Origin of the sequence: Vibrio sp. 10N.261.51.F12, from assembly GCF_041471725.1 — a bacterium.
Lineage (GTDB): Bacteria > Pseudomonadota > Gammaproteobacteria > Enterobacterales > Vibrionaceae > Vibrio.
In genome coordinates, this window is the sequence record NZ_JBFROV010000014.1 from 626039 (window position 1) to 668112 (window position 42074).

At 45.6% G+C, this 42074-nt stretch carries 31 protein-coding genes (1 of these 31 cut by a window edge); 22 read left to right on the top strand and 9 right to left on the bottom strand.

Annotated features, from left to right (window positions below):
- The 4 genes from AB4405_RS10105 to AB4405_RS10120 form a co-directional block, all read left to right on the top strand.
- Positions 1-898: the final stretch of an efflux RND transporter permease subunit gene (locus AB4405_RS10105; RefSeq protein WP_372060652.1), read on the top strand. 2258 nt of this gene lie to the left of the window's left edge; only the last 898 of its 3156 coding nucleotides appear in the window; its start codon lies off the left edge, out of view; it ends in the stop codon at positions 896-898.
- Between the two features lie 89 nt (positions 899-987).
- Positions 988-1677: a response regulator transcription factor gene (locus tag AB4405_RS10110; RefSeq protein ID WP_372060653.1), complete on the top strand. Its 690-nt coding sequence runs from the start codon at positions 988-990 to the stop codon at positions 1675-1677.
- On the top strand, positions 1674-2966 hold the full coding sequence (locus tag AB4405_RS10115) for a sensor histidine kinase (protein ID WP_372060654.1): 1293 nt from the start codon (positions 1674-1676) through the stop codon (positions 2964-2966). The genes AB4405_RS10110 and AB4405_RS10115 overlap by 4 nt, the downstream gene beginning before the upstream one ends.
- 61 nt (positions 2967-3027) lie before the next feature.
- A complete protein-coding gene (locus AB4405_RS10120; protein WP_372060655.1) occupies positions 3028-3501 on the top strand; it encodes an SRPBCC domain-containing protein in 474 nt (157 codons plus the stop codon).
- A gap of 38 nt (positions 3502-3539) precedes the next feature.
- Here AB4405_RS10120 and AB4405_RS10125 read toward each other — a convergent pair whose 3' ends face one another.
- Positions 3540-4145 carry a response regulator transcription factor gene (locus AB4405_RS10125; RefSeq protein WP_372060656.1) on the bottom strand — a complete coding sequence of 202 codons (606 nt, stop codon included), beginning with the start codon at positions 4143-4145 and terminating at the stop codon, positions 3540-3542.
- A gap of 14 nt (positions 4146-4159) precedes the next feature.
- Positions 4160-5926 (bottom strand): PhnD/SsuA/transferrin family substrate-binding protein, encoded by a 1767-nt coding sequence (locus tag AB4405_RS10130; protein WP_372060703.1) that lies wholly within the window; start codon positions 5924-5926, stop codon positions 4160-4162.
- A 246-nt stretch (positions 5927-6172) separates the two neighbouring features.
- Here AB4405_RS10130 and dsrO point away from each other — a divergent pair, with 246 nt between their 5' ends.
- The 3 genes from dsrO to AB4405_RS10145 are packed head-to-tail and all read left to right on the top strand — an operon-like array spanning position 6173 to position 11168.
- Positions 6173-6958: a sulfate reduction electron transfer complex DsrMKJOP subunit DsrO gene (gene dsrO, locus AB4405_RS10135; protein ID WP_372060657.1), complete on the top strand. Its 786-nt coding sequence runs from the start codon at positions 6173-6175 to the stop codon at positions 6956-6958.
- Entirely contained in the window at positions 6955-8058 is a 1104-nt protein-coding gene (gene nrfD, locus AB4405_RS10140) for an NrfD/PsrC family molybdoenzyme membrane anchor subunit (protein WP_372060658.1), read from the top strand. The genes dsrO and nrfD overlap by 4 nt, the downstream gene beginning before the upstream one ends.
- 17 nt (positions 8059-8075) lie before the next feature.
- A complete protein-coding gene (locus AB4405_RS10145) occupies positions 8076-11168 on the top strand; it encodes a tetrathionate reductase subunit A (RefSeq protein ID WP_372060659.1) in 3093 nt (1030 codons plus the stop codon).
- An 85-nt stretch (positions 11169-11253) separates the two neighbouring features.
- Here the strand turns inward: AB4405_RS10145 and AB4405_RS10150 are convergent, their stop codons facing one another.
- The gene (locus AB4405_RS10150; RefSeq protein WP_372060660.1) at positions 11254-13599 is read right to left on the bottom strand and encodes a glycerophosphodiester phosphodiesterase family protein; all 2346 of its coding nucleotides are present in this window, start codon (positions 13597-13599) and stop codon (positions 11254-11256) included.
- A 221-nt stretch (positions 13600-13820) separates the two neighbouring features.
- On the opposite strand from AB4405_RS10150, the gene AB4405_RS10155 reads away from it, so the two are divergent.
- The 4 genes from AB4405_RS10155 to AB4405_RS10170 all read left to right on the top strand — a co-directional run bounded on the left by AB4405_RS10155 (position 13821) and on the right by AB4405_RS10170 (position 20907).
- Complete coding sequence (locus tag AB4405_RS10155) at positions 13821-14570, top strand: DeoR/GlpR family DNA-binding transcription regulator (RefSeq protein ID WP_372060661.1); 750 nt, start codon at positions 13821-13823, stop codon at positions 14568-14570.
- 291 nt (positions 14571-14861) lie between these two features.
- Positions 14862-19430 carry a phosphodiester glycosidase family protein gene (locus AB4405_RS10160; protein ID WP_372060662.1) on the top strand — a complete coding sequence of 1523 codons (4569 nt, stop codon included), beginning with the start codon at positions 14862-14864 and terminating at the stop codon, positions 19428-19430.
- Positions 19431-19441: 11 nt separating this feature from the next.
- A complete protein-coding gene (locus AB4405_RS10165) occupies positions 19442-20218 on the top strand; it encodes a hypothetical protein (protein WP_372060663.1) in 777 nt (258 codons plus the stop codon).
- A 230-nt stretch (positions 20219-20448) separates the two neighbouring features.
- Complete coding sequence (locus tag AB4405_RS10170) at positions 20449-20907, top strand: ROK family protein (protein WP_102471796.1); 459 nt, start codon at positions 20449-20451, stop codon at positions 20905-20907.
- 146 nt (positions 20908-21053) lie between these two features.
- Here AB4405_RS10170 and AB4405_RS10175 read toward each other — a convergent pair whose 3' ends face one another.
- Genes AB4405_RS10175 through AB4405_RS10185 form a run of 3 tightly spaced genes read right to left on the bottom strand, consistent with a single transcriptional unit; the run spans position 21054 to position 24455 of the window.
- Positions 21054-22823 (bottom strand): FAD-binding protein, encoded by a 1770-nt coding sequence (locus AB4405_RS10175; protein WP_372060664.1) that lies wholly within the window; start codon positions 22821-22823, stop codon positions 21054-21056.
- Between the two features lie 5 nt (positions 22824-22828).
- Positions 22829-23044 carry a ferredoxin family protein gene (locus AB4405_RS10180; protein WP_102471798.1) on the bottom strand — a complete coding sequence of 72 codons (216 nt, stop codon included), beginning with the start codon at positions 23042-23044 and terminating at the stop codon, positions 22829-22831.
- Between the two features lie 22 nt (positions 23045-23066).
- A complete protein-coding gene (locus AB4405_RS10185; RefSeq protein ID WP_372060665.1) occupies positions 23067-24455 on the bottom strand; it encodes a ferric reductase-like transmembrane domain-containing protein in 1389 nt (462 codons plus the stop codon).
- A gap of 307 nt (positions 24456-24762) precedes the next feature.
- Between AB4405_RS10185 and AB4405_RS10190 the strand changes: the two genes are divergently transcribed.
- Positions 24763-25737 (top strand): acetylxylan esterase, encoded by a 975-nt coding sequence (locus tag AB4405_RS10190; protein ID WP_372060666.1) that lies wholly within the window; start codon positions 24763-24765, stop codon positions 25735-25737.
- Positions 25727-26455, top strand: a complete 729-nt coding sequence (locus tag AB4405_RS10195; protein ID WP_372060667.1) for an esterase family protein — start codon at positions 25727-25729, stop codon at positions 26453-26455. The genes AB4405_RS10190 and AB4405_RS10195 overlap by 11 nt, the downstream gene beginning before the upstream one ends.
- Before the next feature lie 532 nt (positions 26456-26987).
- Here AB4405_RS10195 and AB4405_RS10200 read toward each other — a convergent pair.
- A complete protein-coding gene (locus tag AB4405_RS10200; protein ID WP_372060668.1) occupies positions 26988-27503 on the bottom strand; it encodes a DUF3087 domain-containing protein in 516 nt (171 codons plus the stop codon).
- Between the two features lie 205 nt (positions 27504-27708).
- On the opposite strand from AB4405_RS10200, the gene AB4405_RS10205 reads away from it, so the two are divergent.
- The 7 genes from AB4405_RS10205 (at position 27709) to AB4405_RS10235 (ending at position 32628) form a co-directional block, all read left to right on the top strand.
- Complete coding sequence (locus AB4405_RS10205; RefSeq protein ID WP_372060669.1) at positions 27709-28629, top strand: permease; 921 nt, start codon at positions 27709-27711, stop codon at positions 28627-28629.
- Positions 28630-28684: 55 nt separating this feature from the next.
- Positions 28685-29080, top strand: a complete 396-nt coding sequence (locus AB4405_RS10210; protein WP_372060670.1) for an ArsR/SmtB family transcription factor — start codon at positions 28685-28687, stop codon at positions 29078-29080.
- Between the two features lie 8 nt (positions 29081-29088).
- The gene (locus AB4405_RS10215; RefSeq protein ID WP_372060671.1) at positions 29089-29538 is read left to right on the top strand and encodes a pentapeptide repeat-containing protein; all 450 of its coding nucleotides are present in this window, start codon (positions 29089-29091) and stop codon (positions 29536-29538) included.
- Between the two features lie 390 nt (positions 29539-29928).
- Entirely contained in the window at positions 29929-30399 is a 471-nt protein-coding gene (locus AB4405_RS10220) for a hypothetical protein (protein ID WP_372060704.1), read from the top strand.
- Positions 30400-30648: 249 nt separating this feature from the next.
- Positions 30649-30918 carry a PTS sugar transporter subunit IIB gene (locus AB4405_RS10225; protein ID WP_102471807.1) on the top strand — a complete coding sequence of 90 codons (270 nt, stop codon included), beginning with the start codon at positions 30649-30651 and terminating at the stop codon, positions 30916-30918.
- Between the two features lie 10 nt (positions 30919-30928).
- Positions 30929-32185, top strand: coding sequence for a PTS ascorbate transporter subunit IIC (locus tag AB4405_RS10230; protein WP_372060672.1), 1257 nt, complete (start codon positions 30929-30931; stop codon positions 32183-32185).
- Complete coding sequence (locus tag AB4405_RS10235; protein ID WP_372060673.1) at positions 32182-32628, top strand: PTS sugar transporter subunit IIA; 447 nt, start codon at positions 32182-32184, stop codon at positions 32626-32628. Before AB4405_RS10230 ends, AB4405_RS10235 begins: the two co-directional genes overlap by 4 nt.
- A 698-nt stretch (positions 32629-33326) precedes the next feature.
- Here the strand turns inward: AB4405_RS10235 and melB are convergent.
- Complete coding sequence (gene melB, locus AB4405_RS10240; RefSeq protein ID WP_372060674.1) at positions 33327-34700, bottom strand: melibiose:sodium transporter MelB; 1374 nt, start codon at positions 34698-34700, stop codon at positions 33327-33329.
- A gap of 361 nt (positions 34701-35061) precedes the next feature.
- Positions 35062-37179: an alpha-galactosidase gene (locus AB4405_RS10245; RefSeq protein WP_372060675.1), complete on the bottom strand. Its 2118-nt coding sequence runs from the start codon at positions 37177-37179 to the stop codon at positions 35062-35064.
- Between the two features lie 551 nt (positions 37180-37730).
- Here AB4405_RS10245 and AB4405_RS10250 point away from each other — a divergent pair.
- Positions 37731-40820 carry a beta-galactosidase gene (locus AB4405_RS10250; RefSeq protein ID WP_372060676.1) on the top strand — a complete coding sequence of 1030 codons (3090 nt, stop codon included), beginning with the start codon at positions 37731-37733 and terminating at the stop codon, positions 40818-40820.
- A gap of 198 nt (positions 40821-41018) precedes the next feature.
- Entirely contained in the window at positions 41019-42032 is a 1014-nt protein-coding gene (locus tag AB4405_RS10255; RefSeq protein WP_372060677.1) for a substrate-binding domain-containing protein, read from the top strand.
- The last annotated feature ends 42 nt before the right edge of the window (positions 42033-42074 follow it).

The window sequence follows — 42074 nt, forward strand, 5'->3', positions numbered from 1 at the left end:
TGTCAACGATTTCATTGATAGAGGTCGTTCGAAAAAAGTCTACTTACAAGCTGACGCGGAATACCGTATGACGCCAGAAGATCTAGAACTGTGGTATGTGCGAAACAACAACAATGAGATGGTGCCGTTGTCGGCATTCAGTTCATCTCATTGGGGAAAAGGCTCACCACAACTGATGCGCTATAACGGCAACTCAGCCGTAGAGATAATTGGCGAGGCAGGCGTTGGCTACAGCACTGGCGATGCAATGGACGAGGTCAATCGCCTCGCAGCAGAGCTTTCAAACGACATTCAGGTAAGCTGGACGGGAATGTCTTACCAAGAACTAGAATCTGGTGGGCAAGCTCCCATCCTGTATGCCGTATCACTATTAATGGTGTTTTTATGTTTAGCGGCATTGTACGAGAGTTGGAGTCTTCCCGTCGCCATTATTCTTGTCGTGCCACTTGGGATACTAGGCGCGCTTGCGGCGACTACGCTTCGCGGGATGGAAAATGATGTTTATTTCCAAGTTGGGTTATTAACCACCATCGGACTGTCGGCAAAAAATGCTATCTTAATTGTTGAGTTTGCGAAGGAATTGTATGAAAAAGGCATGAGCTTGGTCGACGCTACCGTCAAAGCATGTGAGATGCGTCTTCGCCCAATCATCATGACCTCATTAGCATTTGTTCTTGGTGTCTTGCCGTTGGTGATCAGCACAGGTGCAGGGGCAAATGCACGTAATGCACTCGGCACATCCGTCATGGGAGGCATGATAGCCGCCACTATCCTGGTGGTTTACTTTGCGCCCCTATTTTTTGTTTTAATTGTTAAGATGTTTGGTGGCAACAAAGATACGGTGAACACTGCCTCTACGAGCAGATCTGAAGCAGATACAGATACAGATACAGCGTAATGAATTAGCCTCACGGCTCCAGTACCGATGAACAAGTCCTATACCATCGCGCCTTACTGCAAGGCGCTCAACCTCTTCAAGGAGCAACAATGAAGTCCGACAATCTTTGTTTTTTGTTGGTCGAAGACGACCTTGACCTCGCCTCTGCGGTCATTGACTATCTCGATTTAGAAGACATTTCATGTGACCATGCAGCCAATGGTGTCGCAGGACTAGAGCTAATTAAAACCAACGCTTACGATGTCATTATTCTTGATTTAAATTTGCCTAAAATGAATGGGCTACAAGTCTGCGAGCATATAAGAGGTCAAGGCATTGACGTGCCAGTACTCATGCTCACCGCTCGCGATACGCTCGACGACAAATTAATAGGGTTCTCTAAAGGCGCCGACGACTACCTCATAAAACCCTTTGCCATGGAGGAGTTGATTGTTCGATGCCAAGTATTGGCAAAGCGCCGCAGCGGTCAAATATCTCGCTTGTCGGTATCGAATCTCGTGTTAGATCTTAGACTCAAACAAAGCTTTCGAAATGAGACATCATTAAAGCTGTCGCCAACGGCACTAAAGATACTTGAGTTGCTAATGCGAGAAAGCCCAAATCCTGTTTCAAGAGAAAAGATCATGCAGACGGTATGGGGAGACGACCAGCCCGATAGCAATAGCCTAAAGGTTCACATTTTCAATCTGAGAAAGCAGGTTGACGGTGACTACAACAACAAACTTATTCATACCATCGCTGGCAGCGGTTTTGCCGTAAAGGATAGCGAACACTTATGAAAATTAAACCAAGCCTTCGCGTCTATGTCTTGCTTTCTATGCTCATCAGCGGGGTAGGTTTAATTTGGACGCTATCTGCCCTAAGTAATGGGTATTTCATTACCGGCATGGACATGGCAATGCGCCACGGAATGCTCGCCTATTCTCAACAACAGACCACGGATAACGAACTGGTTTATGTTGAATCACCAGAAAATCCGACGCAGCCTCATCGTCGAACCTTGCAATATAATTTTGTTCAGCACTGGCAAGATTTGCCACCTATATTCACCTCAACTTACCAAGCCGATGATATTGAGCTCAACGAACTCTATAAAAACATGCAAGATGCCACGTTGTTAATGCCTCCCAAGACAGGCTTTTTTTTGATGAAAATAATGAAAGATGGTACGCCGTATTATGTGTCCGTCATTATTTCTCATGATGGGCCGCTATCTAATGAGATCTCTGATCTTCCTCATGTCGCCATCATCGCTTTTACGGCCTTAGGGGGCACGTTTGCCTTCACACTCATCTTGTTATTTGTCATGAGAAGAGTCACGACTCCCGTCGAAAAACTAAAAGATTGGGCTAAACAGCTCGATGATAAACAACTTAAAAAACCCATTCCTGATTTTCACTACAGTGAACTCAACACGCTCGCGACGTTGATACGGGATAGTCTTAGCTCGGTACAAAATAGCTTGGATAGGGAACGACAGTTTTTGGGTTATGCCAGCCATGAGTTACGTACGCCAATCGCCGTAACAAGAACGAACGGTGAACTATTAAAAAAGCTCATCGAGAACAATAAACCCCCAGAAAAGCAACTCGACGTTGTCGCTCGAATTTTGCGAGCAAGCTTTACCATGACCGACCTGACCGAGACGCTACTTTGGCTTAATCGACGAGACGGAAAAGCACTAGACACCCAAGACGTTCAGTTGGGCTCACTGACGACTCAACTGGTCACTGACTTAACGTATTTGACCCAAGAAAAAGCGATTAACATCGAGATAAAAACCGATGAATTCATAACAAAACTGCCTGAAAGCGTTTGTCGGATTGTCATTTCAAACCTTATTCGGAACGCCTTTCAACATACCGTCAGCGGGCATGTGAGTATTATTCAATCAGGGCTTACGTTCTCTATCACCAATCAAAGTAACAATAATGAATCATTAGGTGATAGCCTAGGTTTTGGTCTGGGTTTAGAGCTAACCGAGCGTTTGATTACCCAACATCAATGGCAATACACGAGCTCTGAAATCGCGGGAGGTAAACACGTCACCGTCACCTTTCAATCCTAGGTCACTAAAATTAAAATAACGGACTATATTTAGGAAGGTTTAATTATTCTAGAGAAGACTAATGAGTGACGTTCATCGTATCCAGTGGCCAGACTACTTTCACCCTAAGAATTCACAAATCCATGTCCAAAATGACATTATTATCCCAGCAGAATGCGGGAAAATATGGCAGTGCATTGTTCGTGCGCCCTGTTGGCCACACTGGCCTCATCGACGTACAGCGATCCAAATCATTAGAGGAAATAGCCAAGAGCTGCAAAAAGGAACCGTCTTCAACTGGATAACAAAAACTAAGCAGTTCAATTGTACGGTGGTTGAATACACCCCATTCGAACGAATTGCATGGCGCGGAAAAACAGGGGATGTCGACATGTATCATGCATGGCTTCTCAGCCCTTGCTCCAAAGGATGTCGAGTGCTCACCGAATCAACACAACGTGGTGGCATGACCTGGCTGACCAAACGCTTTGTGTCAAAACAAGTGAATGCATACCACCAGCATTGGTTAGAGACACTCAATAAACAACTTAACTAAAGCCTGCCAATGACCATGTCATAAACCACGGCGATCTTCTACTGTTGATACTTACCATAAATATAAGAAAGCTCAGCAACCGTCTTGGCCGACAGTTTTTTCAACAAACTTGAGCGATGGACTTCAACTGTACGCATGGCAATGCATAGTTCGTCAGCAATACGTTGATTGCGTTTGCCCTCAATGATCAAGCGCAGAATGTCTCGCTCTCTGGCCGTCAAGGTATCGAATGCCGCGCGTGCTGATTGTGACTCCATTGCACACGAAGAATGAAGCAAACCATCTCGAATGGCTTGCGCCAACTCGCTTCCTTTGACTGGTTTTTGGAAAAAATTCACCGCGCCAGCTTGCAGCGCATCGACCGCCATTGGTACATCACCATGGCCAGTAAGAAAAATCACCGCTAAAGGACTTTTCGCATCATTTAGGTATTGATGAACTTGCTGCCCTCGTAGTCTCGGCATTCGACTATCTAATACCACGCAGCCAGGTTCTGTAATATCGACCGAGTCCAGAAATTGTTGTCCATCGCTAAATGTCGCCACCCTAAAACCATATTCTTCCAACATAAACTCTAACGAATCACACACTGACTCATCGTCATCGACGACGTAAACAGGGAGTAACATATCGATTTCTGTCATTGATATTCCTTTCACTATTTTGTTGGCTGTTCATAAGGGAAAAACATCTCAACGACGCAGCCATGCGGTTGCAATGAAGAAATGGAAAACTCACCGTTATGCATCTCAATCACGTCACTGCAAATGGCCAATCCGAGCCCCAACCCGCCTTCTTTCGTGCTAACAAAGGCGCTCGTCGGATCATCATGAATCAAACCGGTTCCATTGTCACAGATACGAATACTCACCCCACGGAGCGTATACTCAGTATGCACATCAATCTTGGCATGAAAGTGATCACCGCCTTGTTCTTGATAAGACACGCACGCATCAAGTGCATTACTAATGACATTCACCAGCACCTGTTGTAGCCCTACCATATCCGCCACAATATTTTTGGGTACCCCTTCATAAGTATGATGAAGGTTAACGCTCGACTTTTGTACACGAAAGTTCAGCAACTCAATCGTGTCTTCGATGATGTCCTGTACATCGCAATCTTGTTTGTCGACGCTGCGTTTTTTAATTAACGTGCGCAGGCGACTAACAATCGCATCAATTCTCTCCACCTGCCCCTGTATTTTTTCAAATATTGGTCCAATGTCTTCCACTGGCCGCTGTTTCGCTACTCGTAATAACCCTCCCTCACTGTAATTACGAATAGCAGCAAGCGGTTGATTAATCTCATGTGCGACGCTGCTACCCATCTCACCAACAATGGCAACCCGTTGTGAATGTTCCAGCATCTCACTTTTTTCTTTCAACCGATGAACGGTGAGCTCCAGCGCTTTTTTACTTTTACTGAATCGATACTCTAGCCAAAAATGATAGCCATTAAGAACGATAATAAAAATGAATAACGCCCACGCCCATTCTTGATGAAACCGCAACCAACGAAATGCTTCTTTCCACCAAGGTTGTTGTAAGGGGTGAAGATCTAATGCTTGATAAAGCTTGTCGATAGACAATAAGCTCACCGGTGGGGTCCAGCCAGATACACCAGCGGATACCGCGGCAGGGGCATCGGAAGGCATATCCAATAGCACTTGCGCTATTTTTTTAGCCAACACCGCCGAACCACGCTCGGTTTTGGCCATCGACCAATTGGGATAAAGCGGTGTCGACACCTGACAATTAAAATGCTCGATGGGTTGAGCGTTAACCACTCGAAACTTTCCAGCATCGAGTAACCCTTCTTTAACCATCGTTTCAAGAAGGCAGGCAGGAACAACGGCTGCCTCAACATTTCTATCACGAAGCTGATAGAGGTTGGCATCAATGGGAAAGCCCAAATAGCGCACATCGGCAAAAAAGTCATTGGGGTTTATGCCTTGCTGAACCAGTTCGTAGCGCAGTGTAAGGTACCCTCCAAATGCCTTGTCAGATACCGCGGCCAATGGCAAGCCTTGTACATCTTGTAACGTCTCATAAGATGAATCCGCGCGTACAACCAATGCAGAACCAATACCGTCGTTCGTTTTATTGGGCGCTCGGTTGGTCACTGTCGCTATCCATGATAACTCGTACTGACGACCTAGCCGAACGGCTTGACCTGGGTTGGTCAACACAAAATCGATGCTCTGCTCTTGCACCGCTTTCGTCATGCCATCGAGATCCAATGGCTTGAAAACAAAATGGGCTTCTGGAATCTTCTGATTCAGCCAATCAATCGTCGGCTGCCAACGTTGGGTGGCATAAAGATGGCCACGAATCGCGAGCACACTCACCATGACTTCGGGCTTCTCTCTTTGAGGATGAGTGAATTGAACGTCGGCGGCACCGTCGCGGCTGGAAGCTTGCATCGCGTTAGCCTGACCAAACCACCCGGCCATTATCACCGCGATAAAAACACACACAAAGCCCTGCCGATTTATCATGCTAAAGCCACTCTGAAATAAAAAATTCGACAACAGAATAACAGCCTCCTCTAGCGAACCGTATTTGTTTTGGATCAAGTTTGATTCGAGTATGTGGAAATCCACAATATCACGCAAGATCCACTTTTATCACAATAGAAACAAGCCCCCATTAATCTTAGCAGGTAAGTTATGGACTCTTCTAAACGACGCTTTCTCAGCGCCGTCACCGCAGGCGCTGCGCTCATCCCGGTCGCAGGGATTAACACCGCTACGGCGGGCACCGTGATTCGCAATAACAATGAACCAGACCGAAAGGGACAGGTAGGTAAACGCTACGCGATGGTCGTCGACCTTAGAAAATGTGTCGGCTGTCAGGCATGCACGGTCGGGTGCAGTATCGAAAACCAAGCCCCTATCGGCCAGTTTCGTACCACGGTTAAGCAGTATGAAGTCACGCTAGACGACGGCTCCAAAAGCTCTAAAGAAGTCAAATCGTTCATGCTACCTAGGCTGTGTAACCATTGCGAGAACCCGCCATGTGTGGCCGTTTGCCCCGTTCAAGCCACATTCCAGCGCGAAGATGGCATCGTCATGGTAGACAATAGCCGCTGTGTCGCCTGTGCCTATTGCGTCCAAGCTTGCCCTTATGACGCTCGCTTCATCAATGAAGAGACACTCACCGCCGATAAATGCACCTTTTGTGCCCATCGCCTTGAGCAAGGCTTGCTTCCTGCTTGCGTCGAAACCTGTGTCGGTGGCGCTCGTGTGATCGGTGACATCAATGACCCGTCCAGTGAAATTCGCCGCTTACTTACCGAACATCAAGACGATATTAAGGTCCTCAAACCGGAAGAAAACACCAAGCCTCATGTGTTTTATATCGGCATGAATGAGCGTTTCACAAGCCACGTGCAAGGTCAGCCTGCTATTTATGACCCACAAGACAGCAGCCACAATAAAGGAGAAAAGGTATGAACATCACCGAAATCCTAGTCCCCGCTCAAGCGTCTGCTTGGCTTCCGTGGGCAGTACAATACTTTTTCTACATCGGTTCGGCTTATGCTGCCGCGATTCTCTTTTTGATCGCCCTAGTTTTTCACGGTCAAACCACCCATCGCCTGCGTGCCGCTCTCGTACTGACATTAGCGATTGGCGCGATTGTCGGCCCACTAGCATTAACCGGCGACTTACACCAACCTGGCCGAGCATGGCATTTTTATACCCACTTAACCCCTTGGTCGTGGATGTCACTCGGTTCAATTTTTCTGCCTGTTTTTTCCGGACTCGCAGTTGGGACAGCATGGCTGTACCTACGTAACGACCTGATGCGATTGAAACATAACGATAATGCTATTTTGAGACGTTTCGCGGTGCTATCGCTTGGTCATTGGCCAACCTCTCGACGTCTCATGCTCAGTGTCGCCGTATTGACCGTGGTTTCTGGCTTATCTATCGCACTCTACACGGGGGCTGAGATCGCCGTGGTTCAAGCTCGTTCACTTTGGCATCAACCAGCTTCGCCATTACTTTGGTTTACCACCGCTTTTCTTGGTGCGATTGGTTTTTCATTAATTCTTTGGTTGTTATTCACTGGCAGAGAACACCGTCACGCACTCTCTGCGACAGATATTCATTTGCTTAAACGCTCAACAACGATCAGCGCAATACTGGCGTTCATTCTCGTCCCTATTTGGGCGTCAAACAACGCCTCATTTTCGCTATTTGAAAATCATAGTTGGGTGGTGAATTTGGCCATAGTCAGTCTTTCTTTGCTTGTTTGCGTACTCGCTTCACGCCTCATTCTCAAGGACCAATACCAACCGCTGGGATTAGTAATTTTGGCACTGATCACCTTGGCGACGTGTTGGGTCACTCGTTGGGTCACCATGATGGATGTACAAACTATCGGCAAATTTGATGTTGGCCCATACCCCTATATTCTTCCGACCGGAAGCAGCGGACTATTAGGCATTGTTGGCATGTTTGGGCTTTGGGTTGCGTTAGCAATGCTCGCTTCTGAGCTTGTCGACTCAACGGAAGACACATCGGTCAGCACTACGCTTACCCACCACTAATTTAAGAGGGTTTCACAATGGATAATAAACGTCGTCAATTTTTGAAATCAGGTATTGCGGTGGGTGGTCTAGGCGCATTTGCGGCAGGTTATGCGACTACGACTAAACACATGGTTGAAGGGGTAATTGAGGGGACTGCAGGGCAGAAAACTCGAGATATCCACCACGGTAATTCACTTGAGCCTGAATACAGCGTAAATTCAAATGGTAACCTGATCCCCAACCCAAACCAGCGGGTTGCACCGTCGATGTGTTTTGGATGTTGGACACTATGTGGCCTTCGTGTTCGTATTGATAACCGAAATGACGAGATATTACGCATCAGTGGTAACCCTTATCACCCGCTTTCACATCAAAACCATATACCGTTTGAAACGCCAGTAAAAGATGCCTATCTAGGCTTGGCTGGAGAGTCAGGGTTAGAGGGACGCTCAACGGCGTGTGCCCGAGGTAATGGCATGATGGAAATCCGCAATAGCCCTTATCGAATCACGCAACCGCTTAAACGAGTGGGGAAACGCGGCGAAGGGAAATGGCAACCCATCAGTTACGAGCAACTCATTGACGAAGTCGTTGAAGGTGGTGATTTATTTGGCGAGGGACACGTAGATGGCTTAGCCGCGATTCGTGATTTAGAGACACCCGTTGACTCTCTTAACCCTGAATATGGCCCCAAAGCCAACCAATTACTGATGACCAATGCAGGTAATGAGGGACGTGATGACATACTAAAACGCTTTGCTTTCAATAGTTTTGGTACACGGAACTTTGGACACCATGGTTCATACTGCGGCTATGCATTCCGAGCTGGCAGTGGCGCGTTCATGAACGATCTCGACAAATTTGCTCATCTAAAACCTGACTTCGACAACGCTGAGTATGTGATATTTATTGGCATGTCACCGGCACAAGCGGGTAACCCGTTTAAGCGCCAAGCCCGTCAGCTTGCAAAAGCACGCACAGAAGGCAAACTTGAATACACCATCATCACGCCAAGCTTACCGGCAGGCTCATCCAGCTTAGCGGCGGGCGATAACAATAACTGGATTCCCATCAAACCCGCCAGTGACTCTGCGCTTGTGCTGGGGATGATTCGCTGGATTATTGACAACGAACGCTATAACGCGACATTCCTAGCCCAGCCCGGCGTAAGTGCAATGAAGAAGGCCGGTACGGCGCATTGGTGTAATGCCACTCACCTGGTGATTAGTGACCCTAACCACCCTCGCCAAGGCAGTTTTTTACGCGCCTCTGATATGAATCTGCCTTTTGATGGAGAGGCGCAATCCGATACGGATCCCTACGTGATTGTCGATGCGCAAAGCAACACGCTAGGCATCAATACGCAAGCCAACGAAGCAACGCTCTTTGTCGATCGCGATATTGAGCTGGCAGGTGAAGTGGTACGGGTCAAATCATCGCTACAAAGATTGAAAGAGGAAGCCTTTAAACACGACCTCACGTTCTACAGCCAACAATGTGGCATTGCTGAAACCGAGATCAGCGCTCTCGCTAAGCGATTCACCAGCTACGGTACTAAGGCTGTGGTTGATACCCACGGTGGCAATATGCACACCAATGGTTTCTACAATGCCTTCACAATTGTCATGCTCAATGCCTTGGTTGGGAACATTAATCGTAAGGGCGGTGCCATGGCGAAAGCGGGTGGCTACCCAACATCCGGTAAAGGCCCGCGTTATGATTTCACCCAGTTCGCGGGCAAAACCGCACCTAAAGGTGTGTTCCTTTCACGCAGCAAGTTTCCTTACCAAAAAAGCAGCGAATACAAACGACGCGTGGCGGCGGGTCAGTCGCCCTACCCTACTCGTGCGCCTTGGTACCCTATATCAGCGCCATTGTTAACCGAGCATTTGTCTGCCGCTATTGATGGCTATCCGTATCGAGCGAAAGCATGGATCAACCACATGGCTAATCCGATTTATGGTGTGCCTGGCTTGAAAACCCTGCTGGAAGACAAACTCAAGGATCCTAAAGAATTGGGGCTGATCATCTCGATCGACGCATTCATCAATGAAACCACCGCACTGTCTGATTATATTGTGCCTGACACCGTGACCTATGAAAGCTGGGGGATGGCCACGCCTTGGCACGATGTGCCGGTAAAAACCGTCACAGCTCGCTGGCCTGTCGTTGAACCACGCACAGAGAAAACCGCAGATGGCCGAGCGATTTGCCTAGAAGATTTTCTCATTGATGTCGCTAAAAAAATGAAGTTAGGCGGTTTTGGTGACAAGGCGATTCCTGATGCTAACGGACAATGGCATGGCATCCATACTGCGGAAGATTTTTATCTTCGCTCTGCCGCCAACCTCGCATTTGTAAAAGGTGGCGTTCCGGAAGTATCTGCCGAAGATATTGTTTGGTCAGGACTAGAAAGACTCATGCCTGCCATGCAGAAAACCCTTACGCCCGATGAGCTCAAGCGTGTGGCGTTTATCTTTGCTCGTGGCGGTCGTTTTGAGGATGCATCGCAAACCTATCAAGGTGAGCTGATGAAGCATAAGTGGACGAAACCACTGGCCATCTGGAATGAAAAACTCGGCACCTCCAGAAACACCATGACGGGTGAATTTTACAGTGGATGTCCGACATGGCACCCGCAAAAACTGAGCGACGGTACGCCACTTGAAGAGCAATATCCTAGCAGTGAGTGGCCGTTCAGCCTCACCAACTTTAAGTCTAACATTCATAGCGCGGTATCGAATTTATCACCTCGTTTGAATTCGATTAAAGGGGTGAACCCGGTTTACATCCATCCGTCAGATGCACAAAAGGCCGGTATACAAACGGGTGACCGCTTTGTTGTAGAAACACCTGACGCCAGTACTGAAGCTTTAGCTATGGTAGTGGATGGCATTCGACCAGGCACACTCGGGTTTGAACATGGCTTCGGTCACAGTGAACTCGGAGAGCGCGCGCACTGGATTGGCGATCAACAGCAACCGGTTAAAGCAATGAGAGGCGATGGCGTAAATATCAATGACATTGGCCTGATCGATCCGACGCGACAAGGCAAAGGGGTAATGCTGGATTGGGTGGTGGGTGCCGCGGCTAGGCAGTCTCTACCGGCTAAAATTCGTAAAGCCTAATCAGCTTGAGTAGCTAAAAGGGTAGACGAGTCGTAATAACGTCGCCTTGTGGGTGCTTCCCACAAGGCGACAGGTCTTGCTCACTCTAATTAATTGTCACCGTAATTGGCGCAGAAAATATATGGTAGCCATCAACATTGTGTTGGTCTTCGTTACTCTCTTTAACTGCATCAAACTCATGGAAATACCGCGCAAGTATTTGTGCTTCCCCACTTGTTGTAAATATCAGTTTACCGTTGTCATCAAGTTGGTAGTCTGCCGAGCTCTCAATCACCACAAAGTGATTCGCATCCCATGTACTCAATTCTCCTATTTGAGTTTTGATTGTCGCATCAACCGCCACAACCGCGTCAACGTCAACGGTTAAGTCATGCGTTTCCACTTCAATATCCGTTACGAAATCGCTGCTCCATTGGATATAATCGGTCGTCAAGCCGTGAATGCCAGCGGCATAGTCACGCTGCTGATCTTGCTCGTTACGGTAAGTCCATGGCCAAACCGTTACACCTCGATGCTTGGCTGCTTCTACCGTGCTATTTGCTAACGCAGCGTAAGATGGGTTATAGGTGGTGGAGATAGGCTGCACTTTTTTAAGCATAGACAGCAACGTTGCGTTCTCATCTCTACCTTCAGAATGCCCAGTTAACAAACCAACTGGGATCTCCGGCATCACATCTCCCATTCGCTTAGCCTGCTCTTCACTAAACGCAATCACAATCAGCTGGTCTGCCACATCATATCGCTCTGTTACTCGTGAAATTTCGTCCACGATGAGTGGGTTACCACTCTTTATTTCTAAGAAATGAGTCATCTCCTCACCTTTGAAAGTCTCGAAAAACTCATCTAGTGTTGGGACTTTCATATCAGAAACAGCGCCATCGATATTGAGTATATTCAATTGTTTAATCTCAGCTAAGCTCATCTCTTCGATAAGCCCCGTGCCATCGGTCGTTCTGTCAACCGTCGCATCATGGATCACCACAACATGATTATCTGCCGATAAGTAAACATCATACTCATTACCATCGACGCCTAATTCCAACGCTTTTACCGCGCTCTCTAACGTATTTTCTGGCAACAGCGAAGGCACGCCTCGATGGCCAATAAACAATGGCTTTCTTATCAGAGAGTTTTCAGGAAAGGCCGTCAATGCCTGATTAATTGTATCGGTATCATCAACAACAAGTCCATGGGCACCCAATGTCATTAGGTCAGCAGTCGATTCTGCTTCATCAGCTACCACCCACACCGTTAGCAAGCGACGCTGCAAGTAACGCATATTTTCTTTTGTTGCCCAGTTTTGTGGCACAACTACAATGCGTGACTTCGAACGAGTGGTATCACTCACCACGTCATGCCAATTAGAGATCGACTGATCATCACTTTGCGGTAAGAACTCAAAGGCACTTCGTACATTTGGTGACGCCTGACGTAAAACCTGCAAAGCATCGACATTATCCGATACCACAGTCACATCCAACGACTTTGTCTTGTTCAATAGTTCCGATAATTTCAATGGGTCAACGTCATTGGACATCCGAATAACAGGGATAGTATTAAGATCCATCTCTAGTAGTTCAGCTAAGCTACCAAGCGACATACCATGCACCGAAGTAAGGTCAAGGTTAGCATCAAGCTGCAACCACGCATTCGATACTGGAAGAGATTGCAGATCATCAAGGGCTTGCACATTGGTTGTCACAATAGATGGGGCCATCGCGATATTTGTCTCTGGCTCGTTGACTGTGTAGATTTGCTCGAGCTTTGGTAACGGTTCATGCTGTTCAGTGATCTTGATATCTTGTACTTTAAGCACAGCGCCTGCCGCCTGCAAACCGACATTGCCAAGCATTGGTAATATGTCTGCGTCGTGCAAAACCTGACCATTTAATGTCTGTTGAACTCGATTACCAAAAGTTGTAATTGTCGCTGTATAGATCTGCTCTGAATCAATATCTTGATCAAACGCCATCGTATCCATGACATCCCATTCGTCATTGTATCGAGAAGAGAGCTCAGTTCCATTACCGCTTGTCGCCCCTTGTCTAATTGCCATCTGGTAGTATGGCTGGTCACCGGCGATACGATATTTAATTCCCCCCCAACGAGAGCTATTGTTCGCCTCAGCTATGGTAAAGTTCACTTCAACTTTATAGTTAGCATGGCTAGCTACCACTTGTGGAAGTTCAATCGCAGTCGCGGTGTAGTTATCTGCTCGTCCATCAATATACAAGGAGCCATCTTCGATATAAGCATCACCAATATTGGTAATGATATCCCACCCTTCAGGCAGGCTACCCTCTTCAATACCTTCAAAATTCTCATACACAATGACATTTGACTCGACAACGGTGTTGTCATCTTTATCATCACTGCATCCTACTAGCGTCAAAGCGACAAAAGACGTCACCCATAGTTTATTGTTAGACATTTAGCATCTCCTTATTAGATAGTTATTATCCTATAGGCGATGAATTAATATCCTCTTTCACCTTAATGAACATTCTGTGAGAAAAACCCTCATATTTTTCATTAGAAAACTCTTGGTTTTTACAGATAATTACAAATGCAGCCTTATTTAACCTCATTAATTAACTGTTAAGAAATATATTCAGATTATTTTCATATGAAAACTTTAATATAGGAATCAGCATGACAAATTGTAGAAAACCAGAGATCCTCACTCTATTAGATAAAAATGGCACAATTACAACCAACGCACTCGCAAAATTGTTTTCTGTTACGCCACAAACAATATGTCGAGACATCAATGAGCTGTGTGATCAAGGGCAAGCACGTCGTGTACATGGCGGTGTAACACTGCCTGCTAGTATGGATAATACTCATTACAACCAAAGAATTAGCAATAACAGTCAAGGAAAAGCTCTTATTGCCAAAATTGCAGCTAGGCATATCTTACCGGGTCAAACTGTCTTTCTTGGTTACGGTTCAACCACCGCAAACCTTGCTTCTTTAATCAGTATCAAATCTCCGATTAAGGTCATCACCAATAATTTAGATGTTGCGACAGCCCTGGAAAACAGCAACTCTGAAGTATGGTTGTCCGGCGGTCGCGTGCGTAACCGTCAAAGAGACGTGACGGGCTATGCTACTGCCAACTTCCTCAATAGTTTCAGGGCTGATATTGCCTTTTGTGGTGTGGGTGCCATTGACAAAAATGGCGATCTACTAGAGTTCAATTATGAAGAAGCTGAGTTATCTCGAGTGATGCTATCAAACGCCAAGCAGAAAGTGATCCTAGCCGACCATACAAAACTAGGCAGACACGCATCGGTATTTTGTGAAAAGCTAGCCAATATAGACATATTAATCACAGACATAGAAACCCAAGAAATTAAACAACTTTGTCAAAAACATTCAGTTAGGGTTATATCAAATTAAATAACCAAAATCCATACGATATATTGAGATATGGGAATTAAATAATTACAAACTGAACAATATAATATTATATGAACGATGAATGAAAACTGTAACAAATCGCTTCTTAGTTATTTTTATAATTTTGATGATTACGTCATTTTATTCAGCCTACTCATAAACTTAAATCAAAAACAATTCCCAATGTAATATTATTTTAATGTTTAGACTTTTTTGTGTAATAAACCATACATGCAACATTCATCTCGCTCACTTACTGTCGTCACGATTTTTTATAGGAGATATAAACGCATGTTATTGAAAGAGTACATTCCTCAGGTTCGGAATTTACTGTCAGTAAGTATTGTGGCTGCTTTGGTTGTTGGATGTAATTCAGAATCAGAAGACCGTGACTACATTGATGGAAACCCAGGCGGAGAGAATTTTGTCGCCAATATTATTGATCCGCCAAGCGACCTCGTTGATCGAATTAAACCCGCTATTCCCCCTAAGGTCATGGATGTAACAGGGCATCCGAATGAGCAAGTGCCTACCGAAATCAACCATTACCATGAATATCCAGTAAACCAAGATCTAATGTTGACACGCGGTACGCTAAACCACACTCGTGATTCCGATATTATGACGATGGATTTCACCAGCGGCGCGGGTATTGATTTGATTCCTATTGAACGTTCTACAGGGCAGTTCAGTATGGAAACCACCACTGATTCGGTCAATCACCTTATCGACCAAGGGCATAATGTTATCGGGGCAATCAACGCAGACCCATACAACATGGTCAATGGTTGGAATCTAGGTGCAGTGACAATCGATGGTGAGAACTTTACTGGTTGGGGGGTTTCACAAGAAGCCGTCATCATCGTCAACCAAGATGACTCCTTAGCTATCTGGGAACATACCCCAAACTTTGAGCTCACGTGGGGCATTAACGACCAGTACCAAGGCAGTGTTGCCAATGTGTATTACTTCGACAAAGAAAACTATACCACACACTCTTTTTCTCAAGAAGGCGGTAACCTCAACGTTTACCCTGGTGACCGCTACCGAGGTACTGTGGACTTAACTGGCCGTACCGGTGCACTTGTGAAACCACAAATCAATGGTGTCAGCGTTGTTGCGAATGAAGACGATGGTTCTGCCATTGCCCAGTTCGCGCCTTTCGAGGGTGATGTTGTACAAGTCATCGAAGACGACACAAACTATATCGTGCCTGCGGGGCATATTCTTGTCACTTCTCCCGATATCGATTTAGTCAACGGTGACCGACTCTCCACGACCTTCCAGACCGATGACCCTCGCTGGAGTGAGGTAAAGCACGCACTTGGTGCTGGCTTTAGAAACGTCATGTTAGTGAAAGATGGGCAATTGCATACCGATAATGACGAGTCTGCGGTTAGTGGTCGAACTGCATTTGGTATTCGCGCCAACGGCTCCGGATTTTTTTTAGTCGCAGACAAACCTATTGGCACCTTTTCTGATGGCATAACACTAAGAAAACTCGCTCAGATTATGCAAGCTTATGGGGCGGTTGATGCCGTTAACCTCGATGGTGGAGGTTCAACAACCATGACCATGCGCATGCCTGGAGAAAAGTATAATCATGTCATCAATGTTCCGTCCGATGGTTCTGAACGTGTGGTCGCTTCAAAGTGGGGACTACGACTCAATCCAGAGCGCGCATCTTATGATGATGCCATCGCTATTTTTCCAAAAGAGATGACCATCTTAGCAAACTCAACATACCGTAGGTTTAAGGCACTGGGTTACGACGGCGATTCGTTACACGAATCAGGTGAGCATGTGGAGTTTGGTATCAACGACCGCTCAATCGGCTTAATCGATGTCGATTCAGGTGCGTTTAGAGCCAGCGCCAATGCGGCAGAAGGTTTTATTATTGCTAACCTAGGTGAAAACCCTCAAGACGCGGATCATCTTAAGGGCGTTGCTAAAATCAATGTCGTCACCGACATCGATGAGATGTACTTTGGTAGTGATCAAATTACACTAGGCAGAGGCGAATCAACTACGATTTTACCAGTATTAATGGCGTCAGGGCAGATTGTCACCTACGAACCCCATGCGTTGAACTATACGCTGGACAACAATCATAGCGGTCGAATCGACTCCGACACCGGTATCTTTTACGCAGCAGATATTCAGGGCGGTGAGGTTACTGTCACCGTCAGCTATACAAACAACGATCAAGTGTTTGAATCGACTATCGACATCAACATTGGCTTACCACCAGTCATCATTGAAGACTTTGAAGGTTCAATCTCTCATTTATCCGCGATAGGAGCTCGTGATCTCAATGTCGATATTTCTCAAGTAGATACACCCGTTTTTGATGGTGAATATTCTCTAGAATTATCGTGGGAAGCGGACCCAAATCAACCAGGTACATTTGGCGCCTATGTCGTCGATACCGACAAGGTCACCGAACTTCCAGGCTATCCTCGTCAACTTGGCGTCAATGTTTATATTCCAGAAGAATTAGCCGGCAAGGTATGGTGGGTTCGAGGTCAGTTACGTGACGGTGATGGCAATGCAGTAGGCATTAATTACAACAATGAAGGTGAAGCTCTTCCAAGCCGTGGGTGGAACTTCATGACCGCTGATATTCCAGAAGGCCACGAGCTGCCTTTGACCTTTGATCAGCCCTTCCGATTCCTTGTATTGCAAACCGCTGAGCGTATCGACACTAGCGTGGTTCTTGATAATTTTACCGCGATTTATGATGTCAACACCGACCTCGCCGGTCCGTCGGTTACCCTTACACCTTCCGACCGCGATACCGTAAATAGTAAAGATGTGACCGTTCGTCTGCAGGTATTTGATGAATCAGGCGTCGATTTTGATCGTATTGAGTTGGAGCTTAATGGTGAGATCATCTCAAGCGGAGAGATCGAAAACAATGGTGACGACGCCTTCTGGGTTAAACTCCATGACCTTGATGACGGCTGGCACCGTCTCGACTATCGCGTTTTTGATAAGTTAGGTAACGCCTCTGCTGGTGATAGCCTATTCAATGTTATTACGGATGACGCTCGTATCTATATCGGTGGTGAACACGATACTATTTACGCGGGTGGGACGTTTAATCTGCCTATTCAAGCAACAAAAGCGGAGACCTTTTCAACATTTACATTATCACTCAATTACGACGCAACCAAAACCTCACTCAAGGTTCTTGCTGAAGATCTAGAGTTTGAAAATGTCATCGAGGAAAATGGATATTGGCAAGGAACATTTAACGGTTTTTCTGAAAATGTTCACACCCTAGCCCAGATTGAGTTAACGGTTGATGGCTATGTTCAAAACAGCGCAGCATCACTTGTTATTAGTGGTGAGCTAGACGGCAAACCATTTTATTATCCAGTATTGAAGAAGGATATCGCCGGCAAGTACATTGTCGTCACTGAGCACACCATTTCACATCAAGATGCACGAATCTTCATCACTGATGCTAACGGAGTGTCTGCCCCAGGAGTTGACGTCGAAAGGGTTTATTATGACGTAGCCAATGATTTGGTCACCGATGTTGAATTTATTGGTACTACTGATCAATTTGGTCTCGTTCGTTACCCTCCATTTGATGATAGCGACAGCAGTATTGAGTTTACGTTGCGTGCATTTGATAGCGAAGGTGCTTCGTTAATGTCAAAACTTATGGCACTGAAAGAGCGACTTACTGCGATACCTCGCTACGCCTTCTTTATGCCAGGCAAGGATCAGAGTGAGGTAAAGGTCACTTGGTTCACTGATTCAGAGACTGAACAGACGTACGCACGATTCGGTCAAAACAACAACCTCAACCAAAGCGGTGTGGAATTAGAATCTGAAATCCTACCATTCTTTTATGGTCCAGAATCGGGCGTAGTTCGAGTCCATCATGCCACATTAACTGGTTTGCAAGCCGATACTGAATATCACTACCAAGTCGGTAACGATGATGCGTGGAGTGATGTGTTCTCATTCACCACTGACCGTCAAGACGAGGAAGTTCGCATTCATCTATTTGGTGATACCCAGACAACCAACGACTACCACGAAAACCATGGTTCACAACTGGTTTCTGAGATCTTTGCCAAAATGCAAGCGCAACTACCCAACCCCGACCTAATCCTTCATGTTGGAGACATGACCGAGGACATGAGTGACTATCAACTCGTACGTCAATTCTTTGAGGCACTGGAGGGTGAAGGGCGCATGAGTTCAGTGATGTTTGCGCCTTCTATGGGTAACCATGAAGTCTACAATGAGGGGCGTCATAAGTACGAGTCTATCTTTAAATCACCAGCAAATGGCCCCTTTGATGCACCAAACAAGCAAGCCGTTTATAGCTTTGATTATGGCAACGCTCGCATTGGTGTCATTACGACAGAGTTCTTTACTATTGATGAATGGGTAACCATGGTTGACTGGATTGAAGAAGATATGGCTCAGTCAGAACAAAAGTGGAAGCTGCTCCTCATGCACCGTCCGCCTTATGAAGGAAACAAGGACTCTGGAAATGAATGGCCGAAACGCTACCTACCGAGACTGGTAGACAAAGCCGGCATTGATTTGGTTATCGCAGGTCATGATCACATGTACTCACGCAGCCTACCGATGGCGCACGGACAACCTAATGAATCGGGTGCTACTTACCTCATTGCTGGGTCTGCTTCAATGAAGTTCTATGATGCTGATTTTGGCGGCATCGTACCATTTGCCGATGTCCTCTATGACGACAATGTACACACCTATACCACGCTGCATATCCAAGGTGAATCACTTGAAGTTCACACCAGAAACCTAAGTGGACAGCTAATTGACCGTACCATTTTAACACCTCGTGCATCACGTGGGTTTTAAGGAGAACAACGATGAGTAAAACTCTATTTCCTGTGCTACTTGCCTCCACAGCGGTGCTGATTGGCTGTAACGAGACTCACTACAACGATAACCTGATTCCCGTTGATAAAGAGGTACGTGGTTTCTGGACCATGATATCCGATACAGATTGTGAGCTTGCCGAGCACTGCTATCTTGACTATAGCAACCATAACAACAAACTCTATGCGATTGATGAGGGCGATCGCATGCTCACACTCAATGAGGTCAGTAAAGCCGAAACCGCTACCTCTGGGCGCTTAGGTGATGCCATATACCTCGCAGCCTTTGAAGACGATAACGGCGTTCAGACCCCTCAACCTCGCTTGCAAACGGACACCTTTAGCGACTTCGAAAGCCGACCGATATCTGACATCTTTACGATCCACGTTCGAGCAACTGGCGAACAAGGCTCTATTCTATCGCTATGGAATGAGAACGGACTTGCGTTGCACCTTGAGGTGCTCGACGGTGTACTATTGGCGACGTTTGATAAACACCAAAAAAAGTTGTTCACCTCAATCGACAGCGAAGTATTTCAAGAAATCCAAATCGTCTCGAATGGCGAAACGGTTTCTTTGATAAACCATTGTGAACAGGTTGGCGAGTTTACCCGTACCTCAGGATCACCGATACTGAGTGACTCACCACTCAAGCTCACTGCCTACGAGATGAAAGGCGGATACACCGATGCCACACAGTTCACTGGTGCCATTGATGTCATTCGAATCTCCGACCGAGCTGAATCAAACATTTTCTGCAATCAGTAACAATCTGCCTAGCTAGGCTTATTAGGCACTCACCCACACTTGGTGAGTGCCTACCTTTTATCGTCCTTATTCACTAAGACTCCCCCGAAAAATTCTCGTGCTCCACAACCCCAAATCGCTTCCCATTGCGTGGCTTTTTTCGAGGCTTGCTGCATCCGTTAACGTTTATCCCCCCTCCTTTCCCCCGTTTTAGGCCACGGCATATTCACATGACACGCCTGAGGAGCATAATGATCGGCAGTGTAGCCATTAAAGAAGGGACTCCTGAATTAGGTAGCCACTTGCAAGCGGGAGAGATAACACTGCTGGTTGATAAAGCCCAACGTCCTTCTACTCGAAAGCTGCAAGTACTGCTATCTGAACAGAAGATACATTGGAATGGCTACGATGAACTCGCGCCAGACTTGATTTCCTCTAGGGTTGTCAGCGACTGGTGTCAGGCATCTGCCGTCTCGTTAAGCCGTTTAATTGAGATGATTATCGCCATCAATGATCCGTCTAAGATAGTCATTGGCGGGGGGTTAAACCTAAAGCTAGTCGAGACGATCGTTGACAATATCGCCCTTAAAAATGGCACAAGAAAGGAAAAGATCGCCTTTGCAACGCCGGTCTTAACGGCGGAAGCTGAGCGAGGGTCACCTGCATTTGGAGCAGCCTACCTGCCTTTACTTGAGGTCATGTATCAATAAAACGTATCCACCAAAAATCTCATAGTGCCAAGCACTCAAGGCTGAGTTCAAGGTAATGTTAATACACTCAGTTTATACAAACCAGTAAGCCGACTGATTATCAGCCGGCTTACTATAAAGGCAATGCGGTGATTCAATAAATGCTCTTAAGACAAGGCCGGCCACTTATCGAACGGTTGCTTTTCAAATACCATTTCACCTTTGTCGCCTTTACGGATGTTCAGCCACGCCTGCCAGTTTTCATTATCAATATCAGGATAATCCAATCGATAATGGCTACAGCGGCTCTCGGTTCTCATCATCGAAGCCTTGAGCTTCATCTCTGCGGTAATGATCATATTTTTCGTTTCATGAGCGAGTCGTAGTTGATGCTTGTCTTGTGCCATCAACATCTCTGCATGATGTTCCTTAAGCTCTTCGACATAGGCCAACGCCCCTTGCATCATTCGTGCTTTCTTCACATACAAGACAAAATTGGGAATCATAACCCCTTGTAAAACCTGTGTAACCCAAGCAGGACTATAACCACTTTTTCGCTTAAGCGGCGCTAGGATCTCTTGTTTAATCTGTGCCTGACGGGCCTTTGGTGCCTGATACGAAACAACATCAAAGCTCGCCTTCGCGGCCGCTTCACCGGCAAACGCGCCCTGCACCGCAGAACCGGCCAACGACCCTCCAATCTGGGTATAAATACCACCTGACATATATGATCCCAGAGCATCTCCCGCGGCATACAAGCCTGGGATGGTGCTTAAGCCTGTTTCATCGATTGGTACAAGACCTTCGGCTTTATGAATCGCCATGCCTGCCGTTGAGCCACCCACTTGTTCTCCGCCCATACCGGGAGGGCCTTCGTGGCGTTTTTTAGCAAATAACGACAACAAGCCACTCTCTTCTGGAGGGCGAGGAGGCATGTCTGTTTGCCTAAATGCCTCTGGCGTAAACGGTCCTTTAGGAAAGGTTGTTGTCACTGATGATGCGTCGTCACCCGCTCCATTTCCAGGCCCAGGAGGCCCCATTTTAATCGGCGCACCTTGGGTGTATGCCTGATAGTTCATGTCTACCCCTAAATGGTGATTGACCTGAACCCCGGTCAAACCCGGTTTTTCTTCTACCTGACCATGCCAATTGTCGTAACATGAACCCGAATTTTCTGCTGAACCTGGATGGCCATCATTCCACTCCTTACCCGTCACGACCGCGCCGATGTCATAGGCCATAATCGTGCCATCATGAGTTAGGTCGCACATCGGGAATCCATTGGGTTTAAAGCCGCCAGAACCGGTACAAAGCACCACGGTTTTCGCGTTGTAAAATATGACCTTATTCTCATCCATACTAAAACCTGCTGCGCCAACCACGCGCCCATCTTCTTTCATAAGGTGGGTAATCATGATTCGTTCTTGCAATGGAATATTGCGCGATTCCATTGGCCGCATAAAGGATTTATTGCACAGCGGTGAATCAAAGAACCCCCAAGATTTTAGCTCTTGGACTCGAGCATACGAGTGCTCTGCTACCTGACGTGTAAACACCGGATTACTCGTCCCCAGTGAAGATTCAGAAACCTTAGCAACAAATTCATCAATGCTCACCGACGCATTGGCTTTATCATAGGAAAAAATCCCCTTTGCAAAAGGCGTCAAGCCCGAGCTGCCTAGGCGCCCCTTTGACACCATCATTACGCTAGCGCCGGCATCATGGGCCTTCACCGCGGCAAAAAGCCCTGCCATACCGCCACCAATAACCAACACATCGGTATCATGTGATTCTTGAGTAAAGGTTTCTGCATCGATCTTGGGCATGTTCTCAACCGGTGTACCGGCAAAGACAGAGGAGGCAAGCATGGAAGCACCAATCACGCCCCCAGCGACACCAATAAATTGACGTCTGGATAAATCGGTTTTATTACTCATCGTGATTACCTCCAAGAAACCATAACGGGTAAGCTCTTTTCAGGCGTGATCGTGATCGCACCAACCGGACAGTACAAACGGCATAGATGACAAATCTGACAATCTTCTGGGTACGCGATGACGGCTTTTTTAGTTTTTGCATCAAACTGAATAACGTCAGTTGGACAGCTCTCAACACAGGTTTTGCAACCTATACAACCTGAAATCTGATGAATTGGCATAATGTTACCTCTAAATCTGTGTTTAAAATGAAAGCTTCTCGTAATGAATATCAGCGGGCGAAACCTCAAGGTCATTCAGGCTGGTTTTCACTGCTTCAAGCATGCCCTCAGGGCCACACAAATAGACATTCCAATTATCGGCCTGAGCACTTTTTAGTACTTTACTGATACATTCTTGGTCAATCACACCATCAGAAACCTGCGCCTTATTGGTTGGGTGAACACAAACCAATTGTTGAGAGAAATCTGTCATCGTCCTTTGGAGGTCTGCAATTTCGTCTTGTAAAACCATCTGTTCAAAATCACTATTACCGTAAATAAGACGCACTGGGCGTGTGTCTTTGGCACATGCCAATTCGCGTAACAGGCTTAACATGGGCCCAATTCCCGCCCCACCCGCAATCAAAATGATGCCATCCGCTTTTTTACTGTCATCCAAATTCATACTGCCGTAAGGGCCGTCAATATAGACATCTTGGCCGATTACAAGCGTATGCAAACTCGCGGTGTAATCGCCTAGCTCACGAATCACCATTGAGAACTGAGGGAGATCATCGGCGCACGAGGCGATAGAAAAAGGATGGTCATTTAGGTTAAATACAGACTGACTGCTATTCATCCACACAAATTGACCCGCCTCAAACTCAAAACGACCTTGGTCCTTTTTTTCCAGTGTTATCTGCCAATCACGACTACTGACCTTAGTCACATCAACCAGAGTAAAAGGTTGTGACTTAATGACCACTTTCTTGACTGTGTGGTTATAAATCACAAGGGTGACCGAAGCGGTACAAAGCGCCCACCAAATCGCATTAAATTGCGATTCAAATTGCCCATGACTGCCCACGCTGGTTACGTGTATTGTGGCTAAAATAGCAACCGCTACAAATCCCAACATGTGTGTCAGGCGCCACGTCTCATAACGCATTTTAATTGTGTTTTTAAACACCGCCATCAACGTCCAAATAATCATCGTCACCCAAGCAATGAGGCCCGTTAGCATAGTCGGTGCGGTGAGCACTTCGACTAAACTCGTCAAACCATCATCAAAAGACTGAATAAAGCGCGGGGCGAGAATAAACACAGGATGCAGAAGAAAAAATACCCCAAGCCATTGTCCAACACTTTTGTGTTTCGCCATGCTCCAATCAATATTGGCAAAAAGAGGCAGTGCCTTAACTCGACTGGCTAAAGGGAATTGAATGAAAAATGCCATCATGGCAAGTGCATTAAATAGGCTTAACGCACTCAGGTAGAGCCCTTTATTGTCCATATCTAAAAATTGTGTGGCGAGAAAAGGGAGCACCAATAACACAGCATAGCCTGCAGCCAACCTTCCGTGTCTAATCGTCTGTTTTATCCTACGAAATCTTGGCGGTTCACCCGTCAGCGAAATTGCTTGCTTCATCATTTTCATTACCCAATGTCATTGCAAATGGATGTTCAAGAGCGTGTGCTATTCATGTGCAAATAGCGACAAACTCAAGCTGATATGGTTAGCATAACGAAGTAAGGGTTAATGTAAGGTTAAGACTAAGGCATCGCCTGCGCATCCATACTCTTTAATACATTAACTATGCGATGATTGTTGCTCATTTGGTCGATGACTCGCGGGTGGATCCACCTCACAGCTATCACAGATCATATTCACATTATTTAATAGCCATGTAATATGAATCTCATAACCTGTGGTTCCGATGTAGAGTGCAAAGACAGACATGCCAGAGACTATTAAGCACGAGTACGAATTTGACCCAACCTATGGGTATGATTTTGACAGCCTGTTGCAAGCCAAACCGAGTTCCGTCCCATACGGATTCACCAGTTTCTGGCAGCAAAAGTATCAACAAGCGTTGAATGTTGCCCCATCACTTAACCTTCAAGACACCGGTATTATTAACAATCATTGGCGAATATTTGATTGTCATTACCAATCGACGGATGGTGTTCGTATTGGCGGTTGGTTATTGTTGCCGGAAAGAGGCAAGGTCAATAGTGCCATTATATGGGCGCACGGGTATGGCGGCATAGAAGCACCAGACACCAGCTGGAAACTCAAGCATACCGCCATATTAATACCCTGCTTTCGTGGCATCAGCCGAAGCCAACAAGCATCGATATCCAATGAGCCTTATTGGCATGTACTGCATGATATTCAAGACAAACAAAAATACATCATGGGGGGGTGCGTTCAAGATCTTTGGTGTGGTATCTCGGCATTGCTGACGCTTTTCCCTCACATAGAAAAACGCATCGGTCTCATTGGCAATAGCCTTGGTGGCGGTTTAAGCGTTTTTGCTAGCGCCTTTGATAAGCGCATATCACGCTGTCACTTCCACGTCCCCACTTTTGGCAATACATCACTCAGGTTCGCGATGCGTACTGCAGGCAGTACCCAGGCACTCATCGACTATAAAGACAGAGACATGATTATGAAAACTCTGCCTTTTTTTGATGCGTCGTGCGCCGCCAAGTTTCTAACTCAACCCACATTATGGGGTCTTGCCTTGTTCGATCCTTATGTCGCACCTCCCGGGCAATTTAGCATCTACAACGCCTGTCACAATAAAAAAGAATTGTTTTTGCTCGATGCAGGACATTGTACTTACCACAACGAAGACAAGCAGAATCGTGAATTGAGAAAAAGCGTCGAAGCGTTTTTTAAAGTATTGGGAGCACACGATGCATCGTGAATATCACCGCTGGAGAAGCCCTAACCTCAACAGAGAAATGGAGCTGCTCATCTTTGGGCATGCTGGCGCGAAGGTATTGGTGTTTCCCACTCGAGGAGGACGATTTTTTGAATATGAAAATCTAGGTTTGGTGAATAGTATTGCCGATAAAATCAACGCAGGACAACTGCAGCTGTATTGCGTCGACAGTATAGATTCGGAGAGTATGTATTGTTTTTGGGCTCACCCTCATGGCCGTATACATCGCCACAAACAATATGAAGAATATATTCTACAAGAAGTCATGCCACTCATGGCCAGCAAAAACGACCACCCATGCACCATCTCCCATGGCTGCTCGCTTGGAGCGTATCATGCCGCCAATATTTTTTTCCGCCATCCTCACTTGTTCCAAAAACTCGCCGCCTTTTCGGGGCGTTATGATCTGACTTGGGGAACCGAATCATTCAATGACTTATTCGATGGGTATTATCATGAAGATATTTATTACCATACCCCTACTCACTTCTTACAAAACCTATCAAACCCCGAGCAACTCCATCATATAAAAAACAGTGATATTGTCTTCGCGATTGGCAACGAAGATCCCTTCTTACAAAACAACCATATAATCAGTGGAATACTCAATCAGAAAGGGGTGCTTCATAGGATGTATGAGTGGGATGGAAGGGCGCACCGTGGGCGCTATTGGCGGCAAATGATTCCACTGTATTTGTAAGGTTTAGGGGGTAGGGTTAATCGATAGGTCATTCGAGTGACATTCAAGCCACCGATAACGGCTTTGTCTCAATGGCGGAATGGGTCAACTTGTGGATGAGGGATTCGCGTCTTATCTCTAAAATTTCCTCTATCAATTTACCTTGTGCATCGAGACCAAAGTGCATTGCGTACTTTTTCACTTTTGCAATTTCATTGGGCTGTAAATGATAAACTTCACGCTTTAGGTAAGATTCTATCTCGTGTTTAATGAGACCCCTGTCTCTTAATAATCTTGCGATCACGGTGTCTAAATGGTGAGTTTGTCTGGCCATAGCGGTGTACTTTTCCCTTTAGAAATGAGTGCGGCGGTCAGCCTTTATTTCATCTAGGCGCGAAGGTACACAGGCAATATGACAATAAGATTAATCCGCTTGTACGCAGCTAAACACAAAAAACCGGCATCGGCATCTCTAGCCCAAACAAAAGCCCATCGCTATAACAATGGGCTTTCAACGTTGAACAGAGTGGCTAGAACACCCGCCACTTCGACTTTATTTGATTAAGCTAACGTCAAAATCTTCAACACTCACTTGCAAAGCCAGCGTATCAATCTTGTTTTCCAAATCACAGATATTGACCTCAAGCTCTGGCAGTGTAAGCGTATTGTTATCGAGAACGTAGACCTGCTTTAAGCTGTGGTAATAAAAATAAAGAACCACGATGGCATCACGGTCATTCTCTTCAACGCGCTGCTTTAATGACTTTAGCTTTCTATAGATACGGTTCTGGATCGATTTTAATCGCCATACATAGTAAACCTCGACAAAGTAAGGCGTACTTTTTAGGTAAAAGAGCACCACACCACAGACGATCACAGCCCCCACGACCCCCATCAGGTTCAAGTGGAAATTCCCGGTCGACTCGCCCGGTACTGGCTGTGCACCAAACATGGCAATGAGCATGCTACCAAAACCTACAGATAATACCGCTAGTGCCCCTACCAGAACGACCGTCACCAAATTAAGGCGTTGTTTATAAACTGATTTATCTATGTTGATTAATTGCATACTTTAAATCTATTAGCGAAATATTCACCCATGATACCCCATATTTACAGCCATAGGCTAACGGTTCCATTGGCAGGTATCCATAGCACTCAACGTCTTTGTCGCCTAAAAAAACAGAAGGGTAAAAAATGATCATATACATACTTGCACAATCGTGCATGTGTGTATATGATCGCATCTCTTACCTATACTAGAGATTTTTATTTTGGATGCTAAATTAGTTATTGCACTCAATGAGTTCTTTCATGTTGCCAAGGGCTTGGTCGTGATCATCGCAATTGTATCGGTCTTAACAGGCTTAATACGCGAATATATTCCTCAAAATAAACTGCAAGCGACGTTAACTAAACACGACAAATGGGGAACCCTTTTAGGGGCACTCTTCGGTATGTTAACGCCATTTTGTAGTGCCGCTGTTGTCCCTGTCACGATGGCGATGGCGTCAATGGGAGCATCGCTGGGCACCGTGATGAGTTTCATCATTTCTGCTCCGTTGTGTAACTTTATTGTCTTAGCGATGGTCTATGCCGCCTTTGGTTTGAAGATCACTGCTATCTACTTCTTGATTACGTTTAGTGCCGCGGTTCTTGGGGGATTCTTAATTTCCAAGTCACCATGGAGAAACGAAATTAAGCGAGCTGACGAGTTAGAAGACTCCGCAGCGAAGACTTGCAACGAAAACAGCGGCAAGGTTTGTGGTCGCACGCCAGCATCAGCATCAAGATTACGCAATGCGATGAGAGGCGCTTGGAGTCTATTTAAGAGGATTATCCCTTATGTGCTAATTGGTGCAGCGATCAGTGGCTTCTCGGCTGTGTACCTGCCTGCCGATCTAGTAGAGCGATACGTTGGTGGTGATAGTTTCCAATCTATCGTCATTGCATCACTTATCGGTATTCCGCTTTATCTACGTATTGAGATGGCTATCCCTTTGCTTAATGTACTGATTGCTAAGGGAATGGGCTTAGGGGCAGCATTAGCGCTAATAATCGGTGGTACAGGTGCCAGTTTGCCTGAAATTGCGTTAGTATCAGCGGTGCTGAAACGAAAGGCGGTTATCGCGTTTGTGGGAATAATATTAACAACAGCCATTGTTGGCGGTGCTATCTTCCAATACGTGGTATAGATTTGACGCGTCACCATTGTGGGTGACGCGACTCTTTGATGAAAAGGTAACAATCATGATGGATGAAAAATATATCGATTCGCTAAAAGCCTTATCGGAGCCCAACCGATTACGCTTGTTTTGGTTATTTCTTCATGTCGATAAGTGTATGGCCGTCGCAGAAGCGATGGACATTATTGGTGACACTCAATACAACGTGTCTCGAAATCTCAAAATGCTCTATCGCGCTGGGTTACTACATCATGAAAAGAAAGGGAAATGGGTGTTTTATACCCTAAAAGAGCAAAGTTCCGCTCACTGCAAGGCATTGGTCGATTCAGTTAAGTTTTTACCAAAAGACGAGTTTGAAGAAGTCACGACACGCTGCGTACTTCGTTTGTCACTCAGGGTAAATGGTGAGTGTGTCTTAGGTGCGGATACCGACACCTGGCGCGACGCACTCAATGGGTAACTCACACAATGAAAAAGCTCACTAAAATTGAATTGGATAACCTTTTAGAACAACATACGGCATGGTTGGAAAATAAAGGTGGTCAACGAGCCGATTTAAGTTATACAGACTTGAGTCACATGGATCTAAAAGGCTCCGTATTGCAATGCGCTAACTTAACTCGCACCAATTTTAACGATGCTCTGCTGAATGCAGTAGACATGAGAGATGCTGACATTACGTATGCAAGTTTTAGGCATTCAAACCTCACCGATGCAAACTTTCAAGACGCTGATTTACGTAATACCGATTTTCGCGCTGCCCGGTTGCGAAATACCAATTTTCATCGAGCCGATTTGTATCGTGCTGAATTTGACGATACTGGTGTAAATAAAGCGATGTGTCATCTACCTAAGTTAACCAATACACTCATTGAATTGCGTGACGTTAATCGACCACATTGCTCAGACCCTTTATGATTATAGGTAGACGGTCCAAGTTTTACGTCCTAATCCCTCACGTAGATAGCTTTACTGGCATCATTAGCCAAATTTAAGCATCATGCATTTCTCACATACCAGAACTATAGACATTACCTGTCAATAGGCACCAACTCAGTTGGGGCGGCTTCATTCTCGTCATTGGTTAATGTCGTTGGAAACAGATACCTTTCACTCAAACGAGTTCTACTAGAGTCACCTGCTTACAATGCCTTCAGTTGAACTTAACTAAGTCATTGTTTATATGTTCAAAAAACACTAACAATTTTGATTAGTAATTTATAATGCATTGTCACGTCAGTCATGTATATAATTATATAGAGCTAGAAATTACGTTGTACTAGGTAACATTGAATGTTAATAAAAAAAATGGACGCACCAAAAGATATGCAAATCGGTGCGTTGTTTGACACCAAAAGGCATGGTTCCGTCACCGTTATTGAGTATTACAATACTCATACGGTAATTGTCGCCTTTGAGAACACAGGTAATATTCGAGCGACGACGGCAGCAAAGCTTCGCAGTGGCCAAATAACTGACCGCTCCGTTCCGGCGCAGTCTTCCATGGTAGGCAAAAAAGTAAAATCCTTAAAGCACGGTATATTGACAATTAAGAGCGTTGAATCAGAAAATATCGTTGTTTTACAAAATGAAAATGGCGAAGAAGTGAGAATGCTACTTCCTGCTGTACAAAAGATGAAAGAACAAATAAATGAAGACATTGAAAACGATGATGAGTTGGAATTACCAACATCACTCAGTGCACTCACTAAAAGAAATAAGAAAACAAAAGATGTGAACTCTCTTCTTAAAAAAATGATCACTGAATATGGTAAGTAAAGACTCATTCATAATATATAAGCAACTGCTCACACAACTCGTGATCACACTTTATTATCCTCTCTAAAACTCTATATTTTCGATAGTCGCCACTGGGCTTTGATGCGATCATTTATGGGATCTGCGTCACAAGGTCATTTTGACTTTGTGACGCAGATCGATACCAATTTCTACTATTTTGGGTAACATCGCTCCAACAAATACGTGAAACGATTATTTTTAGATCAACTAACCCTATAGAGAAATATTATGAAAAAGATTCTGGTTGTATGCGGAAATGGCCTTGGCACTTCATTAATGATGGAAATGGCGGTTAAAGAAGTTGTTAAGAAAATGGGATTTGAAGCTGAAGTTGATCATGAAGACTTATCATCAGCAACATCAAGTAATGCTGATATCTGGGTAGCAGCAACCGATGTTGCAGGTCAACTTGAAGAAGCAGGAAAAACTAACATCGTTAGCTTATCTAATATTTTTGATAAAGTATCAATCGAAGAGCAATTAAAAGCAATCATCTAAGGTTTATATAATGGCTAATTTCTTTGAATTTATGCTTGGCTTATTAAAAGAGCCAGCAATCATGGTTGGATTAATTGCTTTTATTGGCTTAGTCGCTCAAAAAGCAGATATTTCAACCATTTTAAAAGGCACCATTAAAACCGTAATGGGTTTCCTGATTTTAGGTTTTGGTGCTGGTGCCCTTGTTGGCGCGCTTAATAACTTTTCTGTTGTATTTACGGAAGCATTTGGTGTAAGTGGTGTCATTCCAAATAACGAAGCGATTGTTGCTTTAGCACAAGAAGCTTTTGGTTATGAAATGGCATTAATAATGTTTTTTGCCTTTGTTGTGAATATTATTTTAGCACGCTTTACACCGCTGAAATATATATTTTTAACGGGTCACCATACAATGTTTATGTCTATGTTAGTTGCTGTAATTTTGTCTACAGCAGGCATCACAGGCACTGCATTAGTTGCCATTGGCGCAACGATTGTTGGTTCCTTGATGGTCATCATGCCAGCGCTTGCCCAAAAATATACCGTCAAAGTAATGGGCACTGACCAGTTAGCAATGGGCCACTTTTCAACGCTCTCTTACTTAGTTTCAGGTTATATCGGCAGCAAGTTTGGTGATACTTCTAAAACAACAGAAGACATGAACGTACCAAAGAGCTTAATGTTCTTACGTGATACTCCAGTAGCCGTTGCTGTCACCATGGCAATCTTTTTCTTGTTCGCCTCTGTTTTTGCCGGTGGTGACTTTGTAGAAACGGTCTCTGGTGGTCAGAACTGGGTCGTCTTTACCTTTATTCAATCGCTCACATTTGCAGGTGGTGTCTACATCGTTCTTCAGGGTGTTAAAATGCTGATTGCAGAAATTGTCCCTGCATTTAAAGGAATATCTGACAAGCTTGTACCGGGTGCAAAACCGGCTCTAGATTGTCCAATGGTATTCCCTGTGGCACCAAACGCGGTGTTGATTGGTTTCCTATCTTCATTCTCTGCTGGCCTAGTCGCGATGGGTATCCAAGGCATGTTTGATTGGACTATCATTGTTGCGGGTGTGGTTCCACACTTCTTCGTTGGTGGTGCTTCTGGTGTATACGGTAACGCGACAGGTGGTCTACGTGGTGCCATTTTAGGCGCATTCGCTCAAGGCCTATGTATCTCATTCTTACCAATGCTTCTTCTTCCAGTACTCGGTAACATTGGTCTTGAGGCTACTACCTTTGCTGATTTTGACTTTGGTGTTGTCGGTCTAATTCTTGGATGGATTGTATCATGAGCCTTATGAAACTAATCGGCGATAACATCGTTATCTCTACTGAAGAAAACCTAAGCGTTGATGCAATACTCGACATCACATGTTCAAAACTTATTGAACATGGCAAGGTGAACGCTTCTTACTTAGAAGCCATAAAGCAAAAACACCAAGAAATTGGCGCTTACTATGTCCTTGCACCAAAAATTGCTATGCCACATGCTCGCCCAGAAGATGGCGTTAATGAAGCAGCACTTCAAATCACAGTATTCAAAAATGGTGTAAACCTAGAGTCTGACGATAATGGGGATGTTTACTTCTCTGTGACATTGGCTGCGATGGATTCAGACAGCCATATTCAAACGATTATGGCATTGTCAGAATTGTTCCAAAATGAGGGCGATGTGGATGCCATCATTGCGGCTCAGTCGAAAGACGAGATTGTTGAGATCCTAGAAAGATACTAATCGTCACTTTTGCTGTTATTTCAATAAAGCCCTCTATCTAAGAGGGCTTTTTTTTCCTTTGAATGGGCCGAAAAGTACAGAGTAATAGTCATGTAAATGAATATGGAAAGGATATGACTAGCACGATGGTCGATGGTCGATGGTCGATAATAGCAATCGGTGCATTTTTCAGGGCCTCGTTTAGTCATTTATTTAGTCGTCATTGTCCTCGTCATCATCCAAGATGAATTCAAACAGATTGCCTTACCACCCATTCCAAAACACTGGGATTAGCACTTTTTCATAGAACCCCGTTGCCGACCAGCATCCTATTCCCATAATAGATAACAATGTTAATGCACAGGCACCCATTCAACGTTGGTACACGGCCAACGAGTTAGGTATCAACGTCATTGTACAAAGAATACAAACTACCGAACCAATGCGTATTCTGGTTGAACACGATTGCCGCCGGGGTCAAGGTTTTCTATTTAGTCAGCCGCTTCCCATTGCCAAATACATCGCGTTTTGTCAGACAAAAATCCAACAATATTGATCGATAAACGCAATTGGTTAAGTTTGTAATAAATGACAACCCCGCCCACTTACAGACACAAAAAAGCCAACAGCGAATGCCATTGGCTTAATCTATCATTTCGATGCCGAACACAAAGGAGTCGTATACTCTCATCTGAGACACGACCCTTATAGGCAAGGCTCTACGCCGATACAGGCGTGCTCTCCACTTGCGTTTCCTGCTCAGCATCGTCTTTATTAAAACCATCATGCAGACGATAGTAACGCTGATAAATAATGCCGCTGATGGTCATCATAATGGCAGGGAGACCAATCATCATGAACTCCAGTCCATTGATAGTACTTGCTGATTGTTCAACATTAGGCACATATCCAACCACCGTCAGTCCCATTCCGACAATAAAGCCACCAGCTGCACCGGCGAATTTTACTAGCATGGTTTGAACAGAGAAAATAACACTTTCGCTGCGACGGCCTGTTTTGTATTCACCGTAGTCAACTACATCTGCCAGCATGACCGTTTGTAGTGCGTTGGCAATACCCACACCGAACTTAATTGCGGCCCCTGCCATACCAATCATTAGCGCACTTGCTGGTGCAATAAAGCCCATCAATAACAGTAACACACAAGACAATACCGGGAAACCACACGCCATTATCCATAGGTATTTGCGAGGGAGCGTTGATGCGATGCGAGGGAACAAGAAGACACCAGCAACTTCTGCAATACCTGCCACCATCATGTAAACAGGGAATAAAGAAGCATCACCAAGTGCGTAAGAGAAGTAATAAATCGCGAAGCCACCTACTAATAAGTTAGCAATTTGGAATGACAAAACAGTACCGATTAGCGCTTTAAGTTGATCGTTTTTGCCAATGATCGTTAGCACGTCTTTAAAGCTAAATTTCTCGACCGGTTTTGCGTTTGCAGGTGCTGCTTTCTCTTTTACGTTACGAGCGATAAGGAAGGCACTCATAACAAACAAGACTGCAATCAACATCGCGACATTGAAGAAACCATCACCTTGGTTACCGTTACCGAGCTCGCCGACAATGTGAAGGCCATAAGTCCCGGTAATGAACCAAGCAAGGCTTGCGAAAAGGCGAGGCCAAACAACCAACTTTTCACGCTCTTGACGAGAGCTAGAAAGCGCAGGAATCATCGACCAGTAAGGGATATCCATAATGGTGTACGTGAGTCCCCACAAGATATATGCCGCGGCTGCGTAGATATAAAGTGTCGTACCTTCAAACATATGGGTACTGAACAGGCCAACCAATACGATAGCGTTTAATATGGTACCAATGACGATCCAAGGGCGAAATTTACCAAATCTAGAGCGTGTATTATCAACAATGACACCCATCATTGGATCCGTAACGGCATCGATAATACGTGCCGCCAAGAAAATAGTACCGACGAAAGCGGCAGACAACCCAGCCACATCCGTAAAATAGAACATTAAGAAGATGTAAATAGGTGCACAAGCAAAATCTTTACCCAGTGCGCCAAGGCCGTAAGACAGCTTAGTTTGTAGTGTAATTTGGTCAGACATAATAATTCCTTGGTGCCGTGCCGCTATTCATCCTCCTCACGAGACTTCATAACGCCGACGTCTTATATTTATATTTCGACGTTCATGCTACCCACACACTTGATGCCTTACTGTGATCAAATACCTGTTTATGGAAACGTTTACAATCAAGATATCAAAATGAGACATCGAACATCTTATAGCTTCCAAATAAAGACTTGAATCACATTATTTACACTAATTTATCAAACCATTAACTCAACTTCACATGAAAACGATTCCAGATTAGTTAGCGATAGATATAAAAAAGCCGCACAAACTACTCGTCTGTACGGCGTAAATAAACCGGTTAGAAATCACTCAAGAAAATAGTAAATATGGGTTAGCGAATACGTTCAAACTTCACTAGCATTGCGGTTTCCGCATCAAGAATCGGCATCGTTAAGCCGATTTCCTCGCACCATTGACCAGAAAGCTCACAGCCTGAACTGGCCCAAGGCGGTTGATAATTAACGATATCATTATAATTTTCAGGCTGGTCCAATACCGAAATACGATAGACCGCTTTTGGATCTAAGCCCGGCACTTTTAAATGACCGCTCAGCGAGTTGGTTGGCATACTCAGCTGAGCGAGCATCACCACGGCTTCGGATTGATCGTTAGCGACGACCGCATGGATTTGGTGAGCTTTATCGTCGGTTGGAACGCGCCATGTTCTACCACTGTGCAGCAATGGTCGCAACATTTTGTGCAGCTTAATGTAACGTTCAAATCCTTGTTTTTCAGTTTGCTCTTCTTTAACCGGATCCAGTTCGATCCCCATATGGCCAAACAACGCAGTTAAGCCACGGAACTCAATACCATGACGACGACGTGTACTGTGACAATGACTCGCACCAATATGGCTACCCATGACCTCAGGCGGGAAGAAGTAGCTCATACCTCGCTGGATAGTCTGACGTTCCAATGCATCATTGTTGTCGGATGCCCAAAAACGATGAGTACGTTTCAACACTTCAAAATCAATACGTCCCCCACCCGCCGCGCACGACTCAATGTCCACTTTAGGGTGTGTCAGTCGAACTTTATCCACTAGCGCATAGTAACGCTGAGTTTGCTTGCACGCCGCAGCTTGACCAACGTGAGCAGGCTGAACGACTTCACGGTTCATATCCCACTTGATATAAGCAATATTGTAAGTCGACAAGAAATAATCGAGTCGCTCAAACAAGAAATTGAACGCGTCATCATTTTGCAGGTCAATGACATACTGGTTACGACCCGTTGGCTGCTCATAACCCTCTATAGCTAATAACCAATCAGGATGGGCACGAAAGAGATCGGAGTCTTTATTGATCATCTCCGGTTCAAACCACAAGCCAAATTCCATACCGAGTGCATTCACGTGCTCGACTATCGGTTGTAAGCCATGTGGATATTTGTCTTCACACAGAAACCAATCGCCTAGCCCAGCTTTATCACCGTTACGCCCTTTAAACCAACCGTCATCAATGATAAACCGTTCGACGCCCATCTCTGCTGACTCACTTGCCATCGCCATGATGTACTCTGGGTTATGATCGAAGTAGATGCCTTCCCATGTATTCAAATGAATGGGACGAGGCTTATGATGAAAATCACTTGGTAAAATAGTGTCGCGAACGTGCGAGTGGAAATGATGACTCATTCCATTCAAACCTGAGTGACTATAGCTTGCGTAAAGCCACGGCGTCGTCAGGCTCTCTCCCTCTTTGAGAGCGACTTCACCGGGCAGGTAAATGACTTCAGCTTGCATATAGCGGCGGCCATCGGCCTTCACATCCACACGCAATCGATGATTTCCGCTCCAAGCGAAATGGAAGCCCCACACATCACCTTGCATCTCATCAAAGTGTGCGTTGCCTGCAACTAATGCCGGGTAGTGCTCGTGGGAAGTACGACCACGACGATTTTCTTGTTGGTAACCGCCTTGTTGTAAAGGCTGACGAACCGTTTGGAATTCATTCACCCAACGCCCGTAGTACGTCATTAACTCGTTAGCTCGCTCAGGTAGAGGTAGCGTATTGGCAAGACGATTGACTTGATAAGTACCGGCTTTAGTGTTGGTCAGTGTATGACGTGTTTTCACCACATCATGGATATCCAACTGAAGCTCTGTCTTGAGCGCTAGACCGGCTATCGTATCTTCACTTTCGACGACTAACCCATCCTTACCTTGTTCAATACGAGTGATAACAAATACTGGTGACCAATCTTGCCCATTGCGGTGACCTTCCACTCCTGGGCTACTGAACACACCACGCCCAAGCTCAGGGCTTAACGTCATAGAAACATCGTTATCTAAACGGCCATAAGGCACAGGGCGATGTAAGGCGACACGACAGCTTTCGAGATCGCCCGTGACCTTTTTCCCCCAATGTAGGATCTCCGCATAGTCACCCAGCTCTACGATCAGTTGAGTCTGTGCACCTGCCAGCTCAATCACGGTTTTATCAATCATCTTGTCTTACCAAAAAAAGGAAATTACGTTGCATCATAATGAAAAGGATAAAATAATCTGTGATCGGCTCCAAAATCATGAGAACGTTTCCAGATTTCAATTTATTCTATCGGATGGATCACGATATGATAGTCGGCCTACGCATCAGTGAGGTCTAAAGAAGGCTTGATCACAGCTCTTCTTTAGACATTACGTCAAACCCAACCTTCGGTAGCCCATTCGCAGCACGGTAGTGTAACCAAGTATGACAGGTCTCTACAGCGCACAATCCAATCTCCACGGATACTATATCGCCTATACAGTGGCTTTATTGCCCCTCCCATTTCCACTCATTTAAGTAAGCGTTTCCAGAGAAGCCTTGTTTATATTGATGAATAAAACACCATAAACGAGCGATACCAGCGTAATATCCACCCACTGAAATCGTAACGACCTCGTTGACGTAAAAATGCCAACCTCATCATGGAAACGTTTCCGGATTTTATTTACACTGCTCGCGAGTGATGACTCAAACCCAACGATGAATCCACTAGCACATGAGTAGGAAAACCATGAAGGCATTTTCAGATATTCTCCAAAGACGCGACTGGGAAAACCCACAATCGGTGAATGTTCACTGTTTGAAAGCACATAGTCCACTTTCCAGCTTCCGCGATATTGACCATGCCCGCGAAGGGATTCATGCTCAACGCCAATCATTAAATGGCCAGTGGTCATTCAAACTATTTGATGCTCCAGAACAAGTCGACGGTGAATTTATTCAGACCGACTTCAATGACGGTCACTGGGATAAGATTACCGTCCCATCAAACTGGCAGCTTCAAGGCTACGACAAGCCTATTTACACCAACGTAAAATACCCATTTGACGTCAATCCTCCATTGGTACCAGCAGACAATCCAACCGGCTGTTATCGCACCACACTCTCCTTATCAGAAACCGATCTGACCAATACGCAACGCCTCATCTTTGACGGTGTCAACTCTGCCTTTCACTTGTGGTGCAACGGAACGTGGGTGGGATATAGCCAAGACAGCCGATTACCTTCTGAGTTCGACCTTTCACCCTACCTAATTGCAGGTGAGAACACGCTGGCCGTAATGGTGATGCGTTGGTGTGACGGCAGCTATTTGGAAGACCAAGATATGTGGTGGCTAAGTGGTATTTTCCGCGATGTGACCCTGCTTTCCAAACCACAACATTGCATTGATGATGTCTTCATCACACCAGACTTAGATGCGTATTTCCGTGACGGTTCGCTGTCTATCGTGACGCATATTTCTGCGCCAGACACCTTCCAAATACAAGTCCAACTGTTTGATGGTGAAGAGGCCGTTACTGACCCTAGTATTGAGCGTCCACATAACCGTCGTATTGACGAACGTGGTACCTGGGATGACGTGATATATCAAACCCTGCACGTCCGTGAGCCAAAAAAATGGACAGCAGAGACCCCTAACCTTTACCGCTTGGTGGTTTCTTTATTAGATGAAAACGGTGCACACGTTGAAAGCGAAGCCTATCCCGTGGGTTTTCGTAAAGTGGAGATCACCGACGGCCAGTTAAAGCTGAACGGTAAACCGCTTTTGATCCGGGGTGTCAACCGCCACGAACATCATCCAGAGCTTGGTCATGTGATGACTGAAGAAGATATGATCCGTGATATCTGTTTGATGAAGCTATACAACTTCAATGCCGTTCGTACAGCGCATTACCCTAATCACCCTCGTTGGTATGAATTGTGTGACCAATATGGGCTTTACGTCTGTGACGAAGCCAACATTGAAACGCATGGCATGCAGCCAATGAGTCGTCTTTCAAGCGACCCACAATGGGCCCATGCGTACATGAGTCGCTATACCCAAATGGTCATGCGCGATAAGAATCACCCTTCGATCATCATCTGGTCGTTAGGTAATGAATCTGGGCATGGCAGCAATCACAATGCCATGTATGCGTGGTCAAAAGACTACGATCCTTCGCGCCCAGTCCAATATGAAGGTGGCGGTTCAAACACCACCGCTACTGACATCATTGCCCCTATGTATGCTCGCGTGGATACGGTTATCGAAGACGATGCCGTACCGAAATGGCCAATCAAAAAATGGATTTCGTTGCCAAATGAGACCCGTCCATTAATCTTATGTGAATACGCTCATGCCATGGGCAATAGTCTGGGCAGCTTTAACGAGTATTGGAATGCGTTTCGCGAGTTCCCTCGACTCCAAGGTGGTTTTATTTGGGATTGGGTTGACCAAGGTCTGAGCCAATGGGATGAGAATGGCCAACATTTTTGGGCCTATGGCGGCGACTTTGGCGACAAAATCAATGACCGACAATTCTGTATCAATGGGTTAATCTTTCCAGACAGAACCGTGCATCCAACGTTAGAAGAAGCCAAATTCTGCCAACGCATGATAACCGTATCACTTCAAGATCAAGCAAAGGGTCATTACAAACTTCTCGTCACCAACGAACACCTATTCCGAGCCACCGATAATGAGCAGTTAAACTGGTCACTATTAGAGAATGGCGAAGTGATTCAAGTAGGCACCTTACCGCTACACATGGATGCTGATAGCCAAGTAACCCTGGAAGTCATTGTCGATTGGAAACCAAAAGCAGAAGCGCAGTATCACTTAAATACTGATATCACCTTAATCGAAGCCGTTGCTTGGGCGCCAGCGGGGCATATCGGCGCAAGTGAGCAATTTAGCTTGGTCAACACGGCAGGCCTCGTAATACCGACGCCAAGCGTGCAACCCGCACCGACGCTAAGCCGACAAGGCAGTTCGATTACCGTCGCTAGCGACGATGAGCAGCATCAATGGCGATGGGATACTCAAACTGGCTTGATGATCGATTGGATGGTCGATGGCAAGACGCAACTCCTTGCGGCTCCGCAAGATAACTTCTTCCGTGCTCCGCTCGATAACGACATTGGAGTGAGTGAGATTGACAATGTCGATCCAAACGCTTGGATGTGTCGCTGGGATGTGGCTGGTATTGGTCAGTGGGAACGTGCCTGCGTGAGCTGCCATAGTGAAACGCTGGCACACACCGTAGAAGTGACGTCCATATTTGCCTATCACTTCAACGGCGAGATTCAAGCCGTCACGACTTGGACACACTCACTACGCAACAGCGGTGAAATGCAATTGGCCATAGACGTTAAGCTCACAGAGAACCTGCCACCAATGCCGCGTATCGGCTTGGAGCTGCAAATGCCTCTGAACGAGGAAAATGCACTCATCACATGGCAAGGTTTAGGGCCTTTCGAAAACTACCCAGACCGTTTGGATGCGGCACGTTTTGGCTTATACTCTCAACCACTAGAAGCGATGCATACCTCGTATATTTTTCCTACCGACAGTGGGTTACGTTGTGGTACTCAATGGCTAACCGTCAATGAGCTGACAATCACGGGGGACTTTCAATTCAGCGTAAGTCAGTTTGGGCAGCAACAGGTAGCAGAAGCCAAACACACTAACGAGTTAGTAAAAGAAGAGAAGATTTACGTTCGTTTAGACCATCAACACATGGGCGTGGGCGGTGATGATTCTTGGAGCCCAAGTGTGCATAAAGCGTTCCAGCTAACGGACAATCATTATGCTTACCGAGTGACATTTAAACCCGCTTAGTTACTCATTTAGCCCGTGGCTGATTATGCTCGGCACTCTGGTGTCACCTTATCCCCAAGCTTTGGCTTGGGGATTTTTCATTGAATCCTATCCCAAACACGCTAAAAGCTTGATGTATGATTGCTATTACCATTTAACTGATTGAGTTCATCCACATTACATTGTTAAATAGCCTAAATTCTAGATTCTGAGCTCCCAATGGCTACCATCAAAGATGTCGCAAGAGAAGCCGGCGTATCAATCGCAACTACATCACGCGTTATCAACAATGCCCCTCACACCAGTCAATCCGCCATTGTTGCAGTAAAACAAGCAATGGAAAAGCTAGGCTATAGGCCTAACGCCAATGCGCGTGCACTCGTCAGTAAATCATCCAACGCGATGGGAGTATTGGTCAATGATATGTCAGCCCCGTTCTTCGGAACCATGGTAAAAGCCATCGACACCATAGCTAGCGAGCAGGAAAAACAGTTACTAATCGGCAGTGGGTATCACGACGCCATCAAAGAACGTAACGCCATCAACTTATTGATCAACAGCCGTTGCGAATCATTGGTGGTGCATAGCAAAGGCATGTCGGATGACGAGCTGACAAAGCTGGCGACGGAAATACCCGGCATGGTGCTTATTAACCGAGTGGTTGCCGATATCGCCTCTCGTTGTATTGCGCTCGACAACCGCCAAGGCTCTTATATCGCAACGGAACATTTAATTCGTAATGGCCACAAAGATATCGGCTACCTCTGCTCCAACCATGACATAGAGGATGCACACGATCGCCGTGAGGGTTACTTTGATGCGCTGCGCGCCAACGGTATTGAGATTCGTGAGGAGTATATAGAGTACGGTGAGCCAGATGAAACCGGTGGTGAGCACGCTATGGTTAATTTGATGGCAAAAAACACGCCCATCACAGCCGTTGCTACCTACAACGATTACATGGCAGCAGGCTGCATGACACTTCTGCAAGAAAACTCAATCCGTATCCCAGACGACATTTCAGTCATTGGTTTTGATGATGGTCATATTGCCCGCTACATATACCCTCGCCTCACGACCATCCGCTATCCGATTCAAGTCATGGCTAACGAAGCCGTGAAACTATCATTGCAACTGGCTAATAACGAAGAGACCGATCAGAAAGCCCTCAAGTTATTTATGCCAATTTTGGTTAAACGCTCTTCTGTAGGCCGAGCCAACATTACGAAATAAAAAAACAGCACCGGCTATGGGTGTAATGCCGATCAGTTAAAG

What these genes read in the sequence shown, in the direction of transcription:
- AB4405_RS10220 (WP_372060704.1), top strand. Translation starts at nt 29,929, where the DNA reads ATGGACGCACCAAAAGATATGCAAATCGGTGCGTTGTTTGACACCAAA.
- AB4405_RS10185 (WP_372060665.1), bottom strand. Translation starts at nt 24,455, where the DNA reads ATGATGAAGCAAGCAATTTCGCTGACGGGTGAACCGCCAAGATTTCGT.
- AB4405_RS10180 (WP_102471798.1), bottom strand. Translation starts at nt 23,044, where the DNA reads ATGCCAATTCATCAGATTTCAGGTTGTATAGGTTGCAAAACCTGTGTT.
- AB4405_RS10115 (WP_372060654.1), top strand. Translation starts at nt 1,674, where the DNA reads ATGAAAATTAAACCAAGCCTTCGCGTCTATGTCTTGCTTTCTATGCTC.
- AB4405_RS10120 (WP_372060655.1), top strand. Translation starts at nt 3,028, where the DNA reads ATGAGTGACGTTCATCGTATCCAGTGGCCAGACTACTTTCACCCTAAG.
- AB4405_RS10200 (WP_372060668.1), bottom strand. Translation starts at nt 27,503, where the DNA reads ATGCAATTAATCAACATAGATAAATCAGTTTATAAACAACGCCTTAAT.
- AB4405_RS10130 (WP_372060703.1), bottom strand. Translation starts at nt 5,926, where the DNA reads ATGCAAGCTTCCAGCCGCGACGGTGCCGCCGACGTTCAATTCACTCAT.
- AB4405_RS10110 (WP_372060653.1), top strand. Translation starts at nt 988, where the DNA reads ATGAAGTCCGACAATCTTTGTTTTTTGTTGGTCGAAGACGACCTTGAC.
- AB4405_RS10210 (WP_372060670.1), top strand. Translation starts at nt 28,685, where the DNA reads ATGATGGATGAAAAATATATCGATTCGCTAAAAGCCTTATCGGAGCCC.
- AB4405_RS10255 (WP_372060677.1), top strand. Translation starts at nt 41,019, where the DNA reads ATGGCTACCATCAAAGATGTCGCAAGAGAAGCCGGCGTATCAATCGCA.
- AB4405_RS10155 (WP_372060661.1), top strand. Translation starts at nt 13,821, where the DNA reads ATGACAAATTGTAGAAAACCAGAGATCCTCACTCTATTAGATAAAAAT.
- AB4405_RS10150 (WP_372060660.1), bottom strand. Translation starts at nt 13,599, where the DNA reads ATGTCTAACAATAAACTATGGGTGACGTCTTTTGTCGCTTTGACGCTA.
- AB4405_RS10160 (WP_372060662.1), top strand. Translation starts at nt 14,862, where the DNA reads ATGTTATTGAAAGAGTACATTCCTCAGGTTCGGAATTTACTGTCAGTA.
- AB4405_RS10215 (WP_372060671.1), top strand. Translation starts at nt 29,089, where the DNA reads ATGAAAAAGCTCACTAAAATTGAATTGGATAACCTTTTAGAACAACAT.
- dsrO (WP_372060657.1), top strand. Translation starts at nt 6,173, where the DNA reads ATGGACTCTTCTAAACGACGCTTTCTCAGCGCCGTCACCGCAGGCGCT.
- AB4405_RS10190 (WP_372060666.1), top strand. Translation starts at nt 24,763, where the DNA reads ATGCCAGAGACTATTAAGCACGAGTACGAATTTGACCCAACCTATGGG.
- nrfD (WP_372060658.1), top strand. Translation starts at nt 6,955, where the DNA reads ATGAACATCACCGAAATCCTAGTCCCCGCTCAAGCGTCTGCTTGGCTT.
- AB4405_RS10175 (WP_372060664.1), bottom strand. Translation starts at nt 22,823, where the DNA reads ATGAGTAATAAAACCGATTTATCCAGACGTCAATTTATTGGTGTCGCT.
- melB (WP_372060674.1), bottom strand. Translation starts at nt 34,700, where the DNA reads ATGTCTGACCAAATTACACTACAAACTAAGCTGTCTTACGGCCTTGGC.
- AB4405_RS10195 (WP_372060667.1), top strand. Translation starts at nt 25,727, where the DNA reads ATGCATCGTGAATATCACCGCTGGAGAAGCCCTAACCTCAACAGAGAA.
- AB4405_RS10245 (WP_372060675.1), bottom strand. Translation starts at nt 37,179, where the DNA reads ATGATTGATAAAACCGTGATTGAGCTGGCAGGTGCACAGACTCAACTG.
- AB4405_RS10145 (WP_372060659.1), top strand. Translation starts at nt 8,076, where the DNA reads ATGGATAATAAACGTCGTCAATTTTTGAAATCAGGTATTGCGGTGGGT.
- AB4405_RS10230 (WP_372060672.1), top strand. Translation starts at nt 30,929, where the DNA reads ATGGCTAATTTCTTTGAATTTATGCTTGGCTTATTAAAAGAGCCAGCA.
- AB4405_RS10225 (WP_102471807.1), top strand. Translation starts at nt 30,649, where the DNA reads ATGAAAAAGATTCTGGTTGTATGCGGAAATGGCCTTGGCACTTCATTA.
- AB4405_RS10125 (WP_372060656.1), bottom strand. Translation starts at nt 4,145, where the DNA reads ATGACAGAAATCGATATGTTACTCCCTGTTTACGTCGTCGATGACGAT.
- AB4405_RS10165 (WP_372060663.1), top strand. Translation starts at nt 19,442, where the DNA reads ATGAGTAAAACTCTATTTCCTGTGCTACTTGCCTCCACAGCGGTGCTG.
- AB4405_RS10235 (WP_372060673.1), top strand. Translation starts at nt 32,182, where the DNA reads ATGAGCCTTATGAAACTAATCGGCGATAACATCGTTATCTCTACTGAA.
- AB4405_RS10250 (WP_372060676.1), top strand. Translation starts at nt 37,731, where the DNA reads ATGAAGGCATTTTCAGATATTCTCCAAAGACGCGACTGGGAAAACCCA.
- AB4405_RS10170 (WP_102471796.1), top strand. Translation starts at nt 20,449, where the DNA reads ATGATCGGCAGTGTAGCCATTAAAGAAGGGACTCCTGAATTAGGTAGC.